This window comes from Citrobacter amalonaticus Y19, assembly GCF_000981805.1.
In the GTDB taxonomy this organism is placed as follows: Bacteria; Pseudomonadota; Gammaproteobacteria; order Enterobacterales; family Enterobacteriaceae; genus Citrobacter_A; species Citrobacter_A amalonaticus_C.
In genome coordinates, this window is the sequence record NZ_CP011132.1 from 4,548,859 (window position 1) to 4,606,529 (window position 57,671).

General features: G+C 53.9%; 56 protein-coding genes and 1 pseudogene (2 of these 57 only partly in view). 25 read left to right on the top strand and 32 right to left on the bottom strand.

Features of this window, described 5'->3' with window-relative positions:
- From F384_RS20980 to yihU, 5 genes are all read right to left on the bottom strand, one after another.
- Positions 1-445, bottom strand: partial view of a sulfite exporter TauE/SafE family protein gene (locus F384_RS20980; RefSeq protein WP_046493103.1) — the 5' portion only. It extends 431 nt beyond the left edge of the window; 445 of the gene's 876 nt are visible here — the first part of the coding sequence; the start codon lies at positions 443-445; its stop codon lies beyond the left edge, outside the window.
- 51 nt (positions 446-496) lie between these two features.
- Positions 497-1,429 carry an aldose-1-epimerase gene (locus F384_RS20985; RefSeq protein ID WP_046493105.1) on the bottom strand — a complete coding sequence of 311 codons (933 nt, stop codon included), beginning with the start codon at positions 1,427-1,429 and terminating at the stop codon, positions 497-499.
- 74 nt (positions 1,430-1,503) lie between these two features.
- Positions 1,504-2,745, bottom strand: coding sequence for a sulfoquinovose isomerase (yihS, locus tag F384_RS20990; RefSeq protein ID WP_046493107.1), 1,242 nt, complete (start codon positions 2,743-2,745; stop codon positions 1,504-1,506).
- A gap of 15 nt (positions 2,746-2,760) precedes the next feature.
- A complete protein-coding gene (gene yihT, locus F384_RS20995; protein WP_046493109.1) occupies positions 2,761-3,639 on the bottom strand; it encodes a sulfofructosephosphate aldolase in 879 nt (292 codons plus the stop codon).
- Positions 3,640-3,658: 19 nt separating this feature from the next.
- Positions 3,659-4,549 (bottom strand): sulfolactaldehyde 3-reductase, encoded by an 891-nt coding sequence (gene yihU, locus F384_RS21000; RefSeq protein WP_046493111.1) that lies wholly within the window; start codon positions 4,547-4,549, stop codon positions 3,659-3,661.
- Between the two features lie 166 nt (positions 4,550-4,715).
- Between yihU and F384_RS21005 the strand changes: the two genes are divergently transcribed.
- From F384_RS21005 to fabY, 7 genes are all read left to right on the top strand, one after another.
- Entirely contained in the window at positions 4,716-5,612 is an 897-nt protein-coding gene (locus F384_RS21005; protein WP_046493113.1) for a sugar kinase, read from the top strand.
- 32 nt (positions 5,613-5,644) lie between these two features.
- Positions 5,645-6,448, top strand: coding sequence for a DeoR/GlpR family DNA-binding transcription regulator (locus F384_RS21010; protein WP_046493116.1), 804 nt, complete (start codon positions 5,645-5,647; stop codon positions 6,446-6,448).
- 436 nt (positions 6,449-6,884) lie between these two features.
- A complete protein-coding gene (locus F384_RS21015; protein ID WP_046493118.1) occupies positions 6,885-9,512 on the top strand; it encodes an autotransporter outer membrane beta-barrel domain-containing protein in 2,628 nt (875 codons plus the stop codon).
- 142 nt (positions 9,513-9,654) lie between these two features.
- Entirely contained in the window at positions 9,655-10,254 is a 600-nt protein-coding gene (gene yihX / locus F384_RS21020) for a glucose-1-phosphatase (RefSeq protein ID WP_046493119.1), read from the top strand.
- Positions 10,248-11,120, top strand: coding sequence for a virulence factor BrkB family protein (locus tag F384_RS21025; RefSeq protein WP_046493122.1), 873 nt, complete (start codon positions 10,248-10,250; stop codon positions 11,118-11,120). The genes yihX and F384_RS21025 overlap by 7 nt, the downstream gene beginning before the upstream one ends.
- Complete coding sequence (dtd, locus tag F384_RS21030; RefSeq protein WP_046493123.1) at positions 11,117-11,554, top strand: D-aminoacyl-tRNA deacylase; 438 nt, start codon at positions 11,117-11,119, stop codon at positions 11,552-11,554. The genes F384_RS21025 and dtd overlap by 4 nt, the downstream gene beginning before the upstream one ends.
- 44 nt (positions 11,555-11,598) lie before the next feature.
- Positions 11,599-12,540 carry a fatty acid biosynthesis protein FabY gene (fabY, locus tag F384_RS21035; protein WP_046493125.1) on the top strand — a complete coding sequence of 314 codons (942 nt, stop codon included), beginning with the start codon at positions 11,599-11,601 and terminating at the stop codon, positions 12,538-12,540.
- 15 nt (positions 12,541-12,555) lie between these two features.
- Here the strand turns inward: fabY and F384_RS21040 are convergent, their stop codons facing one another.
- Entirely contained in the window at positions 12,556-13,488 is a 933-nt protein-coding gene (locus F384_RS21040; protein ID WP_046493127.1) for an alpha/beta hydrolase, read from the bottom strand.
- Between the two features lie 233 nt (positions 13,489-13,721).
- On the opposite strand from F384_RS21040, the gene F384_RS21045 reads away from it, so the two are divergent.
- Together F384_RS21045 and F384_RS21050 are read left to right on the top strand one after the other, a co-directional pair.
- Positions 13,722-14,033, top strand: a complete 312-nt coding sequence (locus F384_RS21045; protein ID WP_046493129.1) for a type II toxin-antitoxin system RelE/ParE family toxin — start codon at positions 13,722-13,724, stop codon at positions 14,031-14,033.
- Positions 14,034-14,324, top strand: coding sequence for a helix-turn-helix domain-containing protein (locus F384_RS21050; protein WP_046493132.1), 291 nt, complete (start codon positions 14,034-14,036; stop codon positions 14,322-14,324).
- 51 nt (positions 14,325-14,375) lie between these two features.
- Here the strand turns inward: F384_RS21050 and fdhE are convergent, their stop codons facing one another.
- The 7 genes from fdhE to fdnG form a co-directional block, all read right to left on the bottom strand.
- A complete protein-coding gene (gene fdhE / locus F384_RS21055) occupies positions 14,376-15,305 on the bottom strand; it encodes a formate dehydrogenase accessory protein FdhE (RefSeq protein ID WP_046493134.1) in 930 nt (309 codons plus the stop codon).
- A gap of 144 nt (positions 15,306-15,449) precedes the next feature.
- Positions 15,450-16,136 carry a response regulator transcription factor gene (locus tag F384_RS21060; RefSeq protein ID WP_046493136.1) on the bottom strand — a complete coding sequence of 229 codons (687 nt, stop codon included), beginning with the start codon at positions 16,134-16,136 and terminating at the stop codon, positions 15,450-15,452.
- Positions 16,137-16,140: 4 nt separating this feature from the next.
- On the bottom strand, positions 16,141-17,637 hold the full coding sequence (locus F384_RS21065) for a sensor histidine kinase (RefSeq protein ID WP_046493139.1): 1,497 nt from the start codon (positions 17,635-17,637) through the stop codon (positions 16,141-16,143).
- Positions 17,638-17,654: 17 nt separating this feature from the next.
- The gene (locus tag F384_RS21070; RefSeq protein ID WP_046493142.1) at positions 17,655-18,992 is read right to left on the bottom strand and encodes a vWA domain-containing protein; all 1,338 of its coding nucleotides are present in this window, start codon (positions 18,990-18,992) and stop codon (positions 17,655-17,657) included.
- 175 nt (positions 18,993-19,167) lie between these two features.
- Positions 19,168-19,803 (bottom strand): formate dehydrogenase cytochrome b556 subunit, encoded by a 636-nt coding sequence (fdoI, locus tag F384_RS21075; protein WP_046493145.1) that lies wholly within the window; start codon positions 19,801-19,803, stop codon positions 19,168-19,170.
- Positions 19,800-20,705, bottom strand: coding sequence for a formate dehydrogenase subunit beta (gene fdxH, locus F384_RS21080; RefSeq protein ID WP_046493147.1), 906 nt, complete (start codon positions 20,703-20,705; stop codon positions 19,800-19,802). Before fdxH ends, fdoI begins: the two co-directional genes overlap by 4 nt.
- A 12-nt stretch (positions 20,706-20,717) precedes the next feature.
- On the bottom strand, positions 20,718-23,768 hold the full coding sequence (fdnG, locus tag F384_RS21085) for a formate dehydrogenase-N subunit alpha (RefSeq protein WP_080950004.1): 3,051 nt from the start codon (positions 23,766-23,768) through the stop codon (positions 20,718-20,720).
- Positions 23,769-23,960: 192 nt separating this feature from the next.
- On the opposite strand from fdnG, the gene fdhD reads away from it, so the two are divergent.
- Positions 23,961-24,797, top strand: a complete 837-nt coding sequence (gene fdhD / locus F384_RS21095; RefSeq protein ID WP_046493156.1) for a formate dehydrogenase accessory sulfurtransferase FdhD — start codon at positions 23,961-23,963, stop codon at positions 24,795-24,797.
- Positions 24,798-24,925: 128 nt separating this feature from the next.
- Positions 24,926-25,138, top strand: coding sequence for a DUF1471 domain-containing protein (locus F384_RS21100; RefSeq protein WP_046493159.1), 213 nt, complete (start codon positions 24,926-24,928; stop codon positions 25,136-25,138).
- Positions 25,139-25,192: 54 nt separating this feature from the next.
- On the opposite strand, the gene F384_RS21105 is transcribed toward F384_RS21100, so the two are convergent.
- Genes F384_RS21105 through F384_RS21120 form a run of 4 tightly spaced genes read right to left on the bottom strand, consistent with a single transcriptional unit; the run spans position 25,193 to position 29,900 of the window.
- Positions 25,193-26,938 (bottom strand): putative frv operon regulatory protein, encoded by a 1,746-nt coding sequence (locus F384_RS21105; RefSeq protein WP_046493161.1) that lies wholly within the window; start codon positions 26,936-26,938, stop codon positions 25,193-25,195.
- On the bottom strand, positions 26,938-28,008 hold the full coding sequence (locus tag F384_RS21110; RefSeq protein ID WP_046493163.1) for an aminopeptidase: 1,071 nt from the start codon (positions 28,006-28,008) through the stop codon (positions 26,938-26,940). The genes F384_RS21105 and F384_RS21110 overlap by 1 nt, the downstream gene beginning before the upstream one ends.
- A complete protein-coding gene (locus F384_RS21115) occupies positions 27,998-29,443 on the bottom strand; it encodes a PTS fructose-like transporter subunit IIBC (RefSeq protein ID WP_046493166.1) in 1,446 nt (481 codons plus the stop codon). Before F384_RS21115 ends, F384_RS21110 begins: the two co-directional genes overlap by 11 nt.
- Before the next feature lie 10 nt (positions 29,444-29,453).
- On the bottom strand, positions 29,454-29,900 hold the full coding sequence (locus F384_RS21120; RefSeq protein ID WP_046493168.1) for a PTS fructose transporter subunit IIA: 447 nt from the start codon (positions 29,898-29,900) through the stop codon (positions 29,454-29,456).
- A gap of 482 nt (positions 29,901-30,382) precedes the next feature.
- Between F384_RS21120 and F384_RS21125 the strand changes: the two genes are divergently transcribed.
- The 7 genes from F384_RS21125 to F384_RS21155 are packed head-to-tail and all read left to right on the top strand — an operon-like array spanning position 30,383 to position 35,234.
- Positions 30,383-31,363 carry a 6-phosphofructokinase gene (locus tag F384_RS21125; RefSeq protein WP_046493170.1) on the top strand — a complete coding sequence of 327 codons (981 nt, stop codon included), beginning with the start codon at positions 30,383-30,385 and terminating at the stop codon, positions 31,361-31,363.
- Between the two features lie 11 nt (positions 31,364-31,374).
- Positions 31,375-31,689 carry a PTS sugar transporter subunit IIB gene (locus F384_RS21130; RefSeq protein ID WP_042325486.1) on the top strand — a complete coding sequence of 105 codons (315 nt, stop codon included), beginning with the start codon at positions 31,375-31,377 and terminating at the stop codon, positions 31,687-31,689.
- Entirely contained in the window at positions 31,682-33,049 is a 1,368-nt protein-coding gene (locus F384_RS21135; RefSeq protein WP_046493173.1) for a PTS sugar transporter subunit IIC, read from the top strand. The genes F384_RS21130 and F384_RS21135 overlap by 8 nt, the downstream gene beginning before the upstream one ends.
- The gene (locus F384_RS21140) at positions 33,036-33,878 is read left to right on the top strand and encodes a class II fructose-bisphosphate aldolase (RefSeq protein ID WP_046493175.1); all 843 of its coding nucleotides are present in this window, start codon (positions 33,036-33,038) and stop codon (positions 33,876-33,878) included. Before F384_RS21135 ends, F384_RS21140 begins: the two co-directional genes overlap by 14 nt.
- A gap of 59 nt (positions 33,879-33,937) precedes the next feature.
- Entirely contained in the window at positions 33,938-34,207 is a 270-nt protein-coding gene (locus tag F384_RS21145; protein WP_046493177.1) for a hypothetical protein, read from the top strand.
- A gap of 32 nt (positions 34,208-34,239) precedes the next feature.
- On the top strand, positions 34,240-34,677 hold the full coding sequence (locus tag F384_RS21150; RefSeq protein WP_046493179.1) for a PTS sugar transporter subunit IIA: 438 nt from the start codon (positions 34,240-34,242) through the stop codon (positions 34,675-34,677).
- The gene (locus F384_RS21155) at positions 34,674-35,234 is read left to right on the top strand and encodes an AAA family ATPase (RefSeq protein ID WP_046493181.1); all 561 of its coding nucleotides are present in this window, start codon (positions 34,674-34,676) and stop codon (positions 35,232-35,234) included. Before F384_RS21150 ends, F384_RS21155 begins: the two co-directional genes overlap by 4 nt.
- A 45-nt stretch (positions 35,235-35,279) precedes the next feature.
- Here the strand turns inward: F384_RS21155 and F384_RS21160 are convergent, their stop codons facing one another.
- Together F384_RS21160 and F384_RS21165 are read right to left on the bottom strand one after the other, a co-directional pair.
- Positions 35,280-35,603 (bottom strand): AzlD domain-containing protein, encoded by a 324-nt coding sequence (locus F384_RS21160; protein WP_046493183.1) that lies wholly within the window; start codon positions 35,601-35,603, stop codon positions 35,280-35,282.
- On the bottom strand, positions 35,603-36,262 hold the full coding sequence (locus tag F384_RS21165) for an AzlC family ABC transporter permease (protein ID WP_046493185.1): 660 nt from the start codon (positions 36,260-36,262) through the stop codon (positions 35,603-35,605). Before F384_RS21165 ends, F384_RS21160 begins: the two co-directional genes overlap by 1 nt.
- Positions 36,263-36,360: 98 nt before the next feature.
- On the opposite strand from F384_RS21165, the pseudogene F384_RS21170 reads away from it, so the two are divergent.
- A pseudogene (locus tag F384_RS21170) lies at positions 36,361-36,906 on the top strand (helix-turn-helix domain-containing protein); the annotation flags it as partial.
- 340 nt (positions 36,907-37,246) lie between these two features.
- Positions 37,247-38,638, top strand: coding sequence for a carbohydrate porin (locus F384_RS21175; RefSeq protein ID WP_046493187.1), 1,392 nt, complete (start codon positions 37,247-37,249; stop codon positions 38,636-38,638).
- A 42-nt stretch (positions 38,639-38,680) separates the two neighbouring features.
- On the opposite strand, the gene rhaM is transcribed toward F384_RS21175, so the two are convergent.
- The 9 genes from rhaM to rhaB all read right to left on the bottom strand — a co-directional run bounded on the left by rhaM (position 38,681) and on the right by rhaB (position 48,680).
- The gene (gene rhaM / locus F384_RS21180) at positions 38,681-38,995 is read right to left on the bottom strand and encodes an L-rhamnose mutarotase (protein ID WP_046493188.1); all 315 of its coding nucleotides are present in this window, start codon (positions 38,993-38,995) and stop codon (positions 38,681-38,683) included.
- The gene (gene fucO / locus F384_RS21185; RefSeq protein WP_046493191.1) at positions 38,992-40,140 is read right to left on the bottom strand and encodes a lactaldehyde reductase; all 1,149 of its coding nucleotides are present in this window, start codon (positions 40,138-40,140) and stop codon (positions 38,992-38,994) included. Before fucO ends, rhaM begins: the two co-directional genes overlap by 4 nt.
- A gap of 60 nt (positions 40,141-40,200) precedes the next feature.
- Positions 40,201-41,205 (bottom strand): ABC transporter permease, encoded by a 1,005-nt coding sequence (locus F384_RS21190; RefSeq protein WP_046493192.1) that lies wholly within the window; start codon positions 41,203-41,205, stop codon positions 40,201-40,203.
- Positions 41,202-42,206 carry an ABC transporter permease gene (locus F384_RS21195; protein WP_046493194.1) on the bottom strand — a complete coding sequence of 335 codons (1,005 nt, stop codon included), beginning with the start codon at positions 42,204-42,206 and terminating at the stop codon, positions 41,202-41,204. Before F384_RS21195 ends, F384_RS21190 begins: the two co-directional genes overlap by 4 nt.
- On the bottom strand, positions 42,206-43,711 hold the full coding sequence (locus tag F384_RS21200; RefSeq protein WP_046493197.1) for a sugar ABC transporter ATP-binding protein: 1,506 nt from the start codon (positions 43,709-43,711) through the stop codon (positions 42,206-42,208). The genes F384_RS21195 and F384_RS21200 overlap by 1 nt, the downstream gene beginning before the upstream one ends.
- A gap of 119 nt (positions 43,712-43,830) precedes the next feature.
- Positions 43,831-44,817: a rhamnose ABC transporter substrate-binding protein gene (gene rhaS, locus F384_RS21205; protein ID WP_046493201.1), complete on the bottom strand. Its 987-nt coding sequence runs from the start codon at positions 44,815-44,817 to the stop codon at positions 43,831-43,833.
- Between the two features lie 99 nt (positions 44,818-44,916).
- A complete protein-coding gene (gene rhaD, locus F384_RS21210; protein WP_046493205.1) occupies positions 44,917-45,744 on the bottom strand; it encodes a rhamnulose-1-phosphate aldolase in 828 nt (275 codons plus the stop codon).
- A gap of 210 nt (positions 45,745-45,954) precedes the next feature.
- Entirely contained in the window at positions 45,955-47,214 is a 1,260-nt protein-coding gene (rhaA, locus tag F384_RS21215) for an L-rhamnose isomerase (RefSeq protein ID WP_046493208.1), read from the bottom strand.
- Positions 47,211-48,680, bottom strand: a complete 1,470-nt coding sequence (rhaB, locus tag F384_RS21220; protein ID WP_046493211.1) for a rhamnulokinase — start codon at positions 48,678-48,680, stop codon at positions 47,211-47,213. Before rhaB ends, rhaA begins: the two co-directional genes overlap by 4 nt.
- A gap of 300 nt (positions 48,681-48,980) precedes the next feature.
- Between rhaB and rhaS (F384_RS21225) the strand changes: the two genes are divergently transcribed.
- Together rhaS (F384_RS21225) and rhaR are read left to right on the top strand one after the other, a co-directional pair.
- The gene (gene rhaS, locus F384_RS21225) at positions 48,981-49,817 is read left to right on the top strand and encodes an HTH-type transcriptional activator RhaS (protein WP_046493214.1); all 837 of its coding nucleotides are present in this window, start codon (positions 48,981-48,983) and stop codon (positions 49,815-49,817) included.
- Between the two features lie 154 nt (positions 49,818-49,971).
- Positions 49,972-50,820 carry an HTH-type transcriptional activator RhaR gene (rhaR, locus tag F384_RS21230; protein WP_046493216.1) on the top strand — a complete coding sequence of 283 codons (849 nt, stop codon included), beginning with the start codon at positions 49,972-49,974 and terminating at the stop codon, positions 50,818-50,820.
- On the opposite strand, the gene rhaT is transcribed toward rhaR, so the two are convergent.
- A complete protein-coding gene (gene rhaT / locus F384_RS21235; protein WP_046493218.1) occupies positions 50,817-51,851 on the bottom strand; it encodes an L-rhamnose/proton symporter RhaT in 1,035 nt (344 codons plus the stop codon). The two genes, rhaR and rhaT, sit on opposite strands and share 4 nt — an antisense overlap.
- Positions 51,852-52,137: 286 nt before the next feature.
- Between rhaT and sodA the strand changes: the two genes are divergently transcribed.
- Positions 52,138-52,758, top strand: coding sequence for a superoxide dismutase [Mn] (sodA, locus tag F384_RS21240; protein WP_044257452.1), 621 nt, complete (start codon positions 52,138-52,140; stop codon positions 52,756-52,758).
- A gap of 194 nt (positions 52,759-52,952) precedes the next feature.
- A complete protein-coding gene (gene kdgT, locus F384_RS21245; protein ID WP_046493220.1) occupies positions 52,953-53,936 on the top strand; it encodes a 2-keto-3-deoxygluconate transporter in 984 nt (327 codons plus the stop codon).
- A gap of 84 nt (positions 53,937-54,020) precedes the next feature.
- Here kdgT and F384_RS21250 read toward each other — a convergent pair whose 3' ends face one another.
- Positions 54,021-54,911 (bottom strand): dihydrodipicolinate synthase family protein, encoded by an 891-nt coding sequence (locus F384_RS21250; RefSeq protein WP_046493223.1) that lies wholly within the window; start codon positions 54,909-54,911, stop codon positions 54,021-54,023.
- Positions 54,912-55,064: 153 nt separating this feature from the next.
- Here F384_RS21250 and yiiM point away from each other — a divergent pair, with 153 nt between their 5' ends.
- Positions 55,065-55,736 carry a 6-hydroxyaminopurine reductase gene (gene yiiM / locus F384_RS21255; RefSeq protein WP_046493224.1) on the top strand — a complete coding sequence of 224 codons (672 nt, stop codon included), beginning with the start codon at positions 55,065-55,067 and terminating at the stop codon, positions 55,734-55,736.
- 94 nt (positions 55,737-55,830) lie between these two features.
- Here the strand turns inward: yiiM and cpxA are convergent, their stop codons facing one another.
- Together cpxA and cpxR are read right to left on the bottom strand one after the other, a co-directional pair.
- Entirely contained in the window at positions 55,831-57,204 is a 1,374-nt protein-coding gene (gene cpxA, locus F384_RS21260; protein ID WP_046493226.1) for an envelope stress sensor histidine kinase CpxA, read from the bottom strand.
- On the bottom strand, positions 57,201-57,671 hold the 3' portion of the coding sequence (cpxR, locus tag F384_RS21265) for an envelope stress response regulator transcription factor CpxR (RefSeq protein WP_001033731.1). The gene runs 228 nt beyond the window's last position; the window shows 471 of its 699 coding nt (coding positions 229-699); the start codon falls outside the window, past its right edge; it ends in the stop codon at positions 57,201-57,203. The genes cpxA and cpxR overlap by 4 nt, the downstream gene beginning before the upstream one ends.

Below are 57,671 nucleotides of genomic sequence, written 5' to 3' on the forward strand. Positions count from 1 at the left end.
CCGCGACAGCACCCAACGGCGCAGCAATCCAGCGCCGGTCGTAAACAGGCAGGCGAGGAATAAACATGCTGTAGAATGAGTAGAGGATCAGAAACCCACCCAGTCCAATTTTCATGATGTGATCGGGCAGGTAAGACAGCGCATACAGGCCAACCGGGATCCCAAGGAATGAGAAGCCGATCAGTACCGCTGCCGAACGCCAGTCGGTCTCTTTACGTGACAGCCAGGTAGCATAAATAGCCGTCGCCGTACCGACAATAACGGAAAGTGGGGTCGCCATTTTAACCGGCAGCATCAGCGTGATGAGCGGCATGGTGGTTAATCCGCCGCCAAAACCTGCACATATCCCCACAAAGGTATAAAGAAACATTAATGCAATGACGGTATAGACAACCTGGTTATCTAACATCACGCCATCGGGAGTAAATAAAGTAAAGAAATCCATTGTCATTCCTTCATTATCAAATAAAGCTTCAAAATGTGACGCCGGAGGTTTTTAATTCCGGCTCGGTGAGCTTTTTGTATTAAATGAGTTATTGCACTGCTGTTTTTTGCCTCGAATATTAAAAAATAACTGATGTTTTTCTTCGGGCTTGAGTAATATTAAGTCTGTTCCAGAGTTAAACGCATTTGGCGGACAGCTCATAGGTTCGACCGCTAATCCCTGACGATTTAATTTTTCACCACTGTAAATCTGTAACCACGGCTGATCGGAAAATAAACTGACTGCCAGTGCCTGTTGTTGATGAATTATCTGCATTTCCCACGGACTACCGTGAGTTCTGAAGGTATGATCAATGTGTTTATCACCGACGGTACGCAGGATGGAGTAGTCCAAATCCATTTCTTCAACGGAATATAACGTTGTAGGATTCGCGTGGGCATCGACAGCAAAAACCTGCTTCGCCGGAATGCGCAGCATACAGTCATCAACAGGCGCTAAATTGCAGGTTAAATAAGGGTGGATCCCGACGCCGTAGGGCGCGGGTTGTTTACCCCTGTTTTTACTGATGATGGCAACAGAAAGCCCCGTCTCAGCATCCAGTGAGTAGATAACCTGAGACATCAACGTGAAGGGGTAACCATAGCTGGGCGGTAAAAACAGCGTCAGAGTAGCCTTTGTCGCCGTCAACGCCTCAATCTGCCAGTCGCGCCAGGCGAGCAGGCCATGAATGGCAGCCTGAGAATGGTGCTCATTGATCGGTAACTGGTAGTCCTGCCCCTCATGCTGATAGCAGCCGTTGGCAATACGATTAGGCCAGGGGATCAACACCTTGCCCAGATGCGCCAGCGGCATCTCTTCTGGGCTATGCGGTATGACCAGATGTTTGCCCTGCCAGGTCAGTTCGGCAAGACCCGCACCGACAGAAACAATCTGCGCCCGGTAGTCACCCGCAGCGAGTGAAATCGTATTCCCACTACTTTGCATATACATCACCTGTCTATGAGAGCCCCTTCGTGAATAACGGCACAGGCTTGCTATGCCGTATTTCTCAGGCGGATTTATTTCGCATTAATGTCCAACAGGCCCGCCGCAACGGCGGGTGCCAGACCTGGCGCTAACGGGATGCGCGGAATGACCAGACAGTGCAACAGGTGATAAATATCCTGCTTACCATCCCATACCCGGGTTGTGACCTTGTTGTCCGCATCCAACTCCTGCCACCACGAGCCATTTTCGTAATCCATCAGGTACTTAATGCAGTAGTCCCACCATGTCTGATACCAGGTTTCGTACTGGCGATCGCCTGTGACGGTATAGAGCGCATAGGCAGTGCCCATCGCTTCCACAATGGGCCAGCGCACACGTTCACGAACAATGGGTTTGCCATCCCAGCCAACGGTGTACACGATGCCGTCAGCCCCATCGGGCGCCCATGCATCACGAATGGTGGCGTGGAAAAGACCTTTCGCATCTTCCAGTAACCAGGCGGGAGGCTGCTCGCATCTTGCTTCTAACGCGGCGTGGATATGCAGCATCAGGCGGCCCCACTCAATCCAGTGGCCTGGGGTGCCGCCATAGGCACGGAAACGGTGAGCAGGGTTGTCTTTGTTGTAATCGCGGACCGGGTTCCAGTTCACGTCGAAATGCTCATTGACGCGGTATTCCCCTTTACGGGCGACATCGTGAATGATGACTGAGGCAATGCGGATAGCACGATCCAGCCATTTTTTGTCATGGGTAACGTCGTAAACAATCAGGAAGGCTTCGACGGCATGCATATTGGCATTGCCGCCACGATAGTCTTCGGTTTTGCTGAACGCCTCATCCCAGGATTCCAGACACATTTGCTCTTCTTCACTCCAGAAGTATTTCTCAATGACTTCAATGGTGTAATCGAGCAGCTTTCTGGCTTCAGGGTGTCCGGTGGTGACCGCGCTGGCCGCGCCCAGCAGCGCAAAAAAGTGTTGGTATCCCTGCTTGGAGGCATCCACCACGCCTTCGTCATTCACACAGGCGTACCAGCCACCGTATTTTTTGTCGCGCAGCGCGCCGTTCATGGCTTTGATACCGTGATCGACCAGGGCGTAAGCGCCCGGTCTGCCCATCGCGGCGGCGACGGAATAGACGTGCAGCATGCGTGCGGTGATCCACAGGTGCGTGCCCATCTCTTCTTTGATTTGCCCTTTGTTACCCAGCCAGCCGAATCCGGTGGGGACCGCCGCATTCTTACCAAAATTGAAGATGCGGTCAGTTTCTTGTTCCAGCCAGCGGTTGTGGCTCATTGTGTTAAACCATTTCATTCGTTGATCCTCGTATTAACGGCGGCGGGCCATCATTTCATCGACAATTTCACCTAAGCGTTGCAATTTAGGTGCAGAAACATCACGCAGCATCAGCTCGCTGTCCGGCAAGCCCACCACCGATGACCAGACCGCACGACCGGCCAGGAAACCGGAAGCGCCTGCGCTCATCGCGACGCTGACCGCACGTGGAAACAGCTTTTCGTCAACACCGGAAGAGAGAATGACCCACGGCATGTTGATGTGTTCGTTCAGGTGCTGAGAGGCGCTGAGCAGGGCTTGCTGTGTACCTTTACCGTGCAGCGGCATTTCAACCTTGTAGAGATCGGCGCCGCTGTCGCCCAGTTCTTTCGCGGCATCGATAATCGCCTGTTCGCGATCGAATTTATCGCCGCGACGGGGCGGACGGACCACCGGTTCGATGATGCTCAACAGGCCATTGGCATGGCACAACGCATTGAACTCTTTCACCATTGCCAGACGTTGCTGTACGTCTTCATCACTGCGCCAGAGCACCAGCAGCTTTAAGGCTTTCGCACCATCCTGTTTGACGGCCTGCGGATTGATGCTTTTATCAATCACCACGCTGTCGACGGGAATGCCGTTGCCCGGGATGAAGGCGTCGGCGGCGACAATCATGCCGCAGCTCTTGGCGACCGCTTTTTGTTCCACCGCCTGGTGGTAACAGAACTGCTGGTCCAGCAGAATGGCGGAGGCATACGGTGAGAGAATTTTTGCCGCATTGACTTTAAAATCCGTGAGATGTTGATCGGTGACCGGCGTTGGCGCGCCTGCTGCGGCAAACATCAGGCGCATCGCTTCACGCTGGTCAACGGCCAGCATGGCGAAACCGCCGGAAGGTCGGGTGATATCTTTCAGGGTGTACGTGGTCATTCTTCAGTCCTTTTACCTGTCAATGGTGGTTTTTCAGTCCGGCAGTAGTGCGAACCTGTTCGAGAATGGCGGTCCAGTCTTCCCGCCCACGGCCAGCGGCTCGCGCCTGGTTATAAACTTCCCTGGACGCCGCGCCGAGCGGCATAGGAACGTGCAGTTGATTGGCGACATCCAGCGCAATGCCAAGATCTTTATGGGCCAGGTCGATCATGAAGGCCGGGGAAAGATCGCCTTTCAGCACTTTGTTCGGCCACGAGGTGGTGAAATGGCCTTTTCCGGCAGGTGTCCCGCTCATGACCTTTAGCGCCACATCGAAGGAGAGACCCAGCGCTTCACACAGCACGGCGGCTTCGGCTGACAGGGCATTCAGCGCGATGCTCATGTAGTTGTTAATCAACTTCACGCGGATCCCCATTCCCGGGCCGCCAGCGTTAATCAACTCATTACCCATTGCTATTAGCACCGGCGTGGCGCGCTCGACCTGGTCCGGAGAGCCACCTGCCAGCAGCAATAATGTGCCAGCAACGGCGTGATCGGAGGTCCGCCCGACCGGTACATCCATCATGGCGAAACCTTTGGCGCGCAGGTCGGCAATCAATTTGTCGGTCTGCAAGGGATGGATGGTTGACATATCGATCACCAGCGCCTGCGGGGAGAGGCTTTCGCAAACACCGTCTTCACCCAATAACACGCTGCGTACCAGATCGCCATTGGGCAGCATCGTGATGACAAACTCAGCGCCTTGCGCAGCCTGCGCTGGAGAGCGAGCGGGTTGTGCCCCTTTTTCGACCAACCGTTGTACGGCATCGGCGTTGACGTCAAAAACGCTGAGTTGGTGACCCTGCCTGAGCAGGTTGCTCGCCATCGGGGAGCCCATCTGTCCTAATCCGATAAATGCTATTACTGCCATATCGTTCTCCTGAGACGGTGATGTCATTTTTTGTCATTTCTGACAGTGCTTTTCTGTCTGTTTTTGATCGTATTTGTAATTTATGGTCAAAAAATTGACAGCCGTCACTTTTTAAACATTTAGTGAAATTAAAATAGCCTCATCCCAACATGCTTAAGGAACGACCATGATTCGTATTGCTTGTGTAGGTATTACCGTGCTGGATCGCATCTATTACGTAGAAACGTTACCGACTGAAGGCGGTAAATATGTGGCGCGTCGCTATACCGAGGTCGGCGGTGGCCCAGCGGCAACAGCCGCGGTGGCCGCAGCGAAGTTAGGTGCGCAGGTAGACTTTATTGGTCGCGTGGGCGATGACGACACCGGAAACCGTCTGCTGTCGGAACTGGAATCCCTGGGGGTCAATACCCGCTACACCCGGCGCTATGTCGACGCGAAGTCGTCACAGTCGGCCATTATGGTTGATGCTCAGGGAGAGCGAATAATCGTCAATTTCCCCAGCCCCGATCTGCTGGCGGAGGCCGACTGGCTTAATGACATCGATTTTTCTCAGTGGGATGTGGTACTGGCGGACGTTCGCTGGCATGAAGGGGCAAAACAGGCGTTTACGCTGGCGCGTCAGGCGGGCGTGAAAACGCTGCTGGATGGCGATGTGACGCCGCAGGACATTAGCGAGCTGGTGGCGTTAAGCGATCATGCCGCGTTTTCGGCGCCGGGCCTGGCGCGTCTGACCGGTATCAGTGAGACCGCCAGCGCATTAAAAAAATCACAAACGCTCACAAATGGACATGTCTACGTCACGCAGGGTCGCGAAGGGTGTTATTGGATGGAAAATGGCATGCTGCAACACCAGGCCGGTTTTACGGTGGATGTGGTGGATACGACCGGGGCAGGCGATGTTTTTCACGGTGCGCTGGCATTCAGCCTTGCATCAGGAAGCGAACTAAAAGACGCTGTCAGGTTCGCCAGCGGCGTTGCGGCGCTAAAATGCACCCGACCCGGTGGGCGCGCAGGAATCCCTGACTGTGATCAAACCCGATCTTTTCTGTCACTTTTTGTATAAAATGCAGGGCAATGGTTTTTCGAGGAATTTTCATGAGTTTTACCGAACTGACCGGTAACCCACGGCACGATCAGTTGCTGTCGCTCATAGGTGAGCGCGGGTATATGAACATTGATGAACTGGCGGCTTTACTGGATGTCTCTACACAAACGGTGCGTCGTGATATTCGTAAATTAAGCGACCAAGGGTTGATCACCCGTCATCACGGTGGCGCAGGTCGCGCGTCCAGCGTCGTTAATACTGCCTTTGAGCAACGTGAAGTCTCGTGGACGCAAGAGAAGAAAGCCATCGCGGAAGCGGTGGCGGACTATATTCCAGATGGTTCAACGGTGTTCATCACCATTGGCACCACTGTGGAGCAGGTGGCGCGGGCATTGTTGAACCATAATCATCTGCGCATTATCACCAACAGCCTACGGGTTGCGCATATTCTCTATAACAATCCCCGTTTCGAAGTGATGGTCCCCGGAGGCACACTGCGGCCACATAACAGCGGTATTATTGGCCCTTCTGCGACCGCGTTTGTCGGTGGTTTCCGTGCAGACTACCTCGTCACCAGCGTGGGGGCGATTGAAAGCGATGGGGCGATGTTAGAATTTGATGTCAATGAAGCCAGCGTGGTGAAGACCATGATGGCCCACTCCCGGCATATTCTGCTTGCTGCCGACCATACGAAATACCACGCCTCTGCGGCGGTTGAGATTGGCAATATCTCTTCTGTCACCGCATTGTTTACGGATGAACTTCCCGGTTCGGCCCTCCATACGCTTCTCCAGTCGAATCAGGTGGAGATTGTTCAGGTGAGTCCGGACCAGGATGATGTCATTTCTGCGTAACAGTCCCCCTGGAATAAACCGCCGTTTCAGGCGGTTCTTATCACAAAAAATAGAAATAGTTAAACATCCTGGTATTATGTGTAAAATTCCTAAAGCCTGCATGATTTATCAAAGTGTGCTTTTAATTCTTCTTGATTTATAAGCCTTTTTAACCTTCCATACTCATTTTCTTATCTGTTCAAAAAATCACCCAGGAATAGTCCTAATAAATTGACGGCCTTTTATTAATTTACCTTTTTCGTCACCTGAGGCCCCGTTGACATGATATTTGAATAATTGTATTAATCGCGCAAAGGAACGATTTAATAATTTTAAAGGTAAGTGAATCTTTAATTCTTAAAGATGAACAGACCCGCTTTGCCTTTTAATTAAATTATTTTTACAGCGTCTTTCATGCTCTTATCCGAAAAAAGAGTAGTGCGGAAAAGGTATTCCTATGAAAACACAAAAAATGAAATGCAAAACACCCTCACCAGGGAAATTGGCACTCTGTATCGCTAGTGCGCTGGCTCTGGGGAGCCTTAGCGGACAAGCGATTGCTGCGGGATGTGGTTACACGACGACGGCCCAATTTTTCTGTGACGATCAGACGATTTACTATAATGGTAACCCGCTGTTGTCAAATAGTCGTGACTACACAACATTTGACGAAGTCTTAATTAATACAAGTCAGAGTGGCTTAACCACACCTTTGCAAGGTTGGGGTGTATACCTTGATAGCACGGGTTATAAATTTAAAAATCTGGTCATTAACACTACTGGCTCGGAAGCGGATGGGATCCACTCTAAAAACGCCGGCGGTCGATTAGAAGCAGAGAATATTACCATTACGACGACCGGAACGAGTTCTGATGGGATTAACCTCGGTCGCGAGCTTTCAAGTGCTTATTCTGTTGTAGAAGTTAGCGGAAATGTTTCTGTCGATGCTTCAGACGGCATGGGGTTGCGTGCAAATATCTCCAGAGCAAACACTAGCGCGTACTCTTCGATCATTGTTCACGGCGATGCTGATATCGTTACTCGCGGTAGCGGTGGCATGAACTCCGGATACGGGATTTATGCAGGTAAAGATCTCGGTGACCTATTTGGTAGCGCTGCGGGGATCGCCGATGTCACAATCGGTGGAACCACAACCATTACGACTTCCGGTACAAATGCTTATGGGGTTTACGCTGGGCGAAAAGGTGAAGTTAACCTCAATAACCTGGATGTCACTACCACTAATAGTGGTGCGCATGGCATCTATGCTTCCGCCAGTACTGATTTCGCCACGGTGAATCTGGGGGGAAACACGGCTATTGATGCCACAGGCAACAACGCTTACGCGATATATGCCTATCAAAGTAAAGCGCTCATTCGCTCCTGGGATAAGGCAACCGATACTGCAGCTTCGGGCGTCTATGACATTAAAGGTAATCTGTACGCGCGTTCAAGCGGTGTTATTGACCTGACCATGGATGACGGTAGCCAGTTCGTCGGTAGCGCTAACTCTTCGCAACTGGAAAACACGGCTTCTTATCGTGCAACCATTAATCTGAATATGAAAGGCGCCAGCAGCGAATGGAAAATGACCGGAAACTCCATCGTTTCTAACCTGACGCTGGATCAGGCAACGCTGCGCTACAGCCCTGACGGTGTTTCTCGCGACGATGCAACCACCTTCAAAACGCTGACTGTTGTGGGCAACTACATCGGGACCAACGCGCTGTTGGTGCTGAACACCGTGCTGGAAGGCGACGGTTCATTAACCGACATGCTGAAGGTGAATGGCGATACCTCTGGTGATACCAAAGTGGGCATCAACAACATTGGTGGTGCCGGTGAACTGACCGTTGACGGAATTAAAATCGTTGAAGTTGCCGGGAACTCTGACGGTACCTTTACGAAATCAGGACGTATCGTCGCCGGTGCGTATGACTATGACGTGGTGAAAAAAGCCAGTGACTGGTATCTGACCAGCGAACTGTCGCCGGTGGATCCACCGCCTGTTGATCCTGAACCAGAGCCAGAACCTGAGCCGGATCCGGATCCCGCACAGCCAGACCCAGAGGATCCTCCTGGACCGCCAGTGCCAACACCACCTTCCACAGAGCACCAGTATCGCCCTGAATTTGGGAGCTATCTGGCGAACAACTATGCGGCCAATACGATGTTTATCACCCGTCTGCACGACCGTCTGGGTGAGACGCAGTATACCGACATGCTGACCGGCGAAGAAAAAGTTACCACGATGTGGATGCGTAACGTCGGAGGCCATAATCGCTTCACCGACGGCAGCGGACAGCTGAAAACCTCCGCTAACCGTTATGTTCTGCAGTTAGGCGGCGACCTGGCGCAGTGGAGCAGCGACGGCCTCGATCGCTGGCATTTGGGTGCGATGGCGGGTTATGCCAATCAGAAAAGTAAAACCCATAACAGCTACACGGGCTATTCGTCCCGTGGACAGGTAGACGGTTACAGCGTGGGTCTGTATGCCACCTGGTATGCAAACGAAGCGGATAAGACCGGGACCTATCTGGACAGTTGGGTGCTGTACAACTGGTTTGATAACACCGTGCGCGGCGATCATCTGGCCAGCGAAAACTACAAATCCGATGGTATCACGGCGTCTGTTGAAGGTGGTTATAGCTTCCTGGTCGGGGAAAGTGAAAATAAAACCTACTGGATCCAACCGAAAGCGCAGGTTATCTGGATGGACGTGCAGGCCGATTCACACCGTGAACACAACGGGACTCAGGTGAAAGACAAGACGGACGGTAACCTGATGACGCGCCTTGGCGTTCGTGCTTACCTGAAAGGTCATGCGGAGAAAGATGCCGATAAAGGCCGTGATTTCCAACCGTTTATTGAAGCGAACTGGATCCACAACACCAATAACCAGACCGTGCAGATGGGCTCCATCAAGGATGAAATCAGCGGGACGCGTAACATTGGTGAGCTGAAAGTGGGTATCGAAGGGCAGATCAATCCTCGTCTGCAGGTGTGGGGTAACGTTTCACAGCAGGTAGGTGACAACAGCTACAGCGATACCTCCGCGATGCTCGGGGTGAAATACAGCTTCTAAGAAACCGATAAATATCACACCAGAACAAGGCGATGCTGTAAGGGCATCGCCTTTTTTTCCTTCATCTTTCCCTGACGGGCACATAGTCAAAACGCCCCTTTCCCGCTACAGTTATTCATCCACGGCAAGTAAGGAGAGGGACATGCTCTATATCTTTGATTTAGGAAATGTGATTGTCGATATCGACTTCAACCGCGTATTAGGTACCTGGAGCGATCTGAGCCGTGTGCCGCTGGCGTCGTTAAAGCAAAGTTTTACGATGGGTGAGGCCTTCCATCAGCACGAACGGGGCGAAATCACCGACGAAGCGTTTGCCGAGGCCCTTTGTCATGAGATGGATCTGTCGCTGAGCTACGAACAGTTTTCTCACGGCTGGCAGGCCGTTTTTGTCGCGCTGCGACCTGAGGTTATCGACATCATGCAGAAACTGCGTGAACAGGGGCATCGCGTGGTCGTCCTGTCGAATACTAACCGGCTGCACACGACGTTCTGGCCAGACGAATATCCGGAGATTCGCCGGGTGGCGGACCATATTTATCTGTCGCAGGAGTTGGGCATGCGCAAACCGGAGGCGCGGATTTATCAGCATGTGTTACAGCAAGAGGGTTTTTCAGCGAGCGATACGGTCTTTTTTGACGACAATGTCGATAATATAGAAGGCGCCAACCAGTTGGGGATAACCAGCATTCTGGTGGCTGATAAAACCGTCATCCCGGATTATTTCGCGAAGCTGTTATGCTAAAAACCGTGCATCAAAAAGCCAGGCATCATACCCGACCGATCTGGGCCTGGCTGAAGCTCCTCTACAAGCGCATTGATGAGGACAATATGACGACGCTGGCAGGGAATCTTGCCTATGTTTCGTTGCTCTCATTAGTGCCGCTGGTCGCCGTCATATTTGCACTTTTCGCCGCTTTTCCGATGTTTTCTGATGTCAGTGTCCAGTTGCGCCACTTTATCTTTGCCAACTTCATTCCGGCAACTGGTGATGTGATCCAACGCTACATCGAGCAGTTTGTTGCCAACTCCAACAAAATGACGGCGGTGGGAGCCTGCGGGTTAATCGTTACCGCGCTGTTGTTGATGTATGCCATTGATAGCGCACTGAATACTATCTGGCGCAGTACGCGTGTGCGGCCAAAAGTGTACTCCTTTGCCGTGTACTGGATGATTCTGACGCTGGGGCCATTGCTGGCAGGGGCAAGCCTGGCGATCAGTTCGTATCTTCTCTCATTACGTTGGGCCAGCGATCTCAATACGGTCATCGATAATGTATTGCGCCTCTTTCCGCTGATCCTCTCCTGGCTCTCATTCTGGCTCCTCTACAGCGTGGTGCCGACCACGCGCGTACCCAATCGTGATGCAATTGTCGGCGCCTTTGTTGCCGCGTTGTTGTTCGAGGCAGGAAAGAAAGGTTTCGCGCTTTATATCACCATGTTCCCGTCATATCAGCTCATTTACGGCGTGTTAGCGGTGGTGCCCATTTTGTTTGTCTGGGTGTACTGGACGTGGTGTATCGTCTTGCTTGGCGCGGAAATAACTGTCACTCTCGGGGAATACCGCAAACTCAAACAAGCCGCAGAACAAGAAGAAGCAGACCAACCATGATTGCATTAATTCAGCGCGTAACCCGTGCCAGCGTCACCGTGGAGGACGAAGTGACGGGTGAAATTGGCTCAGGACTATTAGTGTTGTTGGGTGTCGAAAAGGATGACGACGAGCAGAAAGCGAATCGCCTGTGCGAACGCGTGCTCGGCTACCGTATTTTTAGCGATGCCGAAGGCAAGATGAACCTGAACGTGCAACAGGCGGGCGGGAGTGTGCTGGTGGTGTCACAGTTTACGCTGGCGGCGGATACCGAACGCGGTATGCGTCCGGGGTTCTCTAAAGGGGCGACGCCGGAGCGGGCGGAAGCCCTGTACGACTATTTCGTCGAACGCTGCCGCCAACAGGAAATGAACACGCGGACCGGACGCTTCGCTGCGGATATGCAGGTTGCGCTGGTAAATGATGGCCCCGTGACGTTCTGGTTACAGGTATGAATCAGCTTCCGGCGTGGCCGCGGGTAACAAGAGAGAGTACAGCTATGTATCACCTTCGAGTACCGCAAACAGAAGAGGAATTAGAGCGTTACTATCAGTTTCGCTGGGAGATGCTGCGCAAGCCGCTGCATCAGCCGAAAGGATCCGAGCGTGATGCCTGGGACGCGATGGCGCATCACCAGATGGTGGTGGATGAAGAGGGCAACCTGGTGGCCGTCGGTCGTTTGTACATCAATGCCGATAATGAGGCTTCCATCCGTTTCATGGCTGTCGATCCGACCGTGCAGGAGAAAGGGTTGGGTACGCTGATGGCGATGACGCTGGAGTCCGTCGCGCGTCAGGAAGGTGTCAAACGGGTGACCTGTAGCGCACGGGAAGACGCGGTTGAGTTCTTCGCCAAACTGGGGTTTGTCAATCAGGGCGAAATCACCACGCCACAAACCACACCGGTTCGCCACTTTTTGATGATCAAACCGGTTGCCTCGCTTGATGACATTTTGCATCGCGGCGACTGGTGCGGACAACTTCAGCAGGCGTGGTATGAGCACATCCCGCTGAGCGAGAAGATGGGTGTGCGCATTCAGCAGTACACCGGACAAAAATTCATTACCACCATGCCGGAGACGGGCAATCAAAATCCGCACCACACGCTGTTTGCCGGGAGCCTGTTTTCACTGGCCACGCTGACCGGTTGGGGTCTTATCTGGCTGATGCTGCGCGAGCGCCATCTCGGGGGCACGATTATTCTCGCCGACGCCCATATCCGCTATAGCAAGCCTATCAGCGGCAGACCTGCCGCGGTTGCCGATCTCGGCTCTTTGAGCGGCGATCTTGACCGTCTGGCGCGGGGGAAAAAGGCGCGTGTCCAGTTGCTGGTGGAGCTATCAGGAGACGAGACCACCGGCGCCATTTTTGAAGGCACCTACATTGTTCTGCCTGCCAGACCGTTTGGCCCCTATGAAGAAGGCGGAAACGAAGAAGAGTAGGGGGTTGCCCCCTCTTTATTTAATAACGGTTTCTGCGCGCTGAATACCAACGCGCCAGGCAATATCCTGCATTGCGCTGCGCGCCGCATGGCTGATGCCAGCTAGCTGGAAAAACCCGTGAATCACGCCGAGATAGCGCTGGCAGGTGCAATCGACGCCTTGTACCGTAAGACGGTGATACAAAAGTTCACCTTCGTCGCGTAGCGGATCAAATTCAGCGGTGATGATGTGCGTGGGCGGTAAGCCGCTGAGGTCGTCTCGCCAAAGTGGGCTGGCTTCGGGATGTTGGCGATCCGTATAGGGCAAATACATCTCATACCCGGTGAGCAGCGTGTCGCGGGTAATGATGTAGTCCAGACCATTGCGGGTATAGCTTTCACATTTTGCGCTCGCGTCAAGCATCGGGTAGATCAGCATCAGTTGCGCGGGTAGCCATTGCGTCGCCGCCTTCAGGCGTAAAGCCGTCACCAGCGCCAGGTGCCCACCCGCACTGTCCCCGGCAAGCGTGATGTGCTGGCGTTCAACGCCAAGCTGCTCCGCATATTGCCAGATCAGGTTGGCGCCTTTTTCGGCATCGTCATGCGCCGCGGGAAACGTGTGTTCAGGCGCGAGGCGATACTGCACGGCAATAACCCGGCAACCGCTGGTATACGCCAACTGCCGCAACTGATTATCGTGGGTGGCGAATCCGCCGCTCACGAAACAGCCGCCGTGATAGTAGATAACGCAGGGCAGGGAGCCTGACGCGTGGCGCGGCGATACGACGCGCAACGTCATCCCCTCCAGCTCAACATCGCTGACCTCTACACGCGTTTCAGTCTCTCCGGCCAGCACGGTACTCGCGATATAGCCCGCCCTCCGGTCATCAATACTTTGCCGACGCGCTGAAGGTCGCCCTGCCGCGATAAATTCCTCAACCTGTTGTGCGATACCGTTTTCAAGCGCCATTTTCTTAATCCCTTAAATCTGTATGAATATACAGTGTTATAACCTGGTTTTTCGTGAAAGAGAATGGTGGATTTTGGTCAGGGTGAAATTCTGGAAAGCGCCTCGCAAAAGGGATCTCTGCCTTTCAATCCTGGTGGCAATGTCCTTTTCGTCGTCTTAAGGTGATGGATATCTACTATACGTCATTGACGTATAGTTAAATTCGCTTACTATAAGCCAATGGCATAAGAAAAATGATATTCATAGAAACGGAATTTTTTACTGAAGATGTCCAGCAACTGTTGGACGACGATGAATACCATCGATTTCAGCTGTTCCTGGCTGCGCAGCCCGAGTATGGCGATGTGATTCAAGATACTGGCGGCTTGAGAAAAATTCGTTGGAAAGCTCAGGGGAAGGGAAAGCGAGGTGGTGTCCGGATCATCTACTTTTATCAGAGCAGGCGTACAGAAGTTCGGTTATTGCTGATTTATCGAAAAGGTCTCAAGGATGACCTGACCCAGCAAGAAAAAGCAGTGCTCCGTATGTTAAATGAGAGGTGGTAAATGGATAAGGCGCTATTCGAGCGACTGACTAAAAGCATGAACCAAATGAACGAGATAGTTGAAGGTGCACGTCTACCTTCACGAATTTTTCATATTGATGCGATGAAAATTAAAGAAATCCGTCAGGCTTCGGGGCTGTCGCAATCGAAGTTTGCCGATCTGATATCAGTCAATGTTGATACCTTACGCAATTGGGAACAGGGCAGACGTTCCCCAACGGGGCCAGCAAAAGCATTGCTACGGGCAATTGCTAACGATCCGCTGCATGTCATCCCTGCGCTGGCGCAATAAAAAACCCGGAAGCATTTCACTTACCGGGTCAACATACGCGGTAGATTGACTTTACTCCCCTTCCCCCGGGAACAGGAACGGGTTGATGGAACTGCGGGCGAAGCCTTCTTGCTCCATGCGCGCGTCCAGTACCAGCGACGCGAGGTCGTCGGCGACAGCTTCCACTTTCGGGTCTTTTTCCTGATAGAGGATCTTCAGGTAGGTTCCGCAGTCACCACAGCTTTCGGCTTTGACTGCCGCCTGCTCATTGTCCAGTGACCAGTAGTGCAGGTCGCGGCTTTGCTCGCAGTTGCTGCATTTTACACGAACCACATGCCACTCGGTTTCGCAGAGGTTGCAGTGCAGATAGCGCAGCCCCTGGGTTGTGCCAATTTGCACCATGCTGGAGACCGGCATTGAGCCGCACACCGGGCAGTACTGACGCTGTTCGCCGTATTCCGCGCGGGCTTTACCCGGGATCAGACTGGCCATTTGCGCCCAGTACAGCGACAGTGCGGCCCAGATGAACGGGGCCTTATCACTGCTGACAGAGGCGAAATCAGAGGCAAACAGGGCGCTGGCCATCTGTTCCAGTTCCTGTTCGGAGGCTTTTTCCAGATTCTCGATCACTGCCAGCGCAGGGCCGCTCATCTCGGGTTTCAGTTCGGCGATCAGCGAGTGCAGCAGTTTCTGCCAGTGCTTATCGCGCGGCAGAACGTGGATATCCAGCGGCGGTTTACCCTGATCGTTGGCTTCTTTGATGCGTGCGGTCAGATCCATCTGCAATGGATGGTCATACAGCACCACTTCCTGGGCATGGGCGATCAGCGCCGCAAAGCGCAGGTAGTCTCCCAGCGGGTTGTTCTCAGCCAGTTCGCGCAGACGCTCGGCACGACGGTTATACAGGTTTTTGAGCCGGGGGAATAATAACGGTGGAATCATATCCGTCGCGCGTTTCTCGCTCTTTTCCAGCTCATCTTGCGGGATGATACGAATGCTCATTCAGTCACTTCCTGGTTAGGCAGATTTAGCTATGTGTAATCCGCTCTGTGAATTGGCGGGCATTTCGCGCCCGCTCTGGTGAATGTCATTAATGATAACCGCAATCGGCCTGCAGGTTATACCTGTGACATCGCAATGTGTGCGTTACGATACCTGATATCGATACCCCAGACCATGCACCGTTCGGATTAGCTGCGGGTGGTTGGCATCCCGTTCGATGACTTTGCGTAGCCGGGAAATGTGCTGATCCAGCGTGCGGCTATTGGGCAAATAATCGTATCCCCACGCCGCATCGAACAACATATCGCGCGTAACCACCTGATTTTGATGACGCTCCAGGCAGCTTAAAATGCGTACTTCCCGCAGCGTCAGTTCCAGCTTTTGCTCGCCGCGCCAGGCGCACAGTTCATTCGGGAACACCGTAAGGTCGCCAAAAGCAAAGCTGAGGTTAGGCTGTGTGGCGTTATGGTTCAAACAGCGACGGGCGATCGTTTTTATCCGCGCGCGCAGTTCATGAATACCAAACGGTTTGCTGATGTAGTCATCCGCTCCCAGTTCCAGCCCCACAACCCGGTCGATCTCCTCATCTTTGGCGGAGAGAAACACGATGGGAATGTGCTCATTTTGGCGGCGAATCTCCCGGCAGACCGTGTAGCCATCCATTTCGGGCATCATGATGTCTAACAGCACGAAGTCCGGTTTGTCGCGGTGATAACACTCCAGCGCCGCGCGTCCGTCCGGTGCGGCAATGAGCGAATAACCTTCGCGCGACAGCGCATCCACCAGCCCCTGGCGGATGTTGGCATCATCTTCTGCAATCAATATCTTCATGTTTTCATCCCTGAGGTAGCGTAAGGGTAAAGCAGACGCCGGGCTCTTGTGCCGTTACCTGAATCTTGCCGTGCAGGCGTTGCGCCAGTTGGCAAGCGATGGTTAACCCAATACCGGTACCCGAAACGCCTTCGGTAATGGAGGATTTGACCCGATAAAACGGGCGGAAGATCAGGGACATTTCGTTCTCCGCAATGCCGGGACCATAGTCGCGAACGGCGATCTCCACGTTTGTCGCGACGCGTTCAACGGTCAGGTCGACGCGCTGACCCTGCGAGGCGTATTTTTCGGCATTACTCAAAAAGTTGCTGACAATTTGCGTGATCACGTCGCGATCGCTGTGCAATGTCAGATTCTCAGGGCAGGACAGTTGAATCGTCATCCCTTTTGCCTGCAACGCAGGCGTAAAGATCTGCGTGATTACAGCCATCAGATGGGGGATATCGACTGCCTGAAGATGCAGTTTCGGCGCGCGCGTAAAGGTCAGGATATTCTGGATAAGCCGCGATAACCGCTGACCTTCCTGAGTGATCACATCCACATAGCGTCGCTCGTGCGTTTGTTCATCATCCAGCCCTTCGCGCAGCAGTTCGGCATAGAGCGTGATATTGGTCAGCGGCGTTTTCAGTTCGTGCGACACCTGGCTGACAAAATCGACCTGCTGGCGCGCCTGGCGCGCCGCGCGGGTATATTCCCGCCACAGCGAGAAACCAAGCAGTGCAACGGCGGCCAACAGCAGGACAATTAACGCACCGCCCCACAGCCAGATGTGCCAGAGCGGGGCGTTGACACCGTAAGCGCTGACTTGCCATGTTGTGAGCGGGTACTCCAGCGTGCGGGAGTCCAGTAAGGTGAGCTGGCGTAAATCCGCCTGCGCGTTCTGATAAAGCTGACGGCCATTTTCCGTCACCCGGACAATCTGCTGCGGATCCTCCAGGTTCACCTGAATGCCGTTCGCCATATCCATCATTAGCTGTACCCAGGAGAGGCGAAAACCGATGATCGCCTCGTCTTTCTGCCGCCAGTAAATCAGCAGAGGTTCCTGCGTTTCAAAGCTAATAAACCAGCCGGCCTGCGGCGTCTCCTGCTCGCTGTGAGCCATGTGGCTGGCAAGTTGGCTGGGATCGTTGACCAGGGGGGTGAGCAGGCGTACCCACTCCTTATCCTCATTGCTTAATGACTGGTGCTCATCGGGGTAGAGGAGATGATTTTTCCGCAGGATAAAGACGTCGGCAATGTCGCTGTCGTTCTCTTTGAGCGTGCTGAGGGTAGCGACGTCAGCAGGGTCGATAAAATCGCCGATCGCATGCAGACGTGAGGCTTTTTGCTGCAGGATGTTTTCGATGCCCGTGGCAACGCTGGCCGTTTGCGATTTCGCCAGGGTCTGGGTCTGGTACTGGCGCAACAATACTTCATGTTCCAGGGTGCGAACGCCCAGGTAAGCAAGCAGGATAAAAAACATCAATGTGATGACGAGATAAATTGGCTTGCGTCTGAGCATCCAGCACTCCTTGTGGATCAGTTCGATTTCGAACTCTGGTTTTTGGTTTTATAGCTCTGTTCTTTCAGCGATTTGCGAGAAGCTTCTTTGCTTTCGCTTTCCATTCTGTCCAGCAACTTAAGGTTTTCCTCTGCACTCTCCTGCGCCTTCATTCTGGCGGCCGGTGCGCTAAGCGGTAATGCGCTGAGCGTACTGGAGTTCTCACGCAGGATTGCTTTTGCCTCGTCCATTTTGCCTTCATCCATGAGCTGTAACGCCTGCTCATTCTGAATGGCGGATTTCTGAATGGCAGAATCGACGACCACATCTTCCACCTGCGCTTTCTGAACATCGCTGGCGGAAGCGGTATAGCTGACGGCCATCTTGTCATCCCAGCGCTCTTTCTGTCCGGTAGCGAGGTTGTTATAGCTGACGTTGACCTCGGCAAGCGGCTTGCTCTGTGCGGCGGAGCCTTTGGCTGGCAGCACCTCCAGCATGACATATTTCTCCTGGTTGGCGTAAAGCTGGTTCAGTTTTACGGTAACCGTATTGTCGCGGATTTCACCCTCACGCCCCAGCAGGCGCAACGGCTTAACGTTGTCGGCGACGTTAATTTGCACCACCACATCCTGAGCGACGACGGACATTACATCGCCAAACTCATGGGCAAATGCCTTCTCCAGCGCATCGGTGTTTTGCACGAACACGTGGTTGCCATCGCTGTACTGGGCAATCGCCGCCATCAGATCTTCATTGTAACCTTCACCAATGCCCATCGTCGTGATTGCAATCCCTTTGCGGGCGGCAATTTTACCCAGTTCCGCCAGTTCGCTGGTGGAGGAGGGACCGACGTTCGCCTGACCATCAGACAACAGAATGATGCGGTTAACATGGGCTTTATCGAGGTATTTACTGGTTTCTTTAATGCCGCGACTGACCCCGGCAAACAGCGCGGTGCCGCCGCGAGCGGTTAGCCGTTCACGGATATGGCTGATAAGCTTGGCTTTGTTGCCGACTTTAGCTGCAGGCACAATGACATCCACGACGTCGTCGTAAATCACGACCGAGAGCGTGTCCTGAGCGCTGAGGGTGTTCACCGCCATCACGGCAGCTTCTGTGGCCTGTTCGATGCGATCGCCGCCCATGGAGCCGGAGCGGTCAATCACCAGTGCGAGGTTGATTGGGCTACGTTTGGTTGCATGCAACGGGAAACCCGTCAGTGACACTTTCAGGTAGTTTTTGTCCTGGCTATTTTCCAGCACCAGCGGAGAAGCCAGTTCAGATTTAATGACCACCTTTGGCGCAGGCTGCTGTGCCGACGTCGTTGTCGCAAGCAGACCTAATGTCAGGGCTGCGAAGAGGTGTTTCAGATTCACGGTACGTCTCCTTGTCTTAAGAATCGATTCCATTCTTATGCGACCGCATCGCCGGTTGGTCTGTTATCTGTATAAAGTTGTCAAAAAGTTGTCAAAACCGCGCGATACCCCTAAAAAATAACGCCGGATGCAAAGGCATCCGGCGCTACGTTGTTGACTCGCGAACCGCCTCAGCTTACGGCTGGGTCTTATCCTGCTTTTCGCGAACTTCACGGTACCAGCGCGGGTGATGTTTCTTCGCCCATGAGCGGGTGACCCAGCCTTCCACCATTGCCGTAATGGTGCCTTTTACCCACAGCGCGGCGTAAATATGCACCATGATAACCACAATCAGCGCGACGGCGGCAAATGAATGCAGCATTAACGCGAAGCGGATCACCGGAATGGAGAACGCTGGCGCAAAGTACGGACGCCAGATGATCACACCGCTCACCAGCAGCAGCACCAGGAAGATAATCGCCGCCCAGAACACGCATTTCTGACCGAAGTTATACCGTCCGGTGTCGCCCACCTCTTCATTGACGACAATCTTGCGGATGTTCTTCGCCCAGAAGATGTCGTCCCGGTTGATCAGGTTGTGGTGCCAGTAACGGAAGAACATGATGATGAACGAGGCAAACATGATGACGCCCACGAACGGGTGCAGAATACGCGCCAGTTGCGGTGTCCCCATGATTTGCATCAGCCAGTTAAAGGACGGGAAGAAGAAGCCCAGTCCGCTCACCGCCGCCAGCACGAAGCAGAAAGCGGTGACCCAGTGGTTGATGCGTTCCGGCGCCGTGTAGCGCACGATGGTGTCACGTTTTTTCATTTGCGCACCTCATCATCTTTCTCTTCATGCAGGTTGTCTTCTTCGTCATCCGCACGGTTCGGACCGACACCGACGTAGTGGAAGATGCTGGCCGCAAAGGTCGCGGCAAAGCCGACCGCTGCAAGAGGCTTCCAGATCCCTTTCCAGAATTTCACGGTGGCGCTGATTTCCGGGTTCTCCGGCAGACCGTGATACAGATTCGGTTTGTCGGCATGGTGCAGCACATACATCACGTGCGTTCCACCCACGCCCGCCGGATCGTAAAGGCCTGCATTGTCGTAGCCACGGGTTTTCAGCTCCGCCACGCGCTCGCCTGCCAGTGTTTTCATATCCTCTTTGGAACCAAAGTGGATAGCACCCGTTGGGCAGGTTTTCACGCAGGCCGGTTCCTGGCCGACGTTCACGCGGTCAACGCACAACGTACATTTGTAGACGCGGTTGTCTTCCGGGTTCAGTCGCGGCACGTCGAACGGGCAACCGGCGATGCAGTAACCGCAGCCGATGCACTGCTCAGACTGGAAGTCGACAATTCCGTTGGCATACTGAATGATCGCCCCTTCAGCCGGACACGCCTTCAGGCAGCCCGGATCGGCACAGTGCATACAGCCATCCTTGCGGATCAGCCATTCCAGTTTGTCGTTCTGCTCCACTTCCGAGAAGCGCATCACCGTCCAGGATTTGGCGGTCAAATCCGCCGGGTTGTCATACACCCCGACGTTGCTACCGATTTCATCACGGATGTCGTTCCACTCTGAACAGGCCACCTGACAGGCTTTACAGCCGATGCAGGTGGTGACGTCGATGAGCTTCGCCACCTCTTCCTGATGGTCCCGCGCACGCGGCGCGGGGGTGAAACCGTTAGTCGCGGAACGACGGATAATGTCTTGCGATTGATAAGCCATAAGTCGTCTCCGTTAGACCTTTTCCACGTTCACCAGGAAGGACTTAAATTCTGGCGTTTGTGAGTTTGCATCGCCCACCGACGGCGTCAGGGTGTTCGCAATAAACCCTTTCTTCGCCACGCCTTCATAGCCCCAGTGAATGGGAATACCGATAGTATCGATATCCTTACCGTCTGCCTTCAGCGTGCGAATACGCTTGGTCACCACTGCTTTGGCTTTGATATAGCCGCGGTTAGAGGAGACTTTAACGGTATCGCCATGCGCGATGCCGAGCTTGTTCGCCAGCGTTTCGCCTATCTCCACAAACTGTTCCGGCTGTGCGATGGCGTTGAGCAGCGCATGCTTGGTCCAGTAGTGGAAGTGCTCGGTCAGACGATACGTGGTCCCGACGTACGGGAACTTATCGGCTTTACCCAGCGCTTCGGCGTCGCCCTTAAAGATACGGGCGGCAGGGTTAGAGATAACGTTCGGATGCAGCGGGTTGGTCCCCAGCGGCGTTTCAAACGGTTCGTAGTGTTCCGGGAACGGCCCTTCCGCCATCTTGTCGAGCGCAAACAGGCGACCCATCCCTTCCGGCTGCATGATGAACGGTCCAACATCGCTGCCGGGTGCGGCGGCGCTGTAGTCCGGAATGTCCATCCCGCCCCACTTCGCACCGTCCCATTTCAGGATTTGGCGCTTCGGATCCCACGGGTTGCCCTGCGGGTCAGCGGAAGCACGGTTGTACAGGATGCGGCGGTTCAGCGGCCACGCCCATGCCCAGCCCAGCGTATTGCCGAGACCGGATGGATCGGCGTTATCGCGACGCGCCATCTGGTTGCCTTCCGGCGTCCAGCTACCGGCGAAAATCCAGCAGCCGCTGGAAGTCGTGCCGTCGTCACGCAGTTGGGCAAACGAGCTGAGCTGTTGGCCTTTTTTCACGATCACTGCGCCCGTTGCCGGGTCGATGAGATCGGCCAATGCTTTGCCGTTGCTCTCCATCGCCACTTCTTCCGATGCCGGTTCATGTGGGGTGGAGTAGTTCCAGGTCATGCTCAGCACCTGTTCCGGGTTGGCACCGCTCTGTTCGGCATACATCTTACGCAGGCGCAGGAAGATACCGGCCAGGATTTCACCGTCAGTCACCGCGATCCCCGGGGCGTCTGCGCCTTTCCAGTGCCACTGTAGCCAACGACCGGAGTTGACGATTGAACCGTTCTCTTCGGCGAAGCAGGTGGATGGCAGACGGAACACTTCGGTCTGGATTTTCGACGGATCCACATCGTTCGACTCACCGTGGTTTTGCCAGAAGGTGGAGGTCTCCGTGTTAAGCGGATCGATAGTCACCAGGAACTTCAGTTTAGACAGTGACGCAATCGTCTTGTTTTTGTTCGGGAATGACGCGACCGGGTTGAAGCCCTGGCAGATGTAGCCATTGACCTTACCCTCTTTCATCATCTCGAAGTATTGCAGTACGTCGTACCCTTTGTCCCACTTCGGCAGCCAGTCAAAGCCCCAGTTATTTTCCGCGGTCGCTTTATCGCCATAGAAGGCTTTCATCAACGAGACGAAGAATTTCGGGTAGTTGCCCCAGTAGTTGACCTGGTCTTTCAACAGCGGTTTCGGCGTGTTGGCGGTCAGATACGTTTGCAGGTCGGTCTGCTTCTCATTCGGCAGCGTCAGGTAGCCCGGCAGGCTTTGTGACAGCAGGCCTAAGTCCGTCAGCCCCTGAATGTTGGAGTGACCGCGCAGGGCGTTAACGCCGCCGCCTGCCATCCCCATGTTGCCGAGCAGCAACTGGATCATCGCCATGGTACGGATGTTCTGCGAACCAATGGAGTGCTGCGTCCAGCCCAGTGCATACAGGAACGACGCGGTTTTGTCTTTCGCGCTGGTCTCTGCAATGTACTCGCACACTTTCAGGAAATCGGCTTTTGGCGTACCGCAGATGTTTTCCACCACGTCCGGCGTATAGCGGGAAACGTGCTGTTTCAGCAGGTTCCAGACGCAGCGCGGGTGTTGCAGGGTGGTATCGCGTTTCGCAAAGCCGTTTTCGTCCAGCTCATAGTTCCAGCTGGTTTTGTCGTACTTGCGTGCATCCGCGTCATAGCCAGTAAACAGGCCATCGTCGAAGCCAAAATCTTCACGCACGATCAGGCTGGCGTTGGTGTAGGCTTCGGTATATTCGCGGTTATATTTTTCGTTAGTCAGCAGGTACAGAATGACGCCTGACAGGAAGGCAATGTCAGTACCAGAACGAATAGGCGTGTAGAAATCGGCTACCGACGCCGTACGCGTAAAGCGAGGATCGATCACAATCAGCTTCGCGCCGTTATGAATTTTCGCTTCCATCGCCCAACGGAATCCTACCGGGTGCGCTTCAGCGGCGTTACCGCCCATCACCACGATGAGGTTGGCGTTCTTGATGTCGACCCAGTGGTTGGTCATCGCACCGCGACCAAATGTTGGAGCAAGACTTGCTACCGTTGGTCCGTGTCAGACACGCGCCTGGTTGTCGACCGCGAGCATACCGAGCGCGCGGGTAAATTTTTGTGTTAAAAAGCCGGTTTCGTTACTGGACGCGGACGCACACAGCATCCCGGTAGAAAGCCAGCGGTTAACGGTAACGCCATCGGCGTTTTGCGCAATGTAGTTAGCATCGCGGTCTTCTTTCATCAGCTTAGCGATGCGGTCGAATGCCTCATCCCAGCTGATCTGCTGCCATTTATCCGAGCCTGGCGCGCGGTATTCCGGGAATTTCAGGCGGCTTTCGGAGTGGATGAAGTCCACCAGACCGGCCCCTTTCGGGCAGAGCGCGCCACGGTTGACCGGATGGTCCGGGTCACCTTCGATATGGAAGATAGATGCTTTGGCGTTTTTTGCACCGTCGCCGAGGCTGTACATCAACAGCCCACAACCAACGGAACAGTAAGTGCAGGTATTACGGGTTTCGCGGGTGCGCAGCAGTTTATATTGCCGTGTTTCCGCGAGCGCTACGCCGGGCGCAAAGCCCAGTGCTGCCGCCGTGGTGCCTGCCATACCGCCAGCGCAGATCTTAAAGAACTGCCTTCTGCTGACCTGCATGGTTTGCTCCTTTTTCGACATTGTCACATCCCTTTCACATTCATGTTGGTGAGCGCTCAGGGTGTGGTTGTTATTTTTCTTTGCGGACGGGACCGCAAAGGTCCAGAATTGGGTCAATTCCCTCCATCCAGGAGGGGCTTGTGACAGAATACCACAATGTTGGTATGTGTGTTCTTATACGGTTAAAAGAAAGTGAATAAGATACATCCAGAAGAAGTTAAAAATGTGATAAATGTCACGAGTTCCCGACAGGTTAACCTTTGGAAACGTGAGGATTTGCAACACCCTCAGCCGGATGAGGTAGCCGAAGAGGTGCCCGTTGCGCTGGTCTATAACGGCATTTCTCATGTTGTGATGATGGCTTCGCCGAAGGATCTGGAACATTTTGCGGTCGGTTTTTCCCTCTCCGAGGGGATTATTGACAGCCCGCGCGAGATCTATGGCATGGATGTGGTTCCCTCCTGTAACGGTCTTGAAGTCCAGATCGAACTTTCCAGTCGTCGTTTTATGGGGTTGAAAGAGCGTCGTCGCGCGCTGGCCGGACGCACCGGCTGTGGCGTATGCGGCGTTGAGCAGCTTAGTGATATCGGTAAACCCGTACAGCCACTGCCGTTCACCCAGACCTTTCATCTCGCCAGGCTTGACCACGCGTTAAGGCATCTGAAGGATTTTCAACCCGTGGGACAGCTCACCGGCTGTACGCATGCTGCGGCGTGGGTGATGCCATCAGGCGAACTGGCGGGCGGACATGAAGATGTCGGTCGACATGTTGCGCTGGATAAACTGCTGGGACGACGTGCCGCAGAAGGGGAACGCTGGCTGCCGGGCGCGGCGCTGGTCTCCAGTCGCGCCAGCTATGAGATGGTGCAGAAGTCCGCAATGTGCGGCGTCGAGATCCTGTTCGCCGTTTCCGCCGCCACCACGCTCGCCATTGAAGTTGCCGAGCGCTGTAATCTGACGCTGGTGGGGTTCTGTAAGCCGGGCAAGGCAACCATTTATACGCATCCACAGCGTTTAATCGCTGAATGATTTATGTTCAGTTAATTTGAATGATATAAGCAAATCCTTCCGCTTTTAGTTGTCTGAGTAACGGCCTATTATTTATCACATCAAGGCACGGTGCCTTACTCAAACAACTAACTTGAAGGGTTTATATCATGAAAAGCATCAAAACTTTTGTCGCAATTATCGCTCTCGCTACCTCTTTCGGCTCTTTCGCTGCCCAGTCCGTGACCGCTACCGGTTCTACTCTGGAAAGCGCTGAAGCAAAAATCGCTGCGCAGGCTGAACAAGCCGGTGCAAGTTCCTACAAAATCACACAGGCTTACACCGGTAACCGCGTGCACATGACGGCGGAACTGACTAAATAAATCGCAAGTTACTGTCGAAAGAGCGCCCCAGAGGCGCTTTTTTCGTTTCTGCGTTTACTGTTTTAGTAGTCCAATAAATGACTTATATCCCTTTAACCCGCAAATGGTTTCAGCAGGATGACTGCATAGCACGCTGGCCAGATAGCTGAAGATTTTTAGTTCATGACGCGCATCGGCGGCGGCGCAGGCGATCAGCACATGGTTCACGGGGTCATTATTGACCAGAACAGCGTGTTCGAGGGTAATAAAGAATCCGCGAAAACGGCGCTTTTGTTCGCTCCAGCAATGGGGGATTGCCAGATGATTGACTATCAGGTTTTCACCTTCGCCTTCTCGAGCGCAGATACGTTGCGCCTCATCGTCGGTAATCTGGTCTTGTGCCACAAGTCGGGTACAAATCTGGCGGATGATGTTGAGCCAGCCTTCGTCGGGGGTATTGGCATAGTGGAAACTGCCTGATTCAGAAAAGAAACGTTCCGGCTGCTGGCAAATAAACGCGGTGGCGAGAAAGCTTTTGATTTGTTCAGTGCCAGCGGAAGAAATGATGTTTTTGATGGTCAGGACATTTTTTAATGAATCATCCAGAAGGTAATGGCTGTTATTAACGATCAGCAGCGGTTCCACCTCCTGACATATTGAGATCACATCACCGGGAGTTCGCGCAATGATGACCCGGCAATTCAATACGTCACGCTCAATAGCCTGCTGGTTAATGGTGGCAATGGCGTTTTGATCGGATAACAAAATGATGGGCTGACGTTCATTTTGATGCCGCTCCAGCGCACAGGCAAAGTAGAGCCCAATCAGATCGCTGTCGAATAACGGGATAGCCAATTGCTCACGCAGCAGCGCAATGAAACGCAGGCTCATGTCGAACGCGGCGGGCCAGGCGGCTTTCAGGTTATTCATGCTGCTCTGGCGATGTTCCGGAACCCAGATCGGGGCCGAAACGCATCTGCGCAGGTGACCGGTAATATTATCAACCAGTTGCGTATCAATGATGTTCAACGCGGCAACGCCGGGCACACGTTGCAGCAAAGAAACCACCGTTTCGGCAGATATGGTCATTGCCTGTTGTTGCTGTGTTTCCAGCAGTCCGAACAGCGTGTTGAACGCGTTCTCGCCGAGATAGATCCCGCTCTGCTCCACGATATTTTTTAGCAACGTATGCCGACATTCCGGCCATGTGCGGGTGAGCTGATTACGTAGCGCATAGACCGCCAGTACCAGACTCGCAAGATATTCTCCCGACATCAGCGCAAACGCATCAAGACGTTCGCAGGCGGCGTTGAGTCGTTCCACATTGTCTCGCGTCACGCCAGGGAGCGGAATTAACAGCGGATCTTTTTTGAGTAGGTTCGCCAACAGAACAACGCGTTTTTCTTCAGGCTCATCAATAAAATGGCCAACGCCCGGGCGACTGGAAAGGCAAAATGCACGTTCATAGCGCTGCTTCAGACGCGACAGACGATCGGCAACCCAGGTTTCCGGCAGGTTAAGCGCAGCCGCTAACTGTACGCGGGGAGTAAAAGGATTCAACAGCAGGAGCGCCAGCAACCGGTCATCATTATCATGGCGTTGCAGAAGCTGGAAAAAGCTGCGCCTGTCGATGATCTCCAGTTGATAGCTTGCGTTACCGCCAGGCTGAATGCGGGCCTTACCGCTGAGCGTAAAGTTGATGTAATCAATATCGCGCAGGATGGTTCTGCCCGAAACGCCAGTTTGCCGCGCCAGCGCGTTTAGCGAGCAGGGCTGTTGTTCAAGAAGGTCGACGAGCGTTAACTGGCGTTCACTGAGCATCAGTTCACCTGACGAAAATCGGTAAATGCGTTGACCTTATCCGCGGTCAACGACGTCAGCAGTTCGCGCACCAGCGTAAACAGGGCGTCATAGTCCTTCGCGGAAATCATGCCGCTGTTAGCGTGAAGGTAACGGGTAGGCAAACAGAGCGCCGCGACCGGGCGACCTCCGCCCATCACGTTATAGCGCCCGCCGTCCGTTGCCCCGGTTTTCATGGTGCAAAACTGCACCGGAACAGCGCTACCTTCCGCACACGCTTTTAACGCAGCGACCAGTTGCTGATTGGGGAAGTAACGTTTATCAAACAGCATCAGGCCTGGCCCTGCGCCCAGTTTCAAGGGGTATTTAATGTTGTCGATGCCGGGCACATCGCCTGCGACTGCCGTATCCAGCACGATAACCAGATCAGGTTTGATATGTTCTGCTGAGGTTTGCGCCCCGCGCAGTCCAACTTCTTCTTCCACGCTGCCGACGCCGTAAAGCGTAATGTCGGGGTTATTCACCGTCTGTAACAGTTCTGTCATTAGCGCACAGCCGACGCGGTTATCCAGCGCTTTACCAACGATTTTGTCGTCACCCCAGCGGGCAAAGTTCGCTTCCGGGCTAATGAAATCACCCATGGCGATGCCGCGTTTTTCCACCTCTTCGCGGCTGCTCGCGCCAATATCGATAAACATCTCGTCAAAGGTCAGCGGCTGCTGCTTTTGCTTTTCCGTTAGCGCATGCGGCGCGACGGAACCGATGATTCCGGGGATTTTAACGCCCTTGCGCGTGCGAACGGCGACCCGATGGTTGAGCATTGACTGATTCCACCAACCGCCGATGGTGGTGAAACGCAGAAAACCATTATCGTCGATATGCGTGACCATAAAGCCAACTTCATCCATATGGCCCACCACCGCCACCTTTGGCCCGCAGTTGCCTTTGCGGGCGACAAAACTGCCGAGACCGTCAAAGGTTATTTCATCTACGTCGTGCTCCAGCGTGTTGATGAGGATATTGCGCACTTCTTGCTCATCGCCGCTGACGGCACTGGCCTCGCATAACTGCTGAAGTAACTCAATGTTCATGTGCAAGCTCCTGCTGCGCGGCTTTACGTCTGAGCCACAATCCTTTCAGGATGATGATTAACGAAATGTTCAGCGCCAGACCGATTGCCAGCACCAGATAAAAGGAACCGACCGGTGACATCAGGCCGATCAGAGGATCAAAGATACCTAATCCCGGCGCGAGGCGTTTGATTCCGAAGGCGATCACCAGCATACCGGTAATGCCGCCGGAGAGCGTATTCGCGGTAATCATCGGCAGCGGTGCGGCCAACGCGTAGGGAATCGCCGGTTCGGTAGCGACGGTGGCGCCGACCACAATCGCGCTGCTGGCGGCCGCCTTTTCTTGTTGAGTAAACAGTTTTGGCGTCAGGTAGGTGGCAATACCCGCCGCGACGGGCGGCATCAATGCGACTACGCCGACAATGGCGTACCAGTCATAGATATGTTTTTCCAGTAGCGAGAAGCAGAAGAACCATGCGGTTTTGTTGATTGGCCCTCCCATATCAAATGCCAGCATCGCCCCAACGAGGAAGGCTGCGCCTAACTTCATTGACGGTGGAATGGTATTCAGGAAGTGCAGCAGGCCACCCATGATATCTGACATCACCGGGCCGATGACGTAATACGTTAATACGCCAAACACCAGCAGAGTGACAAACGGGATCAGCATTGAGCCAAGTAGCGGCTGGAGCGCTTTGCCGAGTCGCACTTTACGAAACCACAGCACGAAATAACCGATCGCCAATCCCAGGACCACCGCACCGAGAAATCCCGCGCCGGACTGAGTGCCGAGCAGACCTTTATCGTTAGCCAGATAGCAAACCAGAAACGCCGGAGCGAAGGCGGGTTTATCGGCAATCGACCACGCGATATACGCCCCCATAATCGGGATCATAAAGGTGAAACCCAGATAGCCGATGGATTCGATAATCCAGGTAAATGACGGCGATCCTTTCGACATATCGGTATAGGGCAAGCCAAACTGTACCAGCATATTGGCGATAGCGACCAGGATACCGCCGCCGATAACAAACGGCAGGGCAGCGGAAACACCGGCCATCAGATGGCTCATTACGCTGCCCTGTTGGACATCTTGTTTACCGAGCTTCACGCCGCTATCGGCGGCAAAAAGCTGCGAATGAGACGGTAACTGCGTGAAAATCTGGTCGATGTTTTTCAGTGCCTGAGAAATGGCGATCTCATAGACTTTTTTCCCGGCGAAACGCGCCCTGTCTTCACCGCTTAAGCCTCGCCCGGTGGCTAAAATGACGTAATCAGCCGCGGCAATTTCATCCTGAGTCAGGCGGTTTTCGACGCCGCTTGCCCCCTGGGTTTCGACTTTAATGGTGTGACCGAGCGAACGCGCTTTTTGTTCCAGCGCTTCCGCGACCATGTAGGTGTGAGCAATGCCCGCAGGACAGTTGGTGATTGCCACTAAACGTAAGGATGACTCCATAGCCGCTTCCTTATGAGGTTAAGGTCTGATTTAACAGGGCAAGCACCTGACTGGCGTCACCCTGTTTCAGTTGATTGATGAAATCCTGATGGATAATTTTGCGGCATAGCGTGCCGATGATTTTGACCTGGTCCTCTTCACCGGTTTGTGGCACGCCGAGGCAGATCCAACAGTTGACGCCTTCGCCATCGCTGGCCTTCCAGTCAATACTCTGGGTTTTACGGGCAAACAGAACAAAGGGTTGCTTCACGCAGACGCTTTTTCCGTGAGGAACGGCGATGCCTGAGCCGAATCCGGTGGAATGCAGTTTTTCCCGCATCAGTAGCGTTTGCAGAAATAACGGGCGATCGGTGATATAGCCATTCTTAAACGCTATTTCCGCGAGCTGTTTGAGTATGGAATAAGGAGTATTACCCTGAATATTCAGATCAATACAGTTTTCGTTGAGTTCCGACATAGAGTGACTCCGTTAAAATCATTTTTATGATTTTAACGATGAACAGACGATGAGATGAGCGGCAATATGTCGGCGGGCAATGACATAATTCGCGCTAAGCATGAGCAGCCTTTGTGCGCAAGCCCACATTTTGACGCCTCACACCGGGAAAAATAGAGGCGTTGTGGACCTCTTCATCGTAAAAAAAAGCGATAGCTATCACATTTTTCTCTTTTTATAAAAACGATATAACCCGTTGCCGAGGGAGTCTTACTGTCGGTTTTTTCATGTTGAATTAACTCAATGATAAGTAAGGGAATTGAAAAATAATCTTTGGATTAAATTCAATTTATAAATGAGATATGCATCACAAAAAACAGCTTTATAATGAGCCTGTCAATATTAGGTGATTACGAATTTATCGGCATTATGTGATCTTCGTTGCAAATATCAGGCTTGAAGTCAGGGAAAAATGTTTCCACGGACGCTTCGGAGGAAACGCAATGAAAATGGGTATTGTCATTAGTGGTGGAGACGTTTCTGGAATAAATAATTTCATATTCCAGGTCGCCAGACTCGCGGATGCAAAAATTACGTTATTCAATGGTGGTATCCCCGGTTTACTGGAGAAAAATCACCATGACGTGACATGGCGAGATTTGGTTGATTTTTCTATCGCGGCGATACCTGTCATTACCTCAGGAAGAACCACCCGGAAGTTGCAGCGTAGCGAGTATGAAACGATCGCCAGAAAACTCAAGTCGTTGCACATTGATGTGCTGATTATGGCGGGCGGCGACGGCAGTTTACAGTTTCTCAATACCCTGAGCGAGTTTGATATTAATTGTTTTGGCGTAGGGATGACTATCGATAATGATGTTTATGGCAGCCATTATACGATTGGTTTTTCGACCGCCTGCGAACAGATTATTAAGGAGGTTTCGCGTTTAAGAAATACGGGCAGAGCGCTACCCGGTCGCGTGTTTATGGTGGAATTGTTGGGCGGATATTGTGGCGAATTAACACTGCAATCAGCCATTAAATGCAATGCGGATATTGCCCTGATCCCGGAATCCCAGATGCCGCTTGAAACCTTAGCGCAGCGGGTGAAGCAGAAACTGTCTGTCCAGAACAGCGTGATTATTCTGTGCTCCGAAGGCTACACCCGAGAATATTCTCCCGGCTTTCAGGGAGCGATTGACACAATGATTAAGCAACTCGAACCGCGTATTGGCGAGCGAATTCGTAAAACGATAGTCGGTTACGGTTTACGTAATGGCGATCCGACCTGTGAAGAAATTTATCAGGGCACCATTATGGCGAGCGAAGTGGTTCGGTGCATCCTGTCAGGGATGAAAAATAAAGCGATTATTATAAATCAAAGCAATAAACCTATTCCGATTGATCTCGTAAGTATGAAAAAACGTCTGGTTGATACAGAAGGACATCATTACAAACTTGCCAAACAACTCAATATTATTTGAGGAGACCTTACATGCTTAAAATTCTTTGCGTATGTGGCTGCGGCCTCGGTTCAAGTTTTGCTATTGAAATGACGGCGAAAGCGGTTTTAAAGAAACTGGAAATTCCTGCTCATATCGAACATACCACGGTATCCGAAGCAGGGGCATTTAAATCCGACATGATCCTGACGCAAAAAACCTTTGCTGACATCTTAACGGCTGACGCCAGCGAAGAAGAAATTAAACGGGTCGTGGTACTGAATAAGCTCACAGACAAAGACGAAATTGAAGCCAAGATCGTCGCGTTTTTAAAAGAGCGGAATCTGAAGGTAGCCCATTATGAATAGCTTCGTTGAATTCATCGTTAAAGATTTGCTCGGTCAGGCGTCGATATTAATCGCGTTTATTGCGATGCTCGGGCTTATCCTGCAAAAGAAATCGCCGGGAAAAACCGCAGAAGGCACGTTTAAAACGTTGCTCGGTTTTTTAATCATGATGGCCGGGATCAACATTATTGTCGCCACACTGACCTTCCTGAACGATATTTTTACTCAGGGATTTGGCATGAAGGGCTACATTACCGATGTGGCCGCCATTGCCGGATTAGCCAACCGCGAGCTGGGCTCGGAAGTAGCGTTAACCCTGATGGTGATTTTTGCCGTTAACATCATCATCGCGCGTCTGACGCCGCTGAAATACATCTTCCTGACCGGACAGGCGTTATTGTGGATGGCGACCATTGGCGCGGTCATTGGTTATAAATCGGGTCTGACCGGACTGCCGCTGATTCTGACCGGCGGTATTTTTGGCGGCATCATGGCGGTTCTGATGCCTGCGCTGGCGCAACCGGTGGTCAGACGTATCACCGGCTCGGATGATGTGGCGCTGGGACACTTTTGCACCATTGGCTACCTGGTACAGGCGGCGGTGGCTAAAGTGGTGGGCAAAGGGTCTCGCTCCACGGAAGACCTCGAATTACCTGATAACTTCAAGTTCTTGCAGGATACTTACCTTGCAATGGCGGTCGTGATGGTACCGATGTACCTCATTCCGGCGCTGGCGGCGGGTCCGGAATATATTGCCCAGTTCTCCGGCGGCGTTAACTACCTGATGTATGCCTTTATGCAGTCCATTCAGTTTGTGGCCGGTGTCTTCGTGCTTTACAGCGGCGTGCGTTTATTGCTCAACGAACTGGTTCCGGCGTTTCGCGGTATCGCCATGCGTATCGTCCCGGATGCCAAGCCGGCGCTGGATTGCCCGGTTCTGTTCCCTTATGCGCCCAACGCGGTGATTGTTGGATTCCTGGCGACAACCGTTGGTTCCATCATCGGCATGCTGGTGTTCCCGATGTTTGGTCTGGCGATGATTCTGCCGGGTCTGCTGACCAACTTCTTTGCTGGCGGGACGGCGGGGGTCTTTGGCAATGCGCTGGGCGGTCGTCGCGGGGCGATGATCGGCGGCGTGGTTCACGGTCTGTTCATCACCTTCTTGCCTGCGATTCTGGTGCCGATGCTGGAAACCTACGGTTTCACCGGCGTCACATTCAGCGATTCAGACGTCATCAGCTCTGGTCTCGTCCTGGGCCACGCCTTCCAGAATAACTGGCTCTTTGTTGCATTGTTCATTGTTTTTGTTGCCGCACTGGCATGGTTCGTAAACGGTAAATCCACTAAGCCAAAAGGGGAAAATGTTCATGAGTCTGTATAACTTCAACGAGATCCTTAAAATCGGCCAGGAAAGAAATTTCAAAGCGATTGGATCTTTTAATCTGCACTGTATTGAAATGCTGCCCGCGTTTTTTAAAGCGGCGCAAAAAACGAATAGCCCGTTAATGATTCAGATTTCAACCGGGACGGCAGAATATCTGGGCTATCGCCTGTTAGTGGATGCGGTACGTTCGCTGGCGGAGAGCGAGGATGTCCCGACCTGCCTGCATCTGGATCACTGTTCTGATATCAGCGCCATTGAGACGGCGATGAACGCCGGATTCTCCTCGGTCATGTATGACGGTTCGCACCTGGGGCTGGAAGAGAATATCGGTAATACCCGCATCGTGGTGGAGATGGCGCGGCCACGAAATATTACGGTAGAAGGCGAGCTCGGGGCTATTGGCGGCTCAGAAGATGGTAAAGCGGTGGCGGCGGAAGATATCTGCTTTACGACGGTAGAAGATGCCAAACGCTTTGTTGATGAAACGCAGGTCGACATGCTGGCGGTGTCGGTGGGCACGGTGCACGGTCTGTATACCGGCAAGGCGCAGATTCAACATCAGCGGCTGAAAGAGATCAGCGCCGCGACCGCTGTTCCATTGGTATTACACGGTGGGACGGGGGTGAGCGATGACGATATGCGCCTGGCGGTCACCGAAGGCATTAATAAAGTGAATGTCGGCACGGAAATGAACGTGCAATGGGTCGACCAGTGTAAAAATACCTTTGAGAAAGGCAAGGTGAATGACAGCGTACGTAAGTTTTTAATTCCGGCAAACAATGCGGTAACCCAGGTATTAATGGAAAAGATCGCGTTATTTAAATAACTCCGTTATTAATAAATGATATTTTGTTGCCCTGTTGTCCATCAGGGCGGGGGATCGCTATGTTTGAATCTTTGAAATCGTTATGGAAAAAAGAAACACGCCCGCCGGAAGAATATGATGAGCAATCCCGTGTTCTGGCGGCAGAAATCGCCAGACTGGAAGGTGAACTGCAGGGCAACCCCGGTAATGGCGAAATACAGAAAGCATTAATGCTTACCTATAACCGGGCGCTGTCGGTTTATGCCAAAAGCCAAACGCACCGACAGGAAATTGATTCGCTTTTTGTACGTATAGATGCGTTACGTAATGTTATTCGCCGGAATATTTAGAGCCATATTCATTAAGCTCTTAGGGAGTCGTTATGACGATAAAAGAATTACTTATCGAGGCCGATGCCATTCAGGTTGGTGTAGCGGAAACGGACTGGCAGAAGGTGATTCAACTGGCGGCCAGTCCATTGGTTGCAAAAGGGTATATTTCAGCGGAATACGGTCAGGCGGTTATCGACAACACCCTCAGTCATGGGGCGTATTATGTGTTTGATGAAGGTGTCGCGATCCCCCATGCCCGTCCAGAGTGTGGGGTGAAGCGCAACTGTTTTAGCATGGTGCTACTGGATAAGCCCATTCAGTTTGCCGACAGTGAAGCCGCCGATATTGTCATTATGTTTGGCGCGCAGGACAGTAATGCGCATATCGAAGAGGGCATTCGCGCCATCATCGCGTTACTCGATAACGATGAACGCATGGCGAAGCTGCGGGCGGCAAGTTCCCGGGAAGAGGTGGTCGCGCTGCTATGAAACGACACCTCTCGCCAGACTGTAAAACAGTCATTTTAATCAACGGGATCCCCGCTTCAGGTAAGAGTACGATTACCCGTCAGCTCTCCGAAACATTCAGTCTGCCGCTGCTGACGATTGATGGGATCAAAGAGCCGTTTATGGCGCGCTTTACGGATATTGACCGGCCTTTCAACCGGCAGTTGGGCTGTGCGGCCTATGAAGTGATCTGGTCGATTATCGGTCACTCACCGGCGAGCGTCGTCTGGCTGGTGGACGCCTGGTTTGGTTTTCAGCCTCGCGAGACGTTGCAGCAGCTATTGCAGCAGGCGGGCGTTGAGAAGGTGGTTGAGGTGTGGAACCACATTACGCCCGAGTTGGCGGTGGCACGCTATGCCACCCGGTTACAGGCCCGTAAGCCGGGTCATCCTGGCGAGGAGTATCTGCCTGAACTGGCGCAACTGGCAGAACGCGCCGGTCCGATGCGGCTCGGGCCGGTATTAACAGTAGACCAGGCGCAAACGCTGGATATTGACTCCGTTATCGCCTGGATAGACGAACAGATAGCGAAAACCTGAACGACAAATTGTTGTTAACACGTGAAGGCGCCCGCGGGCGCTTTTTTAGTGTATCCCCGTCATCCGCAACAATGCCGTGACCACGGCAGCGGCGATAATCACCACAATCAATGGCATTTTTCGCCAGGCGAGGAAGACCGCGAAGGCGACGCCGAGGACGCGCGCCATGCCGGCAAAGTGCTCGCCTTCATAAAAGGTGGTCGCCAGCGCGACGGAAAACAGCAACACGGTAGCCGCGTCGGAAAGTAATGCCTGAGAGCGCTCAGAGAGTGCCAGTCGGCTGCCGAGTTTGGCGCCGCCGAGGCGCATTAAATAGGTTCCCACCGATAAAATGGCGATGCCGACGATGAACAGCGTCATGTTGCCCATTATTTCTTCCTCGTCAGTAAACCCAGCAGGGAGAGCAGAACCGGCAGTCCGACCGGCGCAAAGGGAACGGCGGCGAGCGACACGACGGCACCGCTCAGTCCACGAATCAGCGTGGTGCGGTTTTTAAACGCCGGGACGACGAGCGCCAGCAGAATGGCCGGGAACACGGCGTCCAGCCCGATGGTTTCCGGGGCGGGCAACAGTTGCCCCACCACCGTACCCAGCAGGGTTCCCAGCGGCCACAGAATGGCGACGCCAAGGCCGCACAGCCAGTAGGCGGCTTTGCGCTGCTCCGGGGTTTTCTGCGACAGGCCGAACACCACGCTTTCATCGTTCATAATATGACAGCCGAAAAAGCTCGCCGCGCGGGTGCCGACCAGGTCGCGTACCGTCACGCCAAACGGGACATGACGGGCGTTAACCAGTAAGCCAGCAGCGGCAGCGGCGATCGGATTGCCGCCGCTGGCGACAATGCCAATAAACATAAATTCGGACGCACCTGCCAGTACGCAAATAGAAAGTACAAACGGCACCCAGACCGGGAAGCCGTAAGCCATCGCCAGTGAACCGTAGGACATCCCTACCACGCCCACGGCAAGGCAGACCAGAAATATTGCTTTTATTGTGTCTGCCTTCAGACAGGAGAAGAAGCGCGTCATGATTTAGCCATATCGAACGAATTTCCATTATAATGAACGCAACACAGGTGTTTGACAAGATGAACGATTCGTTCGATATAAAAAACATGGAGTCGTGTATGACACAACCCATCAGCGTGATTGCTAAAAGTCTGGTTCGCGAACGTCAGCGGACGGGGCTGTCTCTGGCAGAAATCGCCCGACGGGCGGGGATTGCCAAGTCGACGCTTTCCCAACTGGAAGCGGGGAATGGTAATCCTAGCCTGGAAACGCTCTGGTCGCTCTGTGTGGCGCTGGATATTCCCTTTGCACGGCTACTGGAGCCGCAGGCGCAAAAAACGCAGGTGATCCGTTGCGGTGAGGGCACAAAAGTGGTGGCCGAACAGGCGCACTATCAGGCGATTTTACTGGCCGCCTGCCCGCCAGGCGCACGGCGCGATATCTATCTGCTGTTGACCCAACCCGGAGCCGACCGTATTTCCCAGCCACATCCGTCGGGATCGATCGAACATATTATTGTGACGAAGGGAAAAGCGCTGGTCGGACTGACAGAAGCGCCAGAAGTGTTGGGCGAGGGCGACTATATTTGTTATCCCGCCGATCAGGAGCATATCTTTAAAGCGCTGGAAGCGGATACCCAGGCGATTCTGGTTGCCGAGCAGAGTTTAGCGAACCTGGAGTTTCACCGTTATGGTATGCAAAAGGCGCCGTCGAATGATTACTTTTAATTATTTTTTCTCTTAATTCATATTTAATTTTTTTATGATATTTCGTTTATTTTAGCCCTTTTGTTATATTCCTCACGAACTTAAAGCTTTCTGCGTTTACACAAAGAAAGCTGCATGTTAGTAATTATTGGCCTGTAGCGCGGTAACCATTGATTATTCTTTTTATCAATTGTTGATGCGACCAAATATAAAAATAATACATATTATTTCGTTATTCATTCTGCGTATTTCTAATAGAAATACGCTGTTCATTATTTATTTCAAAGAGCGTGAATAAATGAAGAAATCGACGCTGGCTTTAGTAATAGGTCTATTATTAGTCGCTAATAATAGTGTTGCTAAAACGCAAAAAATGACACTGGAACAACGACTCGAACTACTGGAAGCGCGACTGGAAGCGGCAGAAAATCGGGCAGCGAAAGCGGAAAATCAGGTTCAGCAATTACAGGTTCAGCAGGCAACCGAAATCCGTGAAATTAAAGCGGCTCAGGGCAACACGCCCGTAAACGGTCAGGCCACTTCGGAGGAGACGAAAAAGAATGCCGCATCACCGAATCTGCTGCTGTCCGGTTATGGCGATCTGAAAATCTATGGTGATGTGGAATTCAACATGGATGCGGAAAGTAATCATGGCCTGCTGGCAATGACCAATGCCAATGTTAATAGCGATCCGACCAACGAACAGTGGAATATTAATGGCCGAATTTTGTTGGGATTTGACGGCACGCGTAAGCTGGATAATGGTTATTACGCCGGATTCTCCGCTCAACCGTTGGGTGACATGAAGGGCATGGTGAATATTGATGATGCCGTCTTCTTCTTTGGTAAAGAGAATGACTGGAAGGTGAAGGTCGGACGCTTCGAAGCGTATGATATGTTCCCTCTCAATCAGGATACGTTTGTTGAGCACTCGGGGAATACTGCTAACGATCTGTATGACGACGGCAGCGGCTATATTTACATGATGAAAGAAGGTCGTGGTCGTTCTGATGCTGGCGGAAACTTCCTGGTCAGCAAACAGGTGGATAACTGGTACTTTGAGTTAAACACCCTGCTGGAAGACGGGACGTCGCTCTATAACGATGGCGATTTCCACGGTCGGGAAATGGATCAACAGAAAAACGTTGCCTATTTGCGTCCGGTTATTTCGTGGTCACAGGATGCGTTCTCTGTTGCTGCCGCGATGGAAGCGAACGTGGTCAATAATGCGTACGGTTACACCAACGCCAACGGTAAGTTTGTCGATCAGTCGGACCGTACCGGTTACGGTATGACGATGACGTGGAACGGTTTAAAGACCGATCCGGAAAACGGCATCGTGGTAAACCTGAATACCGCGTATCTTGATGCCAACAACGAAAAAGATTTTACTACCGGGGTGAACGCGCTGTGGAAACGTTTTGAGTTGGGCTATATCTACGCGCATAACAAGATTGATGACTTTGAAGGCGTGGTGTGTGATGACGGCTGCTGGATTAATAATGAAGGCACTTATGACATTCATACTATCCACGCGTCGTATCAATTCGCTAACGTGATGAATATGCAAAACTTCAATATCTACCTTGGTGCATATTACTCGATTCTGGATAGCGACGGGGATAACGTGAACGGTGACGATTCTGACAATCGTTACGGTGGGCGCGTCCGCTTTAAATATTATTTCTAAATGAAAGGGCCCGGTAGCGCTGATGCCTACCGGGCTCATCGGTTACTCCAGATAAAACACTTCTTTCAGCTCCGCGCTCACCGGGCTGTTATCCGGGTTCGCGGGCATGACGTCACGCATATGCTTCCACCAGCGCTGACAAACGTCAGTGCTGGCAACGGCATTCCAGCGTTCTTCGGATTCAATCTCGACGGTGGCGAACAGCAGATTGCGTTCTTTATCGAGATAAATCGCGTAATGATGCGCGCCGTGAGCCTTCAGTACTGCTTCCAGCTCCGGCCAAATGGGATTATGACGACGCTGATATTCCTCGTGCGCGTCGGCATTCACCTGCATCACGAACGCTTTGCGGATCATAACGCCTCCAGGTAAAGCTCGCGTACATCGTCACGGCTGGCGGTACGCGGGTTACACGGCGCGCAAGGGTCAGCCAGCGCTTTGTCCAGCCAGCCTTCGATATCCTCTTTGGTGACGCCGAGCTGGCTGAAACCTGCCGGAATACCGACGCGTTTACTCAGCGCGCGGATGGCGTTGATCGCTTCCTGACTCGCGGCTTCATCGCTCATACCACGGGTATCGACACCCATCGCCTGCGCGATGCGGGCAAAACGCGCCACTGCGTTCGGGCGGTTAAAGTTTTCGATAATCGGCAGCAGGATGGCGTTACAGACGCCGTGTGGCAGGTTATGCGTGGCACCCGGCTGGTGCGCCAGGGCATGAACCAGTCCCAGACCCGCGCTGTTAAACGCCATACCCGCCAGATACTGACCAAACGCCATCTGCTCGCGCGCTTCCAGGTTGTGACCATCATCGACCGCTTTCGGCAGCCACAGGTTGATCAGGCGAATGGCTTCCAGCGCATTGGCGTCGGTCAGCGGATGCGCGCCGACAGAAACATACGCTTCCACCGCGTGGGTCAGTGCATCCATACCGGTTGCCGCCGTCACGGAGGCGGGGATTTCCAGCATTACGCTGGCATCGTCCACGGCGATGTCCGGGATGATGTTCGGATCGATGATGACCTCTTTCACCTGGCGTCCGGAGTCGATGATCACCGCGTTGCTGGTCATCTCGGCGGCGGTTCCAGCGGTGGTGTTGATGGCAACCAGCGGCACGCCAGGTTTTTTCACTTTACCCACGCCGGAATAGGCGGTGGAGGGACCCGGATTGGCGGTGAGGATTTTCACGGCTTTGGCGGTATCGATCGGGCTGCCGCCGCCAAAGCCGATAATGTAATCACAGTTCGCGTTCTGATAGGCCGCGTAGCCTTTTTGTACCAGCGCTTCGGTCGGATTCGGGAATACCTCATCGAACAGGTGGTACGATATTTTGTGCTCATCCAGCGCTGCAAACAGGCTGTCGAGCAGGCCCAGCTTAACCAGTTGACCGTCGGTGACGATCAGCGCTTTACCCCATTGCTTATTTGCAACGAGGTTCACCATATCGCCAATCGCGCCCGCGCCGTGCAGACTGATTTTCGGAAGTGCCAGCATAAAACTCATGTTGTTTCTCCTTAAAGTGATGATATTTCCGGCGGCAAAACTCCATGTCGCCGGAGGGATTCAGATTCGTCGTCGTTGCAGAATTCGACGCGTCAGGATGGGCAGCGAGATAACCACAATCAGCATCGCGCCGATGATGATCGACATGACGATGCCCGGCACGTTGAGCAGACTCAGACCGAAGGTCACCAGTCCCATCAGGAATGCCGCGATAATGACGCCGGTCATACTGCCGGAACCGCCGAGAATATTGACGCCGCCCAGTACCGCCATCGTCACCACGGCCAACTCCCAACCCATCGCGATGGTGGGACGCGTACTGCCGAGCCTGGAGGTGAGCAAGACGGCGGCCAGTCCCGCCATCAGTCCGACCAGGGCGAATAAAATCAGGTTGTGGCGCTTGACGTTAATGCCGGAATACCACGCGCCCACCGGGTTATTGCCGATGGCGTAGGTGCGGCGTCCAAAATTTGTTTTGTGCAGCAGGAAGGTGAACGCTATCGCCAGCACGATAAACAGCGCGAACTCGAACGACAGCGCCCCCCAGACATAGCCCTGACCAAACCACGCAAAGCTCTGCGGCCAGGTGTTCAGCGCCTGATCGCCGAGCAAAATATAGGTTATGCCGCGATACAAGCTCATGGTGCCGATGGTGATCACGATGGACGAGAGGTTGAACCGCGTGACCAGGATACCGTTCAGCAGCCCGCACAAAAGTCCGGTTCCCAGTCCGACGCAGACCAGCAGGGGTGTATCCATTCCCGCCGCCGCGCAAAACCCCATGACTGTCGAACTGAGCGCCAGGGTTGAGGCCACCGAGAGATCGATCTCCCGGGCGATGATCAGCATCGCCATCGGCAGAACGATGATCGCTTTTTCGGTGAAGTTGAATGTTGCGTCGGAGAGATTCCAGATATTGAGGAAGTACGGCGAGGCCAGCGCATTGGCGATAAATACCGCCAGGGTGACGGCAAGCAGAAAGCCCTCCCAGCACAACAGGCGCTGCCAGACCGCGCGCGTAGCGGGGGCGCGTTCGATCGCTTCAGACGTCATCACTTTATTCATGAGTTCACCGCCTGTTTTTGCCGTACCAGCGCCGCGTTGCGCAGTATTAAACGGCCTTTCTGTTTGTTGCTGCGTTCGTTGAGCAGAACGGCAATCACGATCACCGCGCCTGAAATAGCCATCTGCCAGAAAGGTGAGATGCCAATGACGGGCAATGCGTTATTGATCACGCCAAGGAACAACGCGCCACACAGGCAGCCGAGCACGCGACCGATCCCTCCCATCGTACTGATACCCCCAATCACACAGGCTGCCACAACCTGTAACTCAAAACCGTTAGCTACATCGACATAGGCAACAGCGAATCGGGAAATCCACAGGTAGCCGCAGAAACCGGCGAGGGTACCCGACAGGCAGAAGCTGACGAACTGCATTTTCCCGGCGTTGATCCCGGTGTAATACGCCGCGGTGGCGTTACCGCCTGCGGTGTACAGCGCCCGCCCTGTGCGGCTGTAACGCAGGAAGTAGCTCACCACGATAACGGCGGCGATGGCGCACCAGCTCAGTACCGGCAGGCCAAGCAGGGCGAAACGGGGGAGGGCGAGGAAGCTGTCGCTCATCTGATGCGAGTTAATCCAGCCGCCGTTCGACAGCAAAAAGATAATGCCGCGATAAATGCTCATGGTGCCGAGCGTGACCACAATCGCCGGAATACCTAATTTCCAGACCAGCAGACCGTTGATCATCCCCATCACCAGACCGCAGGCGGTTGCCAGTAACATCAACGCCCAGACGGGGATTTCCGGATAGTGGAAGTTGAGCAGGGCGACGATCATCCCGGTGAGCGCCAGGTTGGCGGCCATCGACAGATCGATACCTTTGGTTAGTAGCACCATCATTTGCCCGAGTGCCAGGATGATAAGAATGGCGGTGTCATTGAAGATTTCGGCCAGGTTGCCGGGGGAGACAAACGACGGGACGCGGCTGCCGATGGCGGCGATCATCAGGAGGATGACCGCGGCCAGCAGGGCTTCGCGATGTTTGAGCAGACGTTGAATCATTATGCTGCCTCCTTACCGATGCCGCTGGCGGCGCTGACAATGGCCTCCGCTGTGGCTTCACCGGCGCGGTATTGTGCGACCATCAACCCTTCGTGCATGACGATAATTCTGTCCGCCATGCCCATCACTTCCGGGAGTTCTGAGGAGACCATGATCACCGCCAGCCCTTGCGCCACCAGTTCGGACATAAACTGATGCACCGCCGCCTTCGAGCCGATATCAATGCCTTTGGTCGGTTCGTCGAGAATAATCACTTCAGGATGGGTGGCGAGCCATTTGCCGATGACCACCTTTTGCTGATTGCCGCCAGAAAGCGTTTCGACCGCCTGACGCCAGCTAAAGGCTTTGACCTGCAGGCGTTTGGCGTAGCTGTCAGCCAGTTGCCACTCCCGCGCCGCATTGAGCACGCCGCGCGGATTCAGCTTACTCAACTGCGGCAGGCTGATGTTTTCGGCGATACTCATTTCAATGATCGCCCCCTGTTTTTGCCGTTCTTCCGGCACGCAGACAATACCGGCGCGAATCGCATCAGCGGGCTGATGAAAATGAATGGCCTGCCCGTTGAGGCGGATCTCGCCGTGAGAAGGCCGGGAAACGCCGGACAGTGCCTGCATCAGCTCGGTACGCCCCGCGCCCACCAGCCCGTAAAAACCGAGGATCTCCCCTTTTCTCAGGGTGAAATCAATGTGAGCAAATTCGGTGGGATGACAGAGATCTTTCACCTCCAGCACGGTCTCGCCTTTCTCACAGGCCACTTTCGGGAAGGTTTGGGTAATGGCGCGTCCCACCATCATGGCGACCATCCGCTCTTCGCTAATCTCATGGATGTCGCCGGAACTGACAAACACGCCGTCGCGCAGAATGGTGTAGTAATCCGCCAGTTCAAAGATTTCATCGAACTTGTGGGAGATAAACAGAATCGCTTTGCCTTCCTGCTTCAGGCGTTCAACGATTTGATAAAACTCCAGAATTTCGTGCTGTGACAGTGCGGCGGTCGGTTCATCGAGAATCACCACCTGGGCCTCAAAGGAGAGCGCACGGGCAATGGCCACCATGTGGCGCTGGGCGATGCTCAGGGTTTTCAGCGTGGCGCGCGGATCGATCTGCACCTCAAGCCGGGTGAGGATCGCCTGTGCCCGACGGTGCATTTCTGGCCAGTCGAGCTTTTTGAGAAGACCTTTATACAGATACTGGCCGACAAAAATATTCTCGGTCACCGACAGCTCATCGAACAGCACCGTTTCCTGATGAATGGCGGTGATGCCGATTTTATGCGCCGCTTCCGGATTCGGGAGCTGAACAGGAATCGCTTTGTAGAGGATTTCCCCCTCTTCAGGCTGATAGATGCCGGTCATCACTTTGACCAGCGTGGATTTACCCGCGCCATTTTCGCCCACCAGAGCGGTCACTTTGCCAGGCCAGAGATCGAGCTGCACATTCTCAAGGGCACGCACGCCGGGGAAGATCTTGGTGATCCCATGAAGTTGTAGTAAAGGGGTGGACATGTCAGTTCTCCTCTTCATGTAGCGTTGCCGGATGGCGCTAACGCTTATCCGGCCTACAAAACGTATCGGTACTCGCCGGCCGGATAAGCACAACGTCATCCGGCGGCGTGACCCTGGGATCAGAAGATTTTTGAGAACTTATCAATGTTGCTGGCATCGTAGACGAATGGCTTAGCCATCGCGCCATTGCCATCGGCATCCAGTTGCACTTTACCCAGTTTCCCCATATTGGCTTCGGTTTTGCTGGCAGTGCCTTTGACCAGATCGTCCGCCAGATACGTTGCCGCATAGCCCAGATCGATAGGGTTCCAGATCGCAAAGCTTTTCGTCGCGCCCGACTTCACCGCGCCCGCCATTTCAGACGGCAAACCGAGGCCGGTCACATACACTTTGCCAATTTTTCCCTGATCCTTCACCGCCTGCGCCGCAGCGACAATGCCGACGGAAGACGGGGAGACGATCACTTTCAGGTCAGGGTAAGATTTGAGCAGACCCACCGCTTCACGGTAGCTCTTGTCAGAGAGATCGTCGCCATAGGCCACGGTCACCAGGTTGACGGAGGGATACTGTGCAAGCACCTTTTTCATCTCCGCAATCCAGATATTCTGGTTGGTCGACGTTGGGGTGGCGCTCAGGATCGCCACATCGCCTTTCTCCACGTTCAGTGCTTTCAGCGCATCGGCAGCGAGCTTGACGTTGGTTTCGCCGATCAGCGCGTTATTCGACGGATTAAGATGGATCTGCCGACCCGCAGGCGCTACGCCGGAATCCCATGAGACCACTTTGATCCCGCGCTGCATCGCTTTTTTCAATACGGGCACGACGGCATCGGGATCGTTGGCAGAGATGGCGATCGCATCGACGCCCTGGGCGATCAGGCCGTTCAGCACTTCGATCTGTGCTTCTGCGGTGGTCGTGGTGGGACCGGTGTAGATCACTTTGACATCACCGATCTCTTTGGCAGCTTCTTGTGCGCCGACGTTTGCGGCTTCAAAGAATCCATTACCTAACGACTTCGCCACCAGGGCGATTTTCACTTCAGCTAAAACGGAACCGGACAACGCCAGAGCGGCAACGGTGAGGATCAAGCTTGTCTTTATTTTCATTGCTTTTACTCCACATGATGTAGATTCCCATAGGGAATGGTTTGAATTTGCAGGTGACAGAGTTCGCCCCGTCTCAGTGAGCGGGGCGCGATGTTGTTATCAATACAGTTCTAATGCACTGGCGAGCGGGGTGACGCCAAAGCGTTTACCCAGCGCAATCAGTTCCTCGCGGCTGATGGTTTGCTTCATACCGCCCATCGACAGCACTTTGACTAACACTTCGGCGGACTTCTCGGCGGTATCGATCAGCCCAAACGCTTCATCCAGCGTCGGGCCGCTGCCGAATACACCGTGGAACGGCCACAGCACCAGCGAATGTTTCTGCATTTCCTGCGCGGTGGCCTGGCCGATCTCGTCGGTGCCCGGCACCATCCACGGCAGAATGCCCACGCCATCCGGGAAGACCACCAGACACTCAGTACTGCCTTCCCACAGTTTGCGGGTGAAAAGCGCGGTACTGTTTTCCAGCACATAGGTCAGGGCGATCAGGTTGGTGGCGTGGCAGTGCATGATCACGCGATCTTTACCTTGCGTGGTCTGGATGCGCTCGCAGTGCGACAGGAAGTGTGCCGGCAACTCAGAGGTGGGCACCGCGTCGTTCGCCAGCCCCCATAGAATGTGGTAGCCCGCGCCATCGCTGTCCACTTTCACGATGCCTAAATTGGCGGCGGGATCGAGTTGTACGTTGCGGAAGAATTTACCGGAGCCAGTCACGATAAACGGCGTGTTCGCCAGCAGCGGCATTGGCTGACTCAAAGCAATGTAGCGCGGCGCACGATGGAAGTCGGCGCTGAAAGGAGCGATGTCCGCGTCGTCGAGGCGCAGCGTCAGGTTGCCGCCGTTGCGCTCATCCCAACCTTTCAGCCAGGCATCGGAGGTGGCTTTAATCATTCCCTGGACAAACCAGGCGTCGAGAATGTTTTGCATAAAAGATGTACCTGTCTTAGTAAATGCCCGATGGCGCTGCGCTTATCGGGCCTACGGTGTTGAGTGTGTCAGTAGGCCGGATAAGCGCAGCGCCATCCGGCATTCGTGTTTCATTTATTGCCGGATGGTGACGCAATGCGTCTTATCGGGCCTACGATGTTGAGTGTGTCAGTAGGCCGGATAAGCGCAGCGCCATCCGGCAATAATGTGTTAACCGCGTTTGCTCAGAATCTCTTTCTCATAGGCGCGAACGCTCTCCAGCCACTGGCTGCCTGCGGGCGTGTCATGGCGCTGACAATACATCTCCCATACCGCCTGCCACGGCAGGCATTTCTGTTCTTCCAGCAGCGCCAGACGCGCGGTGTAATCGCCGCTGGCTTCCAGTTGGCGCAGATGTTCGGTCGGTTCCAGCAGGGCACGCAGCAGCGCTTTTTTCATGTTGCGGGTGCCGATGACCCATGCCGCGATGCGGTTGATAGAGGCGTCAAAGAAGTCGAGACCGATATGGACGCGGTCGAACAGGTTGTGGCGTACGATCTCGCTGGCAATCGCCTGGGTTTCATCATCCAGCAGCACCACGTGGTCGCTGTCCCAACGCACCGGGCGGCTCACGTGCAGCAGCAGACGCGGCACGTACAGCATGGCGGCGGAGATCTTATCGGAGATCACTTCAGTAGGATGGAAGTGGCCGGCATCGAGGCACAGCGCAGTCTGGCGGCTGGTGGCGTATCCCATGTAGAACTCGTTGGAGCCGACGGTGTAGCTTTCCGCGCCGATACCAAAGAGTTTGCTTTCGACGGCGTCAATATGGTGCGCCGGGTTCAGTTTTTCGCTGATGACCTCATCCAGCGCGTCCATCAGACGCTGGCGCGGGGCCAGGCGGTCCACGGTGACATCTTTCATGCCGTCCGGGATCCAGATATTCATCACCGACGGCGTGCCCAGTTGCTCACCAAAATAAGCGGATACGCGGCGGCTGGCCTTGCAGTGATCGATCCAGAACTGGCGGATGTTGTCGTCGGCGTGCGCCAGCGTGAAACCGTCCGCGCTCAGCGGATGCGAGAAGCAGGACGGATTAAAATCCAGACCGAGTTGATGCGCTTTTGCCCACTCCACCCAGTTTTTAAAGTGCTCCGGTTTGATTTTGTCGCGGGCGACCGGGGTCGCGGATTCCAGATAGATGGCGTGCAGATTCAGGCGTTTGGGGCCAGGGATCAGGCTGAGCGCCTGTTCCAGATCGGCGCGTAGCTCAGCGGCATTGCGCGCTTTACCCGGGTAGTTGCCGGTGGCCTGAATACCGCCGGTGAGCGACCCTTCCGGGTTTTCGAAACCGGCTACGTCATCGCCCTGCCAGCAGTGCATCGAGACCGGCAGACGATCGAGCTGGCGCAGAGCCTCCTCGACATCAATACCTACTGCGGCGAAGCGTTGTTTCGCCAGTTCCCAGGCTTGTTCCAGTTGAGTGGTCATGCGCAAAGCTCCTTTGTCTGTCGTTTTGAATGAAATTGCGCGATATAGCGGGCAATCTCACTGTCAGGATTGGGGATAAACGTGGTCAGGCTGTCGTTGGCGGTGACCACCTGGCGGAAGTCATCGACGTTGGTCAGTTCATCCAGCGTCATCAGCTGGATACCGATGTTGCCGAGCGTGGAGGCTTCAACAGGGCCTGCGATGACGCGGATACCGCAGGCATCGGCGCAAAGTTGGTTCAGCAGGACGTTCTGGCAGCCCCCGCCGACAATGTGCAACTGACGGAAGGACTCGCCGCGCAGCATCGCCAGCTCCTGCAATACATCGGCGTACAGCAGCGCCAGGCTATCGAAAATACAGCGGGCCAGTTCCGCGTCGCTGTCGGGCACCGGTTGCCCGGACTCGCGGCAGGCGGCCTGAATTTCGGCGCTCATGTTGGCGGGGTTGATAAAGCGATCGTCATTCGGGTTGATCAGGAAGCGGCAAGCGGACAGTGACTGCGTGGCGGCAATCAACGCGGACAGATCGTCCACCTGACGCTCTTTCAGCACGCGCTGTAACAGCCACAGCCCCATGATATTTTTCAGTACCCGATAACGTCCTTCTGCACCGCCTTCGTTAGTGATATTCGCGGCCAGCGCGGCGTCGTTGGTGTAAGGCGTTCTGCTTTCAAAGCCCATTAACGACCAGGTGCCGGATGAGAGATACGCGCTGTGTTTGTCGGCCAGCGGCGAGGCGATCACCGCGCTGGCGGTGTCATGACTGGCGACGGCCACCACCGGGATTTGATTCTTCTGCGGGCAAATCCAGTAACCAATCACGTTGCCCGGATGCGTGGGGTGACCAAACCAGGCGTTGTCCGCCCCTGTCCACGCCAGTAGCGTCTCATCCCAGTCGTCGCTGTTGATATTCACCAGTTGCGTGGTGGTGGCATTGGTGTATTCCCAGTTCAATTCCCCGGTCAGACGAAAGCTGAAGTAGTCGGGGATCAGCAGGGCATGCGCGACGTGCGCAACCAGCTCCGGCTGTTGTTCAATCTGTGCGCGCAACTGGTAAAGCGTGTTGAACGGCAGGAACTGGATCCCGCTGCGTTGATAAATGGCGCATTTACCGAGCTGTTCCTGTGCGCGCAGCATCACTCCCGCGGTGCGGCTGTCACGGTAGGAAACCGGTAGCCCGACGCGCTGGCCTTGCTTATCGAGCAGGACATAGTCCACGCCCCAGGTATCAATACCGATGCTGTCAATGCGGATACCTTCATCGCAGACTTTTTCCAGGCCCAGGCGGATGGCGTCTTCGAGGCTGTCGAGATCCCATGTGTCGAAACCGTCCTGTTTTTGCAGGCAGTTAACGAAGCGGTGAATTTCACGCAGCGTCAGGGTGCGCTGTTCACCGTCATAGCGCGCCAGCATTACGCGTCCGCTGGAGGCACCAAGATCGACAGCGACACAATGGCGAAAAGTCATAGTGAGGTCCTTCTGAGTTTCATTAAGCCCAGTCTAGAAAACCTCGCTATGGCTCACCTTCTTGTTACTGACAGGCAAAATTGGGCGCTGGCAAGAAAGCAAAGGTGAACGTGATAACGTTCACAGTTTCCGGTAATAAGCGCGATGCCCCCTGATGTGACGCCGTCCGCATTTCCGGATCTTTCCCGTCCTTTCTTGAAAAATTGACCTTGTTTGCACGCTTTCGTGTCAAAAATTTAAGGTGAGGTGGCTAACCCTTAATTACTATTTCTGACATGTTCATTTGACCCGGATGCCATCATGACCGTACTGCACAGCGTGGATTTTTTTCCATCAGGTAAAGCGCCCGTGGCCATTGAGCCCCGGCTGCCTCAGTCCGCTTTTCCAGAGCATCATCATGATTTTCATGAGATTGTGATTGTGGAGCATGGCACCGGTATTCATGTGTTTAATGGACAGCCCTATACCATCAGCGGCGGTACGGTCTGCTTTGTCCGCGACCATGACCGGCACTTGTATGAACATACGGATAATCTTTGCCTGACCAATGTGCTCTATCGCTCGCCCGATGCGTTTCGCTTCCTGGCCGGACTGGATCAACTGTTGCCGCAGGAACAGGATGGCGTGTACCCCTCCCACTGGCGGGTGAATCAGAGCGCGCTGCAACAGGTGCGTCAACTGGTGGCAAAAATGGAGCTGGATGGCGATGAGAGCGATCTTCCCGGCGTGGCCAATCGCGAAATTCTGTTTATGCAGTTGCTGGTGCTGTTACGCAAAAGCAGCCTGATGGAAGGGGCGGAAAATAACGATGCGCGCCTGAATCATCTGATGGCCTGGCTGGAAGATCATTTTGCGGAGGAAGTGTGCTGGGAGGCGCTGGCCGACAGGTTCTCGCTGTCCCTGCGCACATTGCACCGCCAGTTGAAACAACAGACCGGGTTGACGCCGCAGCGCTATCTCAACCGTCTGCGCTTAATCAAGGCCCGCCATCTGTTGCGACATAGCGATGAAAGCGTTACGGAGATCGCCTATCGCTGCGGTTTCGGCGACAGTAACCACTTTTCGACCCTGTTTCGCCGCGAGTTTGACTGGTCGCCGCGCGACATCCGCCAGGGACGGGATGCGTTGCTTCAGTAACGCGAATACTATCAACGTTTTTCGCCGCCAAATTGCTGATAATCATCGATCTGTGATGCCGGATGGCGACGCGATGGCGTCTTATCCGGCCTACGTGTTTACGTAATTTGTAGGCCGGATAAGGCGAAGCCGCCATCCGGCAAGGAATATTCTGGTGGCGAATCAACTGATTCTTCTAAAAGACGACTTCTTTGCGAATGCCGGACAGGCCGTCGCCGTTGCCGATCGCTATCCGCAGGATGTGTTCGCCGAACATACGCATGATTTCTGTGAGCTGGTGATTGTCTGGCGCGGTAATGGTCTGCATGTGCTGAATGGCCGTCCCTATCGCATCACCCGTGGCGATCTGTTTTACATTCGAGCCGAAGACAAGCACTCCTATACTTCCGTTAATGACCTCGTGTTGCAGAACATTATCTATTGTCCGGAGCGGCTAAAGCTGAATCTGGGCTGGGAGAGTGCGATTCCGGGGTTTAACGGCACACCGCGGCAACCGCACTGGCGGCTGGGTAGCGCTGGAATGACGCAGGCGCGCCAGGTGATAAGCCAGATTGAGCATGAAAGTAGCCACCACGATCCGCTCGCCAACGAGATGGCGGAGCTGCTCTTTGGCCAACTGGTGATGACGCTGAAGCGCCATCGCTATGCCACCGACACGCTGCCGGCAACCTCCAGTGAAACGTTGCTGGATAAACTGATTACCGCGCTGGCCGCCAGTCTGGAGCGTCCGTTTGCGCTGGATACCTTTTGCTGCCAGGAGGCGTGCAGTGAACGCGTACTGCGCCAGCAGTTTCGTAGCCAGACCGGGATGACGATTAACCAGTATCAGCGGCAGGTGCGCGTCTGTCATGCGCAATATCTTCTTCAGCACAGCCGTCTGATGATCGGTGAAATTTCGATGAAGTGTGGATTTGAGGACAGTAACTACTTTTCTGTGGTGTTCACGCGGGAAACCGGGATGACGCCCAGTCAGTGGCGTCATCTCAGTAACCCAAATGATTAGCTTGCCATGCCCAGACCGACAATGTTGGCGGCGATGATGATCACCACGCATCCCAGACTCAGTACGCTGACAGGACGACGCCCGGCGTTGTTCCACTCTTTCAGCACCAGACCGACGATACCCCCGCACAGCACGTAGAAACTCATGTGCAGCATCCAACTGATGTAGTCATATTGCGCCGGAATGCGCGCGTGGCCCCAGGCGTAGAAAAAGAACTGTAAATACCACATCAGGCCACCCAGCGCGGACAGCAGTACGTTGGTGATGATAAGCGATTTTGCCAGTGAGAAGTCGGCTTTTACCGACAGGTTCTTCACTTTTGCCAGACGAACAAAACAGAAGCCCAGGTTGACCAGCGCGCCGCCGCCCATGATCACCACGTAGCTTGGCAGCGCGACATACAGCGGGTCTACACCCAGCGCTGCGGCCGCTTCATGCATCGGTTTTGCGGCGTTCATCGCAAACGACATGCCTGCGGAGAAAATGCCGCACATCACCGCCAGCAGTAGCCCTTTTTTCAGGTTGAAATCTTCGGCTTTGATACCCATTTTGCGCTCTTTGAGCTGGCCCGCGCGGGTGACAATCCCGACGCCAATCAGCGCAACCAGCACCCCGAGCAGCGTCATCCGCCCGCCTTCGGTGTTAATCAGCACATCAAAGTTGCCGTTGATGATAGGGGTCATCAGCGTACCGACAATCAGCGTGATGCCAATGGCAATACCAATCCCCATCGACATGCCGAGGTAGCGCATGGTCAGGCCGTAGTTGATATTACCGATGCCCCACATTGCGCCGAACAGGAACACCGGAAGCAGAGTGGAGAGGTTGAAAGAACTGTAGTAGGCCCAGAAGTTGGGCAGCAGCATGGCGCTGATAGTCCAGGGTAAAATCAGCCAGGAGACAATCCCACCGACCGACCACATGGTTTCCCATGACCACTGTTTGACTTGTTTGAACGGGGCATAGAAACAGGCTGCACTGGCCGCACCTATCAAATGCCAAAGAATACCCATCGTAATCGCGTTACTCATTACATCATCCTCATTGTTTTTATCGTCGTGTCTACCCTTCCGACGTAATGAGTTTAAAAATTGCGCAGATGTATAACCTTTTGGCGATTGCCGCGATTTTCCCTTTCTGGCAAAGACCCGGTTAAGTGGGTGATATGGCTCACATAATCAGTAATAGACGCAAAGGTAATAACCTTAGTAAAAGTACGGCATTGATAATCATTTTCAATATCATTTAATTAACTATAATGAACCAACTGCTTACGCGGCGTTAACACCCGGCCGCTCGACAATAATGGAGATGAATATGAGTTATACACTGCCATCCCTGCCGTACGCTTATGATGCGCTGGAACCGCACTTCGATAAGCAGACGATGGAAATCCACCATACCAAACACCACCAGACCTATGTAAACAACGCCAACGCGGCGCTGGAAAGTCTGCCTGAATTCGCTAACCTGTCTGCTGAAGAGCTGATCGCTAAACTGGATCAGGTACCGGCCGACAAAAAAACCGTTCTGCGTAACAACGCGGGCGGCCACGCTAACCACAGCCTGTTCTGGAAAGGCCTGAAAAAGGGCACCACCCTGCAGGGCGATCTGAAAGCGGCTATCGAACGTGATTTCGGCTCTGTTGATAACTTCAAAGCAGAGTTTGAAAAAGCCGCAGCAACCCGTTTCGGTTCTGGCTGGGCCTGGCTGGTGCTGAAAGGCGACAAACTGGCGGTCGTTTCTACCGCAAACCAGGATTCCCCGCTGATGGGTGAAGCGATTTCTGGCGCTTCCGGCTTCCCGATTGTGGGTCTGGACGTGTGGGAACACGCTTACTACCTGAAATTCCAGAACCGTCGTCCGGACTACATCAAAGAGTTCTGGAACGTGGTGAACTGGGACGAAGCGGCTGCGCGTTTCGCGGCGAAAAAATAAGTCTTATTTAACAAGAAGTAGCGTTTTTATAACCCCGTCGGCGCGGCCGGTGGGGTTTTTTTTGTGATCAAAATCAAATCAAAAACACCGATCCACAAAAAATGAAACATTGTTTCGTTGTGTGGTTGGGATCACTTTTATTATTGTGCTGAATGTCTATCGTTGACACATCTTTACATCGGAAGGTGATGGAAATGCAGATTAAACGCACGATAGAAAAAATCCCTGGCGGCATGATGCTCGTCCCTCTGTTCCTGGGCGCGTTGTGTCACACGTTCTCTCCCGACGCGGGGAAATATTTTGGCTCATTCACCAACGGGATGATCACTGGCACGGTGCCCATTCTGGCCGTGTGGTTCTTCTGCATGGGGGCCTCCATCAAACTGAGCGCGACGGGGACCGTCCTGCGTAAGTCCGGAACGCTGGTGGTGACCAAAATTGCGGTAGCGTGGGTAGTGGCGGCGATTGCCTCGCGGATTATCCCTGAACATGGCGTGGAAGTCGGATTCTTTGCCGGGCTGTCGACACTGGCGCTGGTTGCGGCAATGGACATGACCAACGGCGGGCTGTACGCGTCAATTATGCAGCAGTACGGCACCAAAGAAGAGGCCGGGGCATTTGTCCTGATGTCACTGGAATCGGGCCCGTTGATGACGATGATCATCCTCGGTACGGCCGGGATTGCGTCGTTTGAACCGCATGTCTTTGTCGGTGCGGTGCTGCCATTCCTGGTGGGCTTCACGCTGGGTAACCTGGACCCTGAACTGCGCGAGTTCTTCAGTAAAGCGGTACAGACGCTGATCCCCTTCTTCGCCTTTGCGCTGGGTAACACCATCGACCTGAGCGTGATTGCGCAGACCGGTCTGTTGGGCATTCTGTTGGGTGTGGCAGTTATTATCGTGACCGGTATTCCGTTGATTATTGCCGATAAACTGATTGGCGGCGGCGACGGTACGGCAGGGATTGCCGCTTCCAGCTCAGCCGGTGCTGCGGTGGCGACACCCGTTCTGATCGCGGAAATGGTGCCGGCGTTTAAACCGATGGCGCCAGCGGCAACCTCGCTGGTGGCAACCTCGGTGATTGTGACGTCAATCCTTGTGCCGATTATCACCTCAGTCTGGTCGAAGAAGGTCAAAGCGAAAGCAGCAGCAATCGAAATACAACATGCTGTAAAATAAAACAATAATGCCGGATAGCACTGCGCTTATCCGGCTTTTTTTGCATCATAAAAAGGCCTGGTGAATCTCACCAGGCCTTGTCTTTTAACGACCAAACACCTCATCAATCGTCCGGCAGTCATGTTCGTTTAACTCGCCGCCCGCATTACGAGAAACCCCAGTGCAATAGCCAAACTTCCGCGATACCACTGTCTTGATGGTGGTGACGAAATCTTCGCCGATGGCATAAATCGACATATAGACGCCAATTTTCTGCTGAATGTCGCGCAGGGTCGCCAGGTCACCGGCCTTGAACGCTTCACGCGCACTAACAAACAGCTCCGGCATGACGTTATTGAGTCCGGAGATAATCCCCGCACCGCCAGCCAGCAGGTTGGGAATGAAATACTCGTCATAACCTGAGAGTACGGCAAAATCGTCACGCACGGCCTGGGTTGCTTCGATCATTCTACGGGTATGCGACTGGCAGTCGACCGTATCTTTGACCCCGGCAAAGTCAGGGAACTCGCTGGCAAGCTGGGCGACCAGATCCGGCGTTAAGTCGCTGCCGGTGCGTGGCGGGAAGTTGTAGGCGAACCATTTGCCGCTGAGCGCTTGCCCCAGTTGGCGGAAGTAGCTCAGCAATTGCTTCGGCGTTTGACCGTAGTAATACGGCGGCAGAACCATCACTGCATCGTAGCCTGTGCGATACGCTTCCTGCGCCATCCGTAATACATCGTGGATGCAGGTTGAGGAAACGTTAGCCACCATCTTCAGCGGGCTCATGGCGCGCGCCTCGCGAATCAACAGCAAGCGTTCGTCGAGGGTGAAGGAAGCGAACTCCCCAATACTGCCCATCAGCAAAATCACGTCGATTTTTGCCTCAGTCAGGCGCTGAAGGTGCTGGCTCAGACCGTTGAGATCGATATTACCATCCTGATCCATTGGCGTAATGGAGGGGCACCAGACGCCAGCAAACTGCGTTTGACCTGTCACGTTGTTGACTCCTTATTATGAAATGGCGTTTCAAAATCCATTCCATAGATATCATGTATATTTGCGCGTCGTGTGAACCTTGCTCTCATTTTGCGCGGTTGAGGTAAAATAATTGTGGTTAAATAGGGCAAATTTATCGGGGAGAGGGACCAGATGCGATATCCAGTAGCGGTATTCAGCGGCAAGATTCAGGACTACGCGGGGAGCCGCCCCAGTGCGATTGGCAAAATTCAGGTTGATGGCGAACTGATGCTGACGGAACTGGGCCTGGAAGGCGATGAACAGGCGGAAACGAAAATCCACGGCGGGCCCGATCGCGCGCTGTGCCACTATCCACGCGAGCATTATCTGTACTGGGCGCGGGAGTTCCCGGAGCAGGCAGATCAATTCGTGGCCCCGGCTTTTGGCGAGAACCTTTCTACCGATGGTCTGACGGAACACAATGTCTATATCGGCGATATCTTCCGTTGGGGCGAGGCGCTGATTCAGGTTACGCAGCCGCGTTCACCGTGCTTTAAGCTCAATTTTCACTTTGGTATCAGCGACATGGCAAGCCTGATGCAGAACAGTGGTAAAACGGGCTGGCTGTGCAGCGTGATTGCGCCGGGCCTGGTGTCTGCCGATGCGCCGCTGGAGCTGATCTCCCGCGTTAGCGACGTCAGCGTGCAGGAGGCTGCCGCCATTGCCTGGCATATGCCTTTTGATGATGAACAATATCACCGATTATTGTCAGCGGCGGGGCTGTCGAAGAGCTGGACGCGAACGATGCAAAAGCGTCGACTGAGCGGCACAATCGAGGATAATTCGCGGAGATTGTGGGGATAATGCGATGCCTGATGGCGCTGCGCTTATCAGGCCTACTGTTCGTGGAGATGTGTAGGCCGGATAAGGCGTTTACGCCGCCATCCGGCACAATCCGTTACGAACGTTTGTACAACGGTAGCCAGATAACCAGACGTAAGCCGCCCAGCGGACTGTCTTCGGCTTTCACCCAGCCGCGATGCTGCTGAATGGCAGTTTCCACAATCGCCAGACCCAGACCAGTACCGCCGGATTCGCGATCGCGTGCTTCGTCAGTACGATAGAACGGGCGGAAAATCTGCTCGCGGTCTTCCGGGCTGACGCCAGGGCCATCATCATCCACCGTGATCGTAATACCGTCCTTATCCACCGCGAAGCCGACTTCAATCTTCGTGTGCGAATAGCGCAGGGCGTTACGGACGATGTTTTCCAGCGCACTTTCCAGCGCGTTCGGGTTACCGTACAGCGGCCACGGTCCCGGCGGGAAATTCACCGTGAGTGATTTACCCATCTGTTCGGCTTCAAAGGCGGCGTTATCCAGCACCTCGCCCCACAGATGATTGGCCTTCATCGTTTCACTGACCAGCGCGTTTTTCTGCTGATTGCGCGACATCACCAGCAGATCGTTGATCATGCTGTCCAGACGCTGCGCTTCGGTTTCAATACGCTCCAGTTCCTTGCTTTCGCCGCTACGGCGACGCAACAGCGCGGTGCCGAGTTGCAGACGCGTAAGTGGGGTTCTCAGTTCGTGTGAGATGTCTGACAACAGACGCTGCTGCGTGGTCATCATGCGTTCCAGCGCGGTCACCATCTGGTTGAAACTGGCGCCTGCGGCAAGGAACTCCTGCGGGCCGGCTTCCAGTTCCGGATGTTGACGCAGGTTCCCCTGAGCCACCTCATCCGCCGCGTTTTTCAACTTACGCGCCGGTTTCGCCAGACTCCACGCCAGCCATAACAACAGTGGGGAACTGACTAACATTGTGACAATCAGCAACAACAGCGGGCGGTCAAACAGCAGGTTGATAAAATCGGATTGGGAATTGCTGGCCGGGCGAATCAGGTAAAGCTGGTAGTTATCTTCCCCATCTCTGACGGAGAAGGGCCCAACCATCTCGACGCGACCGTACTTTTTCTTCTGCGGATGATCGGCGTTGTCCGCCTGACCAATAAAGTTACGAATGATCTGCATCTCGCTGCGTTCAGCGCCGATCACGCGTCCTTCTGTGGTCACCAGCAATAATCGCTGTCCAGGCGGCGCCCACTTGTCAATCGCACGGAACAAGCGACGCCACCACATCAAATCGTTGGGTGGATCGTTCGCGAGTTCAGCTTCAACGTGTTGCTCAATCATTAACCCTTGGCGCTGTTCGCTGTCCAGCAGCTCGGTCATCTGGCGTGAGTCGAGCTTGGGTAACATCAGTACCAACATCAACACCAGTGCCAGCGTCAACCAGAAGATGGCAAAGATGCGCGCGGTTAAGCTTCCTATCATGAAGCCGAAACCATCAGATAGCCGCGACCACGCAGGGTTTTAAACCACGGATGCCCGTCTTTTCGCTCCGGCAGTTTGCGCCGCAGGTTGGAGATATGCATGTCGATGGCGCGGTCGAAAGGCGTCAGGCGTTTACCCAGCACTTCCTGGCTCAAATGCTCACGCGATACTACCTGGCCGAGATGCTGCGCCAGCAGATAGAGCAGGGTGAATTCGGTGCCGGTTAACTCCAGCGTCTGGCCATCAAAGCTGGCTTCCTGGCGGCCTGGGTTAAGGCTTAAGGCATCTACTTCCAGCGTCGGTGAGCCGTTATCGCTGCTTTGCTGCTGTTCGCTCCAGTGTGAACGGCGCAGAATCGCGCGGATACGCGCGACCAGTTCGCGATCGTTAAACGGTTTCGGTAAATAGTCATCCGCGCCCAGCTCAAGGCCGAGTACGCGATCCAGTTCGCTGCCGCGGGCGGTCAG

Coding starts and splice junctions, on each gene's coding strand:
- F384_RS21190 (WP_046493192.1), bottom strand. CDS start 41,205: ATGAATAAAGTGATGACGTCTGAAGCGATCGAACGCGCCCCCGCTACG.
- F384_RS21150 (WP_046493179.1), top strand. CDS start 34,240: ATGACGATAAAAGAATTACTTATCGAGGCCGATGCCATTCAGGTTGGT.
- rhaB (WP_046493211.1), bottom strand. CDS start 48,680: ATGACTTTTCGCCATTGTGTCGCTGTCGATCTTGGTGCCTCCAGCGGA.
- F384_RS21060 (WP_046493136.1), bottom strand. CDS start 16,136: ATGAAGATATTGATTGCAGAAGATGATGCCAACATCCGCCAGGGGCTG.
- fucO (WP_046493191.1), bottom strand. CDS start 40,140: ATGAGTTTTATGCTGGCACTTCCGAAAATCAGTCTGCACGGCGCGGGC.
- F384_RS21160 (WP_046493183.1), bottom strand. CDS start 35,603: ATGGGCAACATGACGCTGTTCATCGTCGGCATCGCCATTTTATCGGTG.
- dtd (WP_046493123.1), top strand. CDS start 11,117: ATGATTGCATTAATTCAGCGCGTAACCCGTGCCAGCGTCACCGTGGAG.
- F384_RS21125 (WP_046493170.1), top strand. CDS start 30,383: ATGAAAATGGGTATTGTCATTAGTGGTGGAGACGTTTCTGGAATAAAT.
- F384_RS21130 (WP_042325486.1), top strand. CDS start 31,375: ATGCTTAAAATTCTTTGCGTATGTGGCTGCGGCCTCGGTTCAAGTTTT.
- fdhE (WP_046493134.1), bottom strand. CDS start 15,305: ATGAGCATTCGTATCATCCCGCAAGATGAGCTGGAAAAGAGCGAGAAA.
- fabY (WP_046493125.1), top strand. CDS start 11,599: ATGTATCACCTTCGAGTACCGCAAACAGAAGAGGAATTAGAGCGTTAC.
- F384_RS20985 (WP_046493105.1), bottom strand. CDS start 1,429: ATGCAAAGTAGTGGGAATACGATTTCACTCGCTGCGGGTGACTACCGG.
- F384_RS21195 (WP_046493194.1), bottom strand. CDS start 42,206: ATGATTCAACGTCTGCTCAAACATCGCGAAGCCCTGCTGGCCGCGGTC.
- rhaS (WP_046493214.1), top strand. CDS start 48,981: ATGACCGTACTGCACAGCGTGGATTTTTTTCCATCAGGTAAAGCGCCC.
- F384_RS21015 (WP_046493118.1), top strand. CDS start 6,885: ATGAAAACACAAAAAATGAAATGCAAAACACCCTCACCAGGGAAATTG.
- F384_RS21005 (WP_046493113.1), top strand. CDS start 4,716: ATGATTCGTATTGCTTGTGTAGGTATTACCGTGCTGGATCGCATCTAT.
- F384_RS21175 (WP_046493187.1), top strand. CDS start 37,247: ATGAAGAAATCGACGCTGGCTTTAGTAATAGGTCTATTATTAGTCGCT.
- rhaS (WP_046493201.1), bottom strand. CDS start 44,817: ATGAAAATAAAGACAAGCTTGATCCTCACCGTTGCCGCTCTGGCGTTG.
- yiiM (WP_046493224.1), top strand. CDS start 55,065: ATGCGATATCCAGTAGCGGTATTCAGCGGCAAGATTCAGGACTACGCG.
- yihS (WP_046493107.1), bottom strand. CDS start 2,745: ATGAAATGGTTTAACACAATGAGCCACAACCGCTGGCTGGAACAAGAA.
- yihX (WP_046493119.1), top strand. CDS start 9,655: ATGCTCTATATCTTTGATTTAGGAAATGTGATTGTCGATATCGACTTC.
- F384_RS21140 (WP_046493175.1), top strand. CDS start 33,036: ATGAGTCTGTATAACTTCAACGAGATCCTTAAAATCGGCCAGGAAAGA.
- F384_RS21050 (WP_046493132.1), top strand. CDS start 14,034: ATGGATAAGGCGCTATTCGAGCGACTGACTAAAAGCATGAACCAAATG.
- F384_RS21155 (WP_046493181.1), top strand. CDS start 34,674: ATGAAACGACACCTCTCGCCAGACTGTAAAACAGTCATTTTAATCAAC.
- F384_RS21025 (WP_046493122.1), top strand. CDS start 10,248: ATGCTAAAAACCGTGCATCAAAAAGCCAGGCATCATACCCGACCGATC.
- rhaM (WP_046493188.1), bottom strand. CDS start 38,995: ATGATCCGCAAAGCGTTCGTGATGCAGGTGAATGCCGACGCGCACGAG.
- F384_RS21065 (WP_046493139.1), bottom strand. CDS start 17,637: ATGCTCAGACGCAAGCCAATTTATCTCGTCATCACATTGATGTTTTTT.
- F384_RS21045 (WP_046493129.1), top strand. CDS start 13,722: ATGATATTCATAGAAACGGAATTTTTTACTGAAGATGTCCAGCAACTG.
- sodA (WP_044257452.1), top strand. CDS start 52,138: ATGAGTTATACACTGCCATCCCTGCCGTACGCTTATGATGCGCTGGAA.
- F384_RS21105 (WP_046493161.1), bottom strand. CDS start 26,938: ATGCTCAGTGAACGCCAGTTAACGCTCGTCGACCTTCTTGAACAACAG.
- yihU (WP_046493111.1), bottom strand. CDS start 4,549: ATGGCAGTAATAGCATTTATCGGATTAGGACAGATGGGCTCCCCGATG.
- F384_RS21010 (WP_046493116.1), top strand. CDS start 5,645: ATGAGTTTTACCGAACTGACCGGTAACCCACGGCACGATCAGTTGCTG.
- fdoI (WP_046493145.1), bottom strand. CDS start 19,803: ATGAAAAAACGTGACACCATCGTGCGCTACACGGCGCCGGAACGCATC.
- rhaD (WP_046493205.1), bottom strand. CDS start 45,744: ATGCAAAACATTCTCGACGCCTGGTTTGTCCAGGGAATGATTAAAGCC.
- F384_RS21135 (WP_046493173.1), top strand. CDS start 31,682: ATGAATAGCTTCGTTGAATTCATCGTTAAAGATTTGCTCGGTCAGGCG.
- cpxA (WP_046493226.1), bottom strand. CDS start 57,204: ATGATAGGAAGCTTAACCGCGCGCATCTTTGCCATCTTCTGGTTGACG.
- F384_RS21120 (WP_046493168.1), bottom strand. CDS start 29,900: ATGTCGGAACTCAACGAAAACTGTATTGATCTGAATATTCAGGGTAAT.
- F384_RS21115 (WP_046493166.1), bottom strand. CDS start 29,443: ATGGAGTCATCCTTACGTTTAGTGGCAATCACCAACTGTCCTGCGGGC.
- F384_RS21145 (WP_046493177.1), top strand. CDS start 33,938: ATGTTTGAATCTTTGAAATCGTTATGGAAAAAAGAAACACGCCCGCCG.
- kdgT (WP_046493220.1), top strand. CDS start 52,953: ATGCAGATTAAACGCACGATAGAAAAAATCCCTGGCGGCATGATGCTC.
- rhaT (WP_046493218.1), bottom strand. CDS start 51,851: ATGAGTAACGCGATTACGATGGGTATTCTTTGGCATTTGATAGGTGCG.
- F384_RS21100 (WP_046493159.1), top strand. CDS start 24,926: ATGAAAAGCATCAAAACTTTTGTCGCAATTATCGCTCTCGCTACCTCT.
- F384_RS21110 (WP_046493163.1), bottom strand. CDS start 28,008: ATGAACATTGAGTTACTTCAGCAGTTATGCGAGGCCAGTGCCGTCAGC.
- F384_RS21200 (WP_046493197.1), bottom strand. CDS start 43,711: ATGTCCACCCCTTTACTACAACTTCATGGGATCACCAAGATCTTCCCC.
- F384_RS21165 (WP_046493185.1), bottom strand. CDS start 36,262: ATGACGCGCTTCTTCTCCTGTCTGAAGGCAGACACAATAAAAGCAATA.
- yihT (WP_046493109.1), bottom strand. CDS start 3,639: ATGACCACGTACACCCTGAAAGATATCACCCGACCTTCCGGCGGTTTC.
- fdxH (WP_046493147.1), bottom strand. CDS start 20,705: ATGGCTTATCAATCGCAAGACATTATCCGTCGTTCCGCGACTAACGGT.
- rhaA (WP_046493208.1), bottom strand. CDS start 47,214: ATGACCACTCAACTGGAACAAGCCTGGGAACTGGCGAAACAACGCTTC.
- F384_RS21040 (WP_046493127.1), bottom strand. CDS start 13,488: ATGGCGCTTGAAAACGGTATCGCACAACAGGTTGAGGAATTTATCGCG.